Origin of the sequence: Bifidobacterium hapali (assembly GCF_002259755.1) — a bacterium.
GTDB lineage: Bacteria > Actinomycetota > Actinomycetes > Actinomycetales > Bifidobacteriaceae > Bifidobacterium > Bifidobacterium hapali.
This window is the reverse complement of record NZ_MWWY01000008.1, coordinates 1-46,457: the sequence shown is the minus strand read 5'-3', so window position 1 is coordinate 46,457 and position 46,457 is coordinate 1. Positions and strand designations below refer to the sequence as shown.

Annotated in this window: 38 protein-coding genes and 2 pseudogenes; 15 read left to right on the top strand and 25 right to left on the bottom strand. The window is 53.8% G+C overall.

Going from position 1 to position 46,457, the window contains the following annotated elements; all coding sequences use genetic code 11:
* From BHAP_RS02395 to BHAP_RS02385, 3 genes are all read right to left on the bottom strand, one after another.
* Positions 1-342 (bottom strand): transposase (locus BHAP_RS02395; RefSeq protein WP_211279666.1); only part of this gene is annotated, 342 nt, incomplete at its 3' end.
* Between the two features lie 515 nt (positions 343-857).
* A complete protein-coding gene (locus BHAP_RS02390) occupies positions 858-3,107 on the bottom strand; it encodes an alpha-galactosidase (protein WP_094729218.1) in 2,250 nt (749 codons plus the stop codon).
* 240 nt (positions 3,108-3,347) lie between these two features.
* On the bottom strand, positions 3,348-3,902 hold the full coding sequence (locus BHAP_RS02385; RefSeq protein ID WP_094729217.1) for a nucleoside deaminase: 555 nt from the start codon (positions 3,900-3,902) through the stop codon (positions 3,348-3,350).
* A 372-nt stretch (positions 3,903-4,274) separates the two neighbouring features.
* Here BHAP_RS02385 and BHAP_RS02380 point away from each other — a divergent pair, with 372 nt between their 5' ends.
* Positions 4,275-5,615, top strand: a complete 1,341-nt coding sequence (locus BHAP_RS02380; protein WP_094729216.1) for an amidohydrolase family protein — start codon at positions 4,275-4,277, stop codon at positions 5,613-5,615.
* 190 nt (positions 5,616-5,805) lie between these two features.
* Here the strand turns inward: BHAP_RS02380 and BHAP_RS02375 are convergent, their stop codons facing one another.
* The 7 genes and pseudogenes from BHAP_RS02375 to BHAP_RS02345 form a co-directional block, all read right to left on the bottom strand.
* Positions 5,806-7,332 (bottom strand): RNA-binding domain-containing protein, encoded by a 1,527-nt coding sequence (locus BHAP_RS02375; protein WP_158216411.1) that lies wholly within the window; start codon positions 7,330-7,332, stop codon positions 5,806-5,808.
* 228 nt (positions 7,333-7,560) lie between these two features.
* Positions 7,561-8,778, bottom strand: coding sequence for an ATP-binding protein (locus tag BHAP_RS02370; RefSeq protein WP_244569262.1), 1,218 nt, complete (start codon positions 8,776-8,778; stop codon positions 7,561-7,563).
* Between the two features lie 358 nt (positions 8,779-9,136).
* Positions 9,137-10,162, bottom strand: a complete 1,026-nt coding sequence (locus BHAP_RS02365; RefSeq protein WP_094729213.1) for an ABC transporter ATP-binding protein — start codon at positions 10,160-10,162, stop codon at positions 9,137-9,139.
* Entirely contained in the window at positions 10,162-11,274 is a 1,113-nt protein-coding gene (locus BHAP_RS02360; RefSeq protein ID WP_094729212.1) for an ABC transporter ATP-binding protein, read from the bottom strand. Before BHAP_RS02360 ends, BHAP_RS02365 begins: the two co-directional genes overlap by 1 nt.
* Positions 11,275-11,276: 2 nt before the next feature.
* Positions 11,277-12,425 (bottom strand): ABC transporter permease, encoded by a 1,149-nt coding sequence (locus BHAP_RS02355; protein WP_094729211.1) that lies wholly within the window; start codon positions 12,423-12,425, stop codon positions 11,277-11,279.
* 1 nt (position 12,426) lies between these two features.
* Positions 12,427-13,371: an ABC transporter permease gene (locus BHAP_RS02350; RefSeq protein WP_094729223.1), complete on the bottom strand. Its 945-nt coding sequence runs from the start codon at positions 13,369-13,371 to the stop codon at positions 12,427-12,429.
* 118 nt (positions 13,372-13,489) lie between these two features.
* Positions 13,490-14,980, bottom strand: a pseudogene (locus BHAP_RS02345) (peptide ABC transporter substrate-binding protein).
* 118 nt (positions 14,981-15,098) lie between these two features.
* Here BHAP_RS02345 and BHAP_RS11590 point away from each other — a divergent pair.
* The 4 genes from BHAP_RS11590 (at position 15,099) to BHAP_RS02325 (ending at position 18,407) form a co-directional block, all read left to right on the top strand.
* On the top strand, positions 15,099-15,263 hold the full coding sequence (locus BHAP_RS11590; protein WP_158216409.1) for a hypothetical protein: 165 nt from the start codon (positions 15,099-15,101) through the stop codon (positions 15,261-15,263).
* A 920-nt stretch (positions 15,264-16,183) separates the two neighbouring features.
* Complete coding sequence (locus BHAP_RS02335) at positions 16,184-17,524, top strand: M20 family metallopeptidase (protein WP_094729208.1); 1,341 nt, start codon at positions 16,184-16,186, stop codon at positions 17,522-17,524.
* A 128-nt stretch (positions 17,525-17,652) separates the two neighbouring features.
* Complete coding sequence (locus tag BHAP_RS02330; protein WP_094729207.1) at positions 17,653-17,922, top strand: type II toxin-antitoxin system TacA family antitoxin; 270 nt, start codon at positions 17,653-17,655, stop codon at positions 17,920-17,922.
* On the top strand, positions 17,919-18,407 hold the full coding sequence (locus BHAP_RS02325; protein WP_244569261.1) for a GNAT family N-acetyltransferase: 489 nt from the start codon (positions 17,919-17,921) through the stop codon (positions 18,405-18,407). Before BHAP_RS02330 ends, BHAP_RS02325 begins: the two co-directional genes overlap by 4 nt.
* 30 nt (positions 18,408-18,437) lie before the next feature.
* On the opposite strand, the gene BHAP_RS02320 is transcribed toward BHAP_RS02325, so the two are convergent.
* Positions 18,438-18,704, bottom strand: a complete 267-nt coding sequence (locus tag BHAP_RS02320; protein WP_094729205.1) for an aminotransferase class I/II-fold pyridoxal phosphate-dependent enzyme — start codon at positions 18,702-18,704, stop codon at positions 18,438-18,440.
* A gap of 144 nt (positions 18,705-18,848) precedes the next feature.
* On the opposite strand from BHAP_RS02320, the gene BHAP_RS02315 reads away from it, so the two are divergent.
* Positions 18,849-20,207, top strand: a complete 1,359-nt coding sequence (locus tag BHAP_RS02315) for an ATP-binding protein (RefSeq protein ID WP_211279669.1) — start codon at positions 18,849-18,851, stop codon at positions 20,205-20,207.
* A gap of 33 nt (positions 20,208-20,240) precedes the next feature.
* Here the strand turns inward: BHAP_RS02315 and BHAP_RS02310 are convergent, their stop codons facing one another.
* Both BHAP_RS02310 and BHAP_RS02305 read right to left on the bottom strand, forming a co-directional pair.
* Positions 20,241-20,855 (bottom strand): sugar O-acetyltransferase, encoded by a 615-nt coding sequence (locus BHAP_RS02310; RefSeq protein ID WP_094729203.1) that lies wholly within the window; start codon positions 20,853-20,855, stop codon positions 20,241-20,243.
* Positions 20,856-21,177: 322 nt separating this feature from the next.
* The gene (locus BHAP_RS02305) at positions 21,178-22,476 is read right to left on the bottom strand and encodes an ATP-binding protein (protein ID WP_094729202.1); all 1,299 of its coding nucleotides are present in this window, start codon (positions 22,474-22,476) and stop codon (positions 21,178-21,180) included.
* A gap of 330 nt (positions 22,477-22,806) precedes the next feature.
* Here BHAP_RS02305 and BHAP_RS02300 point away from each other — a divergent pair, with 330 nt between their 5' ends.
* Entirely contained in the window at positions 22,807-23,661 is an 855-nt protein-coding gene (locus BHAP_RS02300) for an aldo/keto reductase (RefSeq protein ID WP_094729201.1), read from the top strand.
* Between the two features lie 129 nt (positions 23,662-23,790).
* Positions 23,791-24,750, top strand: a complete 960-nt coding sequence (trxB, locus tag BHAP_RS02295) for a thioredoxin-disulfide reductase (protein ID WP_094729200.1) — start codon at positions 23,791-23,793, stop codon at positions 24,748-24,750.
* A 242-nt stretch (positions 24,751-24,992) separates the two neighbouring features.
* Here trxB and BHAP_RS02290 read toward each other — a convergent pair whose 3' ends face one another.
* The 9 genes from BHAP_RS02290 to rpmH form a co-directional block, all read right to left on the bottom strand.
* Positions 24,993-26,273: an OFA family MFS transporter gene (locus tag BHAP_RS02290; RefSeq protein WP_094729199.1), complete on the bottom strand. Its 1,281-nt coding sequence runs from the start codon at positions 26,271-26,273 to the stop codon at positions 24,993-24,995.
* Between the two features lie 514 nt (positions 26,274-26,787).
* On the bottom strand, positions 26,788-28,125 hold the full coding sequence (locus BHAP_RS02285; protein WP_420807702.1) for a ParB/RepB/Spo0J family partition protein: 1,338 nt from the start codon (positions 28,123-28,125) through the stop codon (positions 26,788-26,790).
* 181 nt (positions 28,126-28,306) lie between these two features.
* Positions 28,307-29,293 carry a ParA family protein gene (locus tag BHAP_RS02280; protein ID WP_244569259.1) on the bottom strand — a complete coding sequence of 329 codons (987 nt, stop codon included), beginning with the start codon at positions 29,291-29,293 and terminating at the stop codon, positions 28,307-28,309.
* 319 nt (positions 29,294-29,612) lie between these two features.
* On the bottom strand, positions 29,613-30,281 hold the full coding sequence (rsmG, locus tag BHAP_RS02275; RefSeq protein WP_094729221.1) for a 16S rRNA (guanine(527)-N(7))-methyltransferase RsmG: 669 nt from the start codon (positions 30,279-30,281) through the stop codon (positions 29,613-29,615).
* Positions 30,282-30,377: 96 nt separating this feature from the next.
* On the bottom strand, positions 30,378-30,911 hold the full coding sequence (locus BHAP_RS02270) for a Jag family protein (protein WP_094729197.1): 534 nt from the start codon (positions 30,909-30,911) through the stop codon (positions 30,378-30,380).
* A gap of 129 nt (positions 30,912-31,040) precedes the next feature.
* On the bottom strand, positions 31,041-32,054 hold the full coding sequence (gene yidC, locus BHAP_RS02265) for a membrane protein insertase YidC (RefSeq protein WP_094729196.1): 1,014 nt from the start codon (positions 32,052-32,054) through the stop codon (positions 31,041-31,043).
* A 16-nt stretch (positions 32,055-32,070) separates the two neighbouring features.
* A complete protein-coding gene (gene yidD, locus BHAP_RS02260; RefSeq protein ID WP_169713149.1) occupies positions 32,071-32,388 on the bottom strand; it encodes a membrane protein insertion efficiency factor YidD in 318 nt (105 codons plus the stop codon).
* 14 nt (positions 32,389-32,402) lie between these two features.
* Entirely contained in the window at positions 32,403-32,774 is a 372-nt protein-coding gene (gene rnpA, locus BHAP_RS02255) for a ribonuclease P protein component (protein ID WP_094729194.1), read from the bottom strand.
* Positions 32,775-32,799: 25 nt separating this feature from the next.
* Positions 32,800-32,934 carry a 50S ribosomal protein L34 gene (rpmH, locus tag BHAP_RS02250; protein ID WP_055427958.1) on the bottom strand — a complete coding sequence of 45 codons (135 nt, stop codon included), beginning with the start codon at positions 32,932-32,934 and terminating at the stop codon, positions 32,800-32,802.
* Between the two features lie 311 nt (positions 32,935-33,245).
* Here rpmH and dnaA point away from each other — a divergent pair, with 311 nt between their 5' ends.
* Positions 33,246-34,847, top strand: coding sequence for a chromosomal replication initiator protein DnaA (gene dnaA, locus BHAP_RS02245; RefSeq protein ID WP_094729193.1), 1,602 nt, complete (start codon positions 33,246-33,248; stop codon positions 34,845-34,847).
* A 25-nt stretch (positions 34,848-34,872) separates the two neighbouring features.
* Here dnaA and BHAP_RS11420 read toward each other — a convergent pair whose 3' ends face one another.
* Positions 34,873-35,109 (bottom strand): hypothetical protein, encoded by a 237-nt coding sequence (locus BHAP_RS11420; protein ID WP_143248711.1) that lies wholly within the window; start codon positions 35,107-35,109, stop codon positions 34,873-34,875.
* Between the two features lie 573 nt (positions 35,110-35,682).
* Here BHAP_RS11420 and dnaN point away from each other — a divergent pair.
* The 6 genes from dnaN (at position 35,683) to BHAP_RS02210 (ending at position 44,891) form a co-directional block, all read left to right on the top strand.
* Positions 35,683-36,804 (top strand): DNA polymerase III subunit beta, encoded by a 1,122-nt coding sequence (gene dnaN / locus BHAP_RS02235; RefSeq protein WP_094729191.1) that lies wholly within the window; start codon positions 35,683-35,685, stop codon positions 36,802-36,804.
* A gap of 336 nt (positions 36,805-37,140) precedes the next feature.
* On the top strand, positions 37,141-38,604 hold the full coding sequence (gene recF, locus BHAP_RS02230) for a DNA replication/repair protein RecF (RefSeq protein WP_420807701.1): 1,464 nt from the start codon (positions 37,141-37,143) through the stop codon (positions 38,602-38,604).
* Positions 38,601-39,092 carry a DciA family protein gene (locus BHAP_RS02225; protein ID WP_094729190.1) on the top strand — a complete coding sequence of 164 codons (492 nt, stop codon included), beginning with the start codon at positions 38,601-38,603 and terminating at the stop codon, positions 39,090-39,092. Before recF ends, BHAP_RS02225 begins: the two co-directional genes overlap by 4 nt.
* A 133-nt stretch (positions 39,093-39,225) precedes the next feature.
* Positions 39,226-41,433 carry a DNA topoisomerase (ATP-hydrolyzing) subunit B gene (gyrB, locus tag BHAP_RS02220; RefSeq protein WP_169713147.1) on the top strand — a complete coding sequence of 736 codons (2,208 nt, stop codon included), beginning with the start codon at positions 39,226-39,228 and terminating at the stop codon, positions 41,431-41,433.
* A 72-nt stretch (positions 41,434-41,505) separates the two neighbouring features.
* On the top strand, positions 41,506-44,268 hold the full coding sequence (gene gyrA / locus BHAP_RS02215; RefSeq protein WP_094729189.1) for a DNA gyrase subunit A: 2,763 nt from the start codon (positions 41,506-41,508) through the stop codon (positions 44,266-44,268).
* Positions 44,269-44,324: 56 nt separating this feature from the next.
* Entirely contained in the window at positions 44,325-44,891 is a 567-nt protein-coding gene (locus tag BHAP_RS02210) for a DUF3566 domain-containing protein (RefSeq protein ID WP_094729188.1), read from the top strand.
* A gap of 215 nt (positions 44,892-45,106) precedes the next feature.
* Here the strand turns inward: BHAP_RS02210 and BHAP_RS11415 are convergent, their stop codons facing one another.
* A complete protein-coding gene (locus tag BHAP_RS11415) occupies positions 45,107-45,664 on the bottom strand; it encodes an MFS transporter (RefSeq protein WP_338024677.1) in 558 nt (185 codons plus the stop codon).
* 188 nt (positions 45,665-45,852) lie between these two features.
* Positions 45,853-46,457 (bottom strand): annotated as a pseudogene (locus BHAP_RS02205) (DDE-type integrase/transposase/recombinase); the annotation flags it as partial.

The following is a 46,457-nucleotide window of genomic DNA, read 5'->3' as shown; positions in this document are numbered from 1 at the left end:
CTGACGCGTGGACACGCCCGCCAGATACATGTCAATCAGCGCCTCCTCGACGCTCTCCTCGCGCCGCCGGTAACGCTCGATCACGGCCGACTCGAACACCGCGCCCTTCAGTTTCGGTACCTTCAGGCTCATTTTCCCGGCCTTGACGGTCAGATCACGCTTGTAATGGCCGGCCCGGTACGCCTTGCGATCCCCGCTGCGCTCGTAACGGGCGGCGCCCGTGATCTCGTCGGCCTCGGCGTCGAGCATTGCGTTCAACGTCTCCTCGACGCTTCTACGGACCATCCGGTCCAGGGTGGTCTCCAACATGGCCTGGTCGACCTGTAGAATCTGCTGTGACATGGCTTCGTGCCCTCTTTCCAATCGCGATTTGTTTTGTTTGGCGACAGAAAATCGTACACAGGACACGAGCCATGCCCTTTCATCTCAAGCCCAAGCCAAAGTGCGCAAAATTTCGGGCCTTATCTGACGATGACGCTGTTGTCTGATTTTGTGTCTCGAATTCTATATTTGGGGCATTTTGTATTTTCGAGACAGAAAATTTGTCTTAAAAAGACAATAATACATAGAAATCAGATTTCGAGACAATACCATTAACTGTAAGATCCTTGAAATTTCAAGGATCTTACAGCATACGTAACTTTAATCAACTCGAATCGTTTGTCTTCAATTCGCAATATGGCCGTTTTTACAAATTCAAGGCAAAATCACCGCAAAAATCACCGCCGCACGACGGTAAACAACACACTTTGCGCCGGCTGAGCCGTGAAACGGGATGCACAGTGTGCATCCCGTAGGTGAAGTGAGCGGACACGCGCCCGCGAAGGCATCCGGCGCAAAGGTCAAAGGTCTGTTGTCTACTGTCGCACGGCGGTAAACAACACAGCCTGCGCCGGATGCAGGCTCGGCGGGCGCAACCCGTACGTCGCGAGCACACGGCCCGTCATGAGCACCCCGTCCGGCGTCCACCATCCGAGCGGAGATTGTCCATTACCGATTCCCAGCCCGTCAAGATCCAAATCCAGCCACAACGGCCGCACGCGGTACGTCCCGTCCGGGTCAAGCCCAGGCAGTCGCACTGGCGCCGCCGGATACGTGTCGGAAGTCGTCAGCTGTGTGAACCGGTAGAACGCGGCAGAACGATCCGGCTTGACCATACCGTCCACACGCACCGCCGGGTCCGAGCAATCCGAATGCACGCACGTATCCACCGCAAACCATTCGCGATGCTTCTTAAACTCGGCAATCCACGCGCCGAGCTTAGCTACATCCGCATCCGACTCCTTGAGCAGATTCCACTCGACACCCATGTGCCCGAAGAATGCCATCGCCATGCGCAGTTCCTGACTGGTCGCGCGGTGCGTAGAATGCGCCGGGCTCGCACCCACATGCTCACCGATCATAAACGGCGGCACGAGCAGCGACGTATACCGCTGGATATCCGCGCGCTCAACCGGGTCCACGCAATCGGACGCCCAAATACGGTCCGCAACTTCGAGAATACCGAGGTCAACGCGACCGCCACCCGACGAGCAGCTTTCGATCTCGAGTCCGGGATGCGCGGCCTTGAGATCGCGGAAAATCTGATACACGGCCAACGTTTGCGCGTGCACAGCCGGCCGACCGGTGCGCGGCGAGACCGCTTCGGTCACGAGCTTGTTGTGATCCCACTTGATGTAATCGATGCCGAGCGAGCCAACCAACGAATCCATCGCGCCGTACACGTACGCATACGCATCCGGATTCGTCAGGTCGACAACCTGCTGCGAACGCCCCTGCATCGGCAGTCGATTCGCGGTCGGACGCAGTATCCAGTCGGGATGCTGGCGCACCAAATCGGACTGCAAATTCGCCATTTCCGGCTCAAACCACAGTCCGAACTCCATACCGAGCCCATGCACATAATCGGCGAGCGCGCGTAGACTCTTCGGCCCGTCCGGCCACACGTCTTGCGCGATCTGCCAGTCGCCAAGTCCGCTTGTGTCGTCGCGGCGCGAGCCGAACCAGCCGTCGTCGACCACGAATCGTTCCACGCCGATCGCTGCGGCTTTGTCGGCGAGCGCGGTCAACGTATCGTAATTTTGGTCGAAATACACGGCCTCCCACGTGTTGAGAATCACCGGTCGTGGCTTGTCGGCAATGCCGAGCGCGCGTCGTTCGTCGCGGTGAACGCGGCGCAAGTATTCGTGGAAGCGCGCGGCGACTTCGTTGAGTCCGTGACCGTACGATCCGTACACCCACGGTGTCGTGTACGATTCGCCGTTTGCGAGCGCAATTTCGCCGCCGAGTAGGATTTCGCCGCCGCCGATGAGTCCGGTCGTGTACGGCAGTCGCTCGACGGATAGTACGCTGTTGCCGCTCCAGCCGACGTGCACCGAGTACACGTCGCCGCGCGCGAAGCCGAAGCCAGGTTCACCGGCAGACAGCAGTAGGCTCGCGTCGAAGTCGGGACGGCCGGTCATGGACAGTTTTTCGAAACGGCCGACGGTGAGCGGCTGGCGCTGTGGATGACGTTCGCGCAAGTGATGACCGGTGGTGGTGAGGATTTCGCTCGCGTCGGCGGGTAGCGGGAAGCCGAGTTCAATGCGGCCGATGTCGAGTGTGCCGCTTGCGAGATTGGTGACTTCGAGATGTTGGCGGACGAGGCCGGATTCGTCGAGTTCGGCGGTCCAGATGATTCCGACGCCTTGCTCGTTGTCGCTGGCTTCGACGGTGATGGTTGGGGTTTCGCTTGGGGTTTCGCTGTTGCCGCGTTCGATGGCAGTTGCAGTGACAGCTTCGACTTGGAATCGGCAGTGCAGCTCGATGCCGTCGCGGCGGATTTCGCAGCGGGGTGCGCCGATCCATGATTCGGATTGGGTCGGGAGAATGGATGGCCACGGTGTGTCGTCGAGTGCGCCGGAGACGCGTTGCGGACGCAGAGCATCGTACTGGTTGATGATGGTGGCTGGGTCGGCGATCGGACGACCCCAGTGTGCGATGCGCGGCAGGTCATCGCCGGGGAAAATCAGTGCGAACGCGACGTCGGCGGATGGCTGTTCAACGTAGATCGCGGTCAGATCAGTACCGTTGGCGGCGGTGCCTTGGAACTGGTGGATGAGCGACATTGCGGACTCCTTTTTGCGGTTGTTGGGTTGTATGAGGTTGGTAGGTTGAATCGTAAAGGTTGGATACTGCTTATCTTCGATGGTACGGCAGTTGGTTTTCTTTGCCAGCGTGCGGAGTGTTTGCCGAGGCTGGAAACAAATTATCGACGCAGATAATTTATTGTGTTCACCGCTTCTCTCTTCGTCAGAACAGCACCGTTTTACAGCCATAATTCACGGCTCCCCTTGCTAGGGGAGCTGTCAGCGAGCGCGTCGCGCGGTGAAAAAGTCAGTGAGGATGCACGCGCAGTCGGATTCGCGCACGCCACCGATCACTTCAGGCGTGTGACCGATGTGCGGGTCGCGCGGAATATCCCAGATTGAGCCGCATGCGCCGAGTTTTGCATCCCACGCACCGAACACAATCCGTCCAATATGCGTCTGCACACACGCGCCCGCGCACATCGGACACGGCTCTAACGTGACCACGAGCGTGCAATCTGCAAGATTCCAGCTGCCGAGGCGAGCTGCAGCTGCGCGCATCGCGAGTACTTCAGCGTGGGCGAGTGGGTCGGCGGCATGGACGGCATCGGCTGCATCGTCTGCATCGTGATCCTGCCCGTTTACTCTTGACACGCGCTCCTCCTCGATTGCGTCATCATCGCGACGGGAGCGCATTTCTCCGCGAGCGTTACGGCCCTCGCCGATCACTTCTCCGGCCGCATCCAGCACCACCGCGCCAACCGGCACCTCCCCCTCGGCAGCAGCATCCGCAGCGAGCGCCAACGCGTGTCCCATCGCCTCATCAATACTCATATGTCCAGTCTACGAGGCGCATTGTGTGACTCAGTGTGACATTTCGGCGGATAACAGCCAACTAACCGCCAGAAAGTCACGCTTACAGACCAATAAGTGTGACATTTTGGCGGATATCCAATACTTCTCCGCCGGAATGTCACGTTTCAAGCGTGTTTTTTGTGATTTTCCGGCGGAGAATCACCCAGTAACCGCCGAAATATCACACACGAGCGCACCCACGCCGTGTAAAGCGGCTCATAAAGGATGTCGCTGCAGCCACGGCCAACATCCGCCACTCATGAAGCAGCCTGTAATGATCGCGCAAACAAACCTTGATATGGATAGTCAATAGATAATAGATCAGCAATGCGTACGAGAGGGGAACGAATAATGATTGCGTATAAGGGCGATATTCTGTACGCGCCAACACCGGATCGGTTCACGGTAATTGAGAACGGCTATGTGCTGGTTGGTGACGATGGCAAGGTCGTGGCGACTGGTGGGTCGCTGGAGGCGCTGTTGGAGGCGACGTCTCGAGGTGATAGTGACGGCGTCGATGTGGCTGATCAATCTTGCACGACCGACGAAACTGACAGCATAACAATCGTCGATCGCACCGGCAGTTTGATTATTCCCGGGTTTAACGATCTGCACGTTCACGCACCGCAGTATCCACAGGCTGGGCTCGGGTTTGATTACGAGCTGCTGCCGTGGTTGGAGAAATACACGTTCCCGACCGAGGCAAAATATGCAGATATTGATATCGCTGATCATTGGTATCGGCGGTTTATTACTCACATGTGGCAAGTCGGCACGTTGCGATTTAGTGCATTCGCAACGTTGCATAACGAGGCTACGCTGCGGCTGATGCAGCTGTGTCAAGAGTCCGGATTGAAGCCCTTAATCGGTAAAGTAAACATGGATCGTAACTCGCCAAACTATCTCGTCGAAGATACTGACGATAGTCTTTCCAGTACTGAACAGCTGATTCAGCAGTCACGCAAACTGACACCGGATATCGGATTCATTATCACGCCACGATTCGTACCATCAACCACGCCGGAACTGATGGTCGGTCTTGGAGAGCTAGCGCAACGATACGATGTACCGGTACAATCTCACCTCGATGAGAATCGCAACGAGATCGATTGGGTGCGCGAACTGCATCCAGACATCCCCACGTATACCGAAGTGTACGAACAGTACGGGCTCATGCCGAACAATCGCACCATCATGGCACACTGCATATGGCTCACCGATCGCGAGCGCGCGATTCTGAAAGACCACGGAGTGTGGCTGGCGCATTGCCCGCAGTCCAACATGAATCTGACCAGCGGCATCATGCCAGTGCGGCGCAATCTCGATTACGGACTGAAAGTGTCGATTGCGAGCGATATTGCGGCCGGACATGAGCCAAACATGAATCGGCATATTGTCACGGCGATCGAAGCGTCGAAGATGAAAACGTTTGAAACCGGTTACGAACATGATCGTCCGTTGAGTTTGTCTGAAGCGTTCCACATGGCTACGAAAGTCGGCGGATCGTTCTTTGGCAAGGTTGGTTCGTTCGAGCCGGGATACGATTTCGATGCGCTTGTGATTGCTGAAGACGAAAGTCTGCTGGAACTCTCCCCTGAAGAGCGACTTGAGCGGTTCATTTACGCGGGTAGTAGCCGCGACATCGCAGAGCGCTACGTCAGCGGACGGCTGATTGATAAACCGTTTGCGTGACGGGTAGCGAATGTGCAGACAATGAAGTTTCTGCTCTTTCTGCTCGCTTTCTGCTCACGATGAGCAGAAAGCGAGCAGAAAGAGACCATAAGTCCGCACTAACGAGACACTACCGCAGACTTACGGTCGTTTTAGGCAACACAATAGGCCGTAAGTCGTGATCACCATCGCGATAGTGCATACTTACGGCCTATTGCTTATCATGCGCATTGATCGCATAGTATTTCGTCGAGCGTCCACCACCGCGCTTATTAAGCAGTCCCTCACGAATCATTTCGCGCAGTAGTTTGCCAGCACTAGATTGCGCCAGTCCAGTCATTTCCTGCACTTCGTTACGCGATATTCCCTCAGTTCTACCAGCAAGTGACAAAATGATGTGTCTTTGTGTCGATATCGGATCATGTAACTGTCTCTGTTGATCATCTACGATTGATGTACTTTGAGTTGTCTCGTCTTGTCCGATGGCTTGCGGACTCACAGCAGGATTATGCGATGGTAGTACAAGCTTGAATGCATTGTCGCTGATTTGAAATTCCGGACGAACTGTAGTCTTCTGATAATCATGGAGAATCTTCGGAACACCTGTGCCATATGCTTCAACCCATCCTAATCTATACAGAATAGCCGCAAGTTTGGGATTACGCTGTAGTGATGTGCCTAGCATCATATCGCCTTTGGTCATGCCCGTCGGTAATCCTCCGAAATTTACAAACTCGATCCGATCATCGAAAATACTGACCAATCCCGGTCCCGCAAGCGAGTAATCACGGTGGACAACAAGATTAAGTAGAGCCTCTCGCAGTACAGGCAACGAGTAATCTCGATTATCTATACGCTGCAATGCGCTGTCAAATGTTGATCGCGTAGAATTGAAACGATTAATATATGCCGCAACATCTTGGAATTGGCGGAACAGCGAACCGGTAAACTCCTCACGACTATTAAATGTAGACTTATCAACCCCCTCAAATACAGCAGCTTTTATTGTAGCTGGACATTGCTCAGAAAGCAGCCACGCTAAATTGGTATACGATCCCGCATCGCTCACCAGTCCCAGCGTACGTTTGGATTGATCAGTAAATGGAAGGTTCGCTTGTCGAAACACTAAAGACACTGTGTCGAATGTGAGGGATTGTTCCACACTTATCATGTCCTCAAATGAGAGTTGTGTAGACTCTCGGATCATGTCGAGTATCGCTACTTCACTGGCCTGAATTGACCCAGCCCCCAATCGAATATACACACCAGCTGGGCGAGGTCCTTTATCACTCAGATAATATGGTCGATGCGTACCCGGATGGACCTCCACGATCACCACGTTACGGCCAGAACGTTGCACTGGATATATTGAGGTGAAACGAACTACATCGGGGTGGATGCCACTGCTGATCGACTGCATAATCCTCAACATGCAGCCATCAACATCTCTCACTCCTACCGCGGTCCCATCATCATCTACGCCAATCAAAATCGAGCCCCCGCCAGAATTTGCGAATGCTACAACAGTTTTCTTCGCACTGTCATTCCATTCTGCTTTAAATTCGAGATGCTGATCTTCGTTTTCTGCCATCTGCTCGCTTTCTGCTCTTTTTCTGCTCGCTTTCTGCTCATCATAGCAGAAAGCGAGCAGAAAAAGAGCAGAAAGCACGTTCCACCAAGATGCAAACTCCATTAGCTTTGAGCTGTAGCTATCACTTTCTCTCTTTAACCAGCTCATTATCAAGCCCTGAGTACTATGGATGTACAAAAAATCATACATGCGATGTACAAAAAATGTGCTTTGCGCAGGCTCAACGGCTTGTCATCATCGGTGATGGCAGCACAGACACAGACCATGAGTACGCACTAACGTGACACTACTGCTCACTTACGGCCTGTTTTACTTCTGCCCATCAGCATGTTACAAATACAGAGCTGGCAGCATTCAGTTTGGCGGTTCAAATCATTACAAGTCTAAGCTATCAGAGTTAAGAAGGAACTGCTTGAGTCCCATAGTGACAATGCCATGCTCATCGCGAGAAGGACGCTTATTGCCACCAACCACGACAATCTTCTTAAACGAATCACCAATACCAAGCAATGGCCGAACTTCTTGCGCACGCTTATCGGCGTCAGGCAAGGCGAACGCAGATTGCACATAGTAACGTTTACTGCCAAGGTTAGCTACAAAATCAACCTCAACGTTCTTGTAACCACCACCAGCCTGTGGAATATCTACAATACCAACATCCACCGCATAGCCACGCAATCGTAACTCGTTATAAATGGCATTTTCCATAATGTGTGTTTCTTCTTGCTGACGGAAATTAAGTCGCGCATTACGCAACCCTATATCCTCAAAATAGTATTTAGACAGCGCCCCAATATGTCTCCGCCCCTTAATGTCGTAACGACTAGCACGTTCAACAAGAAATGCTTCCTCGAGATAACCCAGATATTTGATAATTGTCGGCTGAGACAGCTTCAACCGACCTGCACTAGCAAACGTATTCGCTAACCTGCCAGGATTGGTTAACGATCCAATCGCTGATGCGATTACGTCTACCAACTCACTGAATCCAGCCTCATTCCTGATGCCATTACGTTCGATAATATCGCGCAAGTAAATTTCATCCAACAGACGACTCAGGTAAGCAATCTTTGACTGTTCGTCCGGTTGAGCAAGTACAAGAGGCAATCCACCAAACGTGGAGTAATCGTTCCAATCATCCTCCCAATCACCGTCAACAGCATCATGATATTCAGCAAAGCTTAATGGATGCACGCGGATCTGATCACCACGACCACGAAACTCAGTGATGATATCACTCGACAAAAAACGCGAATTACTGCCAGTTACATACACATCTACATGTGGCAAGTGCAGAAAACCGTTAAGGACATCCTCAAACCCAGCAATATATTGGACCTCGTCCAGCATGACATAATATTGGCCATCATCAATCATTCTGGAACGAACATAACGATCACATACATCAGGATCGCGCAACTCACGGTTAGCTCGATCATCGAGTGCAATACCGATAATGTGGTCTTCAGGGACCCCTGTATCAAGCAGATGCTGCTTGAATAACGTAAACAGTAAATACGATTTGCCACAACGACGAATTCCAGTAACGATCTTAACAAGGCCATTATGTTTACGGTCAATAAGACGCCTCACGTAAGCGTCCCGTGGTATCACGTTCATTGCTATTGGTCCACCACCATATCGTCTATTTTAAAAAATGATAAAAAATTAGCTTTTTCTAAAATAGACGAAAGAAGGGACTTCGGAGTATAGGTGCAACAGGCCGTAAGTACGCACTAACGTGACACTACTGCTCACTTACGGCCGTTTTAGGCAAGCAAAAAGACCGTAAGTCGTGACTATAGTCGCGATAGTGCGTAGTTACGGCCTGCTTGGTGCCAGATAAGCGACTGTTTGCCCCGACCAACTAAGCGACAGTCGCTATCGCCACACGCTGCCGGTTGATGAGCGTGATGTTTTGGCGGGTAACTCGTCACTCTCCGCCAAAATGTCACGCGATGGCGGCCCAGTGACCGGGGGTGACTTCGCGTAGGGGTAGTGCGGCGAGATTAACACCGTTCTGATCAGCAGTGCCGCCTGCACCCACACCACCAGCCGCCGGGTCAAACACCACCCGATGACGCTGACGCTCAGCGCGCGGGTCCGGCTCAGGAACCGCCGAAATCAGGCTTTGCGTATATGGATGCAACGGATTGACATACACCTCATCAGCCGGACCAGTCTCCACAATCCGACCTTTCCACATCACAGCCACGCGGTCGGAAATGTAGCGCACCATCGACAGATCGTGCGCGATAAACAGGTACGTCAGCCCGCGCTGCCGCTGCAAATCCTGTAATAGGTTCACAATCTGCGCCTGAATCGACACGTCGAGCGCAGAAATCGGCTCGTCGCACACAATAAACGACGGATTCACTGCGAGCGCACGCGCAATACCGATGCGCTGCCGCTGGCCGCCGGAAAACTCGTGCGGATAGCGGTCCGCATGTTCCGGTCGCAGGCCGACAAGTTCGAGTAGTTCGTTGACTCGCTCGACTCGCTCACGCTTGTCGACGCGCTCGAAGTTATCGATTCCTTCCGCGATGATGTCACGCACGGTGACATGCGGATCGAGACTGGCGTACGGGTCCTGAAAAATCATCTGCACTTGCTGCCGGAACGCTGTAGTATCCGCGCGGTTGCGAATCGTACTGATATCGCGGCCGTTGAACAGTACGCGACCGGACGTGATCGACAACAGTTTGACGATCATGCGGCCGGTGGTTGATTTGCCGCAGCCTGATTCGCCGACGAGTCCCAGCGTTTCGCCGCGCGCGATGGAAAAGTTGAGATGATCGACGGCAGTGACTGCGCGACTGGTGCCGCGCTTACCGTCGCCATATACGTGGGTCAGATTTTCGACGCACAGTAGTGCGTTATCAGCGGATTGCGATACGGAAGATGTTTCACGGGAAACACGCGATGCGGAGGATGTTTCACGGGAAACATCAGAATCACTCGTCACTTCTGCAGTCATCACGCCGCTCCTTCCACATGATCGCGCAACATATTCCACTGCGCCCACCGTTTCTTAATCTCGTCCGGCGGCTCAACGCGTGGCGCACGCGGGTCAAGCAACCACGTCGCCGCCGCATGAGTAGGTGACACAGTAAAGAACGGCGGCTCGTACTGCTCATCAACCGCTAGCGCATACGCATTGCGCGGCGCAAACGCATCACCAGCTGGCACCGCCGCGAGATTTGGCGGCACGCCGGGAATAGCATGTAGTCGACCGCGCGTCTCCAGCGTCGGCGTAGAACCGAGCAACCCCCACGTATAGGGATGCTGTGGATCGTAGAAAATCTCGTCCGCCGTACCGTACTCAACAATTTTGCCGGCGTACATCACAGCCACACGGTCAGCAACCTTCGCTACCACACCTAAATCGTGCGTCACCAAAATAATTGCCGTACCACTCTCCCGCTGAATTTGCGCGAACAAGTCGAGAATCTGCGCTTGTACCGTCACGTCGAGCGCTGTGGTCGGCTCGTCTGCGATAAGTACGTCCGGATGACAAGCGAGCGCAATCGCGATTACGATGCGCTGACGTTGACCGCCGGAAAACTCGTGCGGATACTGACTGAACCGTCGCTCAGGATCGGGAATACCAACCTGCTCAAGCAGACGAATCGCTTGCTGTTTGGCTTCGCGATTACTGACTGACCGATTGTGCAGTCGTATCGTTTCAGTGATCTGCCGACCGATAATCATTGTCGGATCGAGCGACGTCATCGGATCTTGGAAAATCATGGCGATTCGATTGCCGCGCAAATCGCGTAATGACTTGCGATCCAACGCAAGCACATCGCGATCGTCAAACCGTACGTCACCGTCAATACGCGCATTACGCGGCAACAGTCGCATCAGCGAGCGGCAGGTTACTGACTTACCGGAACCGGACTCGCCTACTAACGCAAGCGTCTCCCCAGCATGTAAATCAAAACTCACGCCGCGCACCGCGCACACATCGACACCGTCCTTGCGGAACGTGACATGTAAATCGCGCACCGATATGCGCGGCGCGAATGCGGCAGACGGCACAGATGCAGCGGTAGCGGCAGAAGCCCCAGTAGCACTCACATCAGCCATCGTTACCCCCTCATCTTCGGGTCGAGCGCGTCGCGCAGGCCATCCGCGCACAGATTGAACGCGAGCATGATCACGCATAGCACTGCTGCAGGAATCCACATTTGATACGGGTAAATACGCACCACTTTGAACCCGTCGTTGAGCAGTGTGCCGATTGACGCGTTCGGGATTTTCATACCCACGCCGATGAAACTTAAGAATGTTTCAAAGAAAATCGCGGTCGGAATCGAAAACATGAGTCGAATGATGATCAAGTTCAGGATGTTCGGCAGTACGTGACGAACTGCGATAGCCGCGCGCGGTGTGCCGAGTACGATCGCAGCCTGCACGTATTCAAGTGAGCGGATTTGTAACGTTTGACCACGCACCACACGCGCCATCGTAATCCAGAACGTGATGGCCATCGCCACGATAATCGACACAAGCCCGGGCTGGAACACGAGCAGCATGAGTACGACAACGATCAGGCTCGGCACACCGCTGATGATTTCGAGAATGCGTTGCATGAGATCATCCACGCGTCGCGAGGCGAGACCGCTGACCAGTCCCCACGTCACGCCGATCACAATGTCAAGAACTGCGGCGACGAGCGAAATAATCAGTGAAATACGCGTGCCGTACAGCAGTCGCGAGAACAGGTCGCGGCCGAACTGATCAGTACCGAGTAGGAAATGCTGGTTTTGCGCGCCGATCGCCGCATACTTGCTGGCTGCACCACCCAGCCAATATGGTGGCAGGTTTGCGTACTCGACTTTCTGCGCGTTCGGGTCGGCTGGCGCGAGGATTGGTGCACTGAACGCGATAATAAACAGCGCGATGAGTACGATGCCGGCTGCGATTGCGGTTTTGTTGTGACGCAATCTGAGCCATGCTTGCGCGGCGTGACTGATATGCGGCACGTCGACCGTATCGTGATTGTCGGCTGTGCGGGTGCGCGGTACGAACAGCGAGTCCGGGATTGCGGATGGATCGATGGGCTGGGTCGCGACTTGAGTGACTGTGGTTGGATTGGCTGAACGAGCCGAATCCGTGGCGTGAATGTCTGTGACTGTAGCGCGACTATCGGCGATGCGGCTGTTCGTAGCAGCCGCTCGCGCAACGTCAGTCACTCCACCAGCGACTCTATCGCCGGCAATATCTACAGCGGTCATCTCACTCCCCCTCCTTGCCGACGATGCGTACACGCGGGTCGGCAATCTGATACAGCACGTCCATCAGGAACACAACTACGACGAGCACCGCTGAATACCAGATCGTGACGGCCATGATCGTGTAGTAATCGTTCGACAGGATTGATTTCGTGAACTGTTCGCCGATGCCTGGTACTGAGAAAATAGTTTCGATCACTAATGATCCGGTCATCAGTCCTGCGATCATTGGACCGATCACTGTGATCAGTGGAATGAGTGAATTGCGCAGTGCATGTCTGATGATGATCATTGGCTCGCTCATGCCTTTCGCGCGTGCAAGTTCGATGTAATCAGAAGTGAGCACATCGATCATTTCTGTTCGAATGAATCGCGCTGCGTCGGCGAGCGGGGCGATCGATAGTGCGATCGTTGGCAGGATTGTCGAGCGAAATCCTTGATCCCACAAGCCAACGGGCAGTAGTTTCAATGAAATCGCGAAGATTGATTGAACGATCACCGCGACAACATAGTTCGGAACTGATCGACCGAGAATAGCAATTGATGAGCAGAAACGATCAATCCATGTGTTTTGATTGGCAGCAGCGAGCGCACCGAGCAACACACCGACGATCGTACCGAGTATGACTGCTTGCAAACCGAGCTGAATGGACGGGCCGATGCGTGTGGCCATCAGTGTGGTAACTGGCTGATCGGAGAATTGCAGCGAAATACCGAAATCTCCGTGGAGCACGCTGTTGAGATATGCAAAATACTGCACGATCAATGGTTGATCGAAACCGTACTTTTTGTTCAGTTGCGCAAGTTGAGCGTTACTGATCAAAGCCTGATTAGCATACGGTGTGCCAGGGAGCGCGTGCATGAGGAAAAACGTGACGGTGATGATGATCAGCATCGTCACGGCCATCATGATCAGTCGGGAACCGATGAACGTAAGCCAACGTCGCATGCGAATCACCTATGTCTTTCGTTTGGATATGAGATTGTGTAAGGCACGATCACTGAGCAGCACCCAAGGCTTTATCGCGACTCTCCTCAGGGGAGCCGCGATAAAGCCTTCACGCGAATCAGTTTGTGAACTTGGCCTTGGCTGGGTCAACGGTGCCACCCAGCGAGCTGGTCACATATCCGCTGAGCTTCGGGTTGATCAGGTAGCTGCTGGACGCTTGCACGAGCGGAATGACCACTTGGTTGTCGATCAGATACTTGTTCGCTTCCTCAAGATGCTGCCAACGAAGCTTGAAATCGTTGCCATCCTTCGTGTTAAGGTCGTTCACAAGATCAGTCAGCTCTTGGCTCTTCCACTGTGAGTGATTGTGCTCATAGCTCGTCTCATGCTGCTGCACGTACGAGGTCGGGTCCCATGTGCCGGACCATCCGCCGAGCGCAAGATCGAACTTGTAGCTCATCATTTCTTCAAATCGCACAGAACTCGGCACTGACGCAACGTCAATCGTCAATCCGGGCAGCGTATCCTGCAGCTGAGCTTGCAAATACTGGCCGATCTTCTTGCTCTGATCATCGTCAGAAGTCACGAGACGGAACTTCACCGAGTCCACTCCCAGCTCGCCAAGCGCCTTCTTGAACAGGGTCTTGGCTTCGTCCTTGTCAGTCGGCACGAGGTTGCCCCAATCGTCCGCAATACTCTTGCCTGTCTCCGGGTTCTTCGCAATACCGTTCGGAATCACGCCCACAGCCGGTGTCGCTTCACCGTTCAAAATCGCGCTGGCAAGCTGCTTGCGATCGATCGCGAGAGAAAGCGCCTTGCGTAGGTTGAGATTCTGCAGATTCTTGTTCGAGCTGATACCGAGTTCGAGGTTCGTCGCGCGCAGCGACGGCACGGTCACGAGCTCTTTCTTACCCTGATACTGCTTGACATAGTCGCCGGTGATGTGCACGCCGTCGATCTGACCAGACTCGAACAGGTTCACCTTCGACGCAACATCCTTGACTACCGACACGTCAATCTCGTTGAACGAAACGTTCTTCGCATCCCAGTAATTCGGGTTCTTTACGTACTTCCAGTTGACGTTTGTACCGTTCCAATCAGCCAACTTAAACGGTCCAGTAGCGAGCAGATTGTCAGCGTTGAGCGCATAATCCTTGCCTTTCTCCTCGACGAACGACTGCTTGACCGGAGAGAGCAACGTGTCGGTAAGTAGCTGCGTGATGTATGGATTTGGTGCGGTGAGCGTGAACTACAGTTGGGTATCGCTCGTTGCCTTGACGCCGAGCTGATCGACTGGAGTTTTGCCGGCGGTGATTTCGGTGGCGTTCTTGATGTAATTGAGATTCTTCGCGGACTGCGAACCGGTGGCTGGGTCGACGACTCGTTTGGCAGCGTAGACGACGTCGGCGGCGGTGAGTGGCGATCCGTCGGAGAATTTAAGACCGTCGCGCAAGGTCACGTCGACCGTGAGACCGTCTTTGCTTACAGTTGGCAGGCTTGCAGCGAGTGCCGGTTCGACGTCGCCCTTGGAGTTTTGACGGTAGAGCGGTTCAGCGAAGAAGCCGACTGCCTCGCCTGAGATAGTGTCGTAAGTTTTGCCGGAGTCCATTGTGGTGACTTCGCCGGATGCTTCCCACTTAAGTGTGGTGCGCGCGGATTCGCTGGAGTTACCTGCAGCGTTTGAGTTGGCGGTGGTGCCGCCACCAGAACCGCATGCGGACAGTGCCATGACGATGGCTGCGATTGATGCGATGATGCTGGCTGCGCGACGGCTGGTTAGGCGGTTTGTAGTCGGCTTGTACGCAACTGATGTTGCTGTAGTTGATGATGATGATCGTGAAGTGATCAGAGATGATCTGATCGAAGATGATAATAGATTGCGAGCCATGTGATTTCCCCTCTCATAAATGGCTGTATTAGTGGGTTATTTGTTGATGTGTGGGTGATACCGCGTCCCCTCGGCACGGCTGATCACGAATGAAATATGTGTGCTGACTGATCGAGATTGATCAGATTCGATGACTTGTGATGAGTATTCGTACAGCTAGTAATGATCACAGGCCGTCCGGGTGATCATATGTGATTATTTCGTTCCCCAACAAAGTAATCACATATGATCATAACGGATGTCGATATCCTTGATCTCCCCCTAGATCACGTTCAGTCAGCGGCACATTCGACATGAACTACACATGACTTGAGTCATGCGCATCATGCACATTCGACCGCACATTACTGCGCTAAGCCGTTGTGCTGATGCTGTGTTGTTGTTCATGTCATTCCCCCTGCTGAGCGTGTACCCCGTGCACACCGCCCGCAATCATGATCACATATGGCTGGCCGCGACACACCTTCACGCTTATACCGGCTACTTATAGGCAGCTATCGAACCGCGTCGGCAGTATAACAATCACGCATTTATGATCAGGTATGATCACATACATACGCGCTCATGTTCGGCGGTCAAAGTCAACGCTTACAAGCCAATGCCCAAGACGCGCGGGGCGAGGAGGCTCATCCCCTCACCCGAGTGGCGGAAATTGCTCACTGAGCGCCGCTCAGTGAGCAATTTCCGCCACGACCGGAATCAGAGCAGTCCCTATAACACCCACTCAGCATCCACCCATAACCAGCTATCAGCAACATCTATGGCGATGTTGCTGAAAACCGGTGCGGCCGCATTCGATACGCCGTATCGTAGAAGTAGTCCGATCGAAAACGATCATGCAATCTTTTGATCATCATCGATCGTTGATCATAACTGCGCAATTCTACGCATTACTATCACGCATCATGAGAAAGGGGAACTCATATGAGCACTGTCACTGAACCGATTAATACTGAACCGATCACTGAATCAGTTCATCCAGCAACCGACGCAACTTCGTCAGCTACGCAACCGCATATCCCGCAACCGGCTTTTCCACAAGCCGATATCGAGGATGCGAAGCGTATCATCAGCGATTTCGTCGATCGATCTTTACCGCACTATCAACAGATCTCGCTCGCCATTCATGACAAGCCAGAAGTCAGTAACTACGAATTCTTCGCATCAACCACACTGTCCGATCAACTCAAAACTGAAGGCTTTAACGTAACGCTCGGCGTTGCCAGTCACCGCACCGGATTCGAGGCCGTGTATGACAGCGGCAAGCCCGGACCGACCGTCGTGTTTCTCGCTGAATACGATGCGCTGCCAGGCATTGGCCACGGATGCGGACACAGTATATTCGGCCCCAACTCATCACTCGCCGGCGCAGCCCTCAAACAAGTCATCGACCGATTCGGTGGGCAAGTACGCGTATACGGCACCCCCGGCGAGGAAGGTGGCGAAAACGGCAGCGCGAAAGGCGCGTTCGTCGATGAAGGATTTTTTAACGACGTGGACATCGCGCTAGCCGCACATCCCGGTAGCGGCGGCAATTATCTGACCACGCGCAATCTGGCGTGCCAGCCGGTCGATATCGAATTCCACGGCAAAGCATCGCACGCGTCAGGTAGTCCAGAACTCGGTATTAACGCACTCGACGGCGTTATCCAAACGTTCAACTCGATTAACGCACTGCGCCAACATCTGCCCAAAAACGTGCGCATCCACGGCATTATCACTGACGGCGGCGGACTGCCCAACGTCGTGCCCGACTATGCAAAAGCCAAGTTCTATCTTCGTTCTGCATCAGTGCCGGGTCTCAAAGAACTGCGGCACAAGGTCGAGAATATTGTGGCTGGTGCAGCACTGGCGACCGGCGCGAAAGGCAGCCTTACGCCATACCAGCATCAAGTGGATAATATGATTCCAACTCCGTTGTTCGACACAGTGTGGGAGCACAATGCGCTGGCACTCGGTCAGAGCGTCGAGCCAACCGAACAGGATAAAGTCTCATTCGGTTCAAGCGACGTTGGTAACGTATCGCAGGTAGTGCCCACGATTCAGCCGATTTTCAGCATCTCCCCCACTAAACTCGGCGGACACAACGAGCAGGTCGCAGCCGCAGCAGCCAGCGAGTTCGGACTTGCATCAATTCAGTGGTCAGCTAAGGCACTGGCTTACACCGCACTCGATGTGCTCACTAATCCGGAGCTGCTCGCTGCGATCAAGCAGCAGCACGCCGCTCGCGTCGCCGCCCAACAACAGGATGCAGCCGCCGCGTGATCTAGTATCCTGCGTCAGAAGTTCGTTGGCATTTGCGGCTCCCCTTGTCAGGACATTGTCAACGAACTTCTGACGCAACAATGCATCTACAGATTTCATGTCCGTACATTAGACGTACAATATCTCGTATGAGTACAGCAACACTTAAAGATAGTCGCTTTGAAATGCGGCTAACACAGGAACAACGCTCGCGTATTGATCAAGCCGCCGAATCAAAAGGTTTAACAGCATCTCAATGGGCACTGTCAAACCTGCTACAGGCAGCAGATCGAGATATTCGCGAGGCCCACATTATTCATCTCAGCGATGCAGCGTGGAATGATTTCACCTCGGCACTCGATGATCCACTCCCTGACAGCACCATAAAACTGCTGGGAAGTGAGCCGATCTGGGCATGACATCCTTCACCAAGCCGAGAAAACTGCTTGCCAATGACAATATCATCAGATTTGATTGTGGACTGCCGATCGTAAACGATTGGCTTGCAAAGCACTACCGCACTTCCAAAAAACAGCACACAGCAGTCGTTTATGCCACATTCGATGGCAACGCGCTGGCGGGATTCTACACACTCAGCACATACAGTATGACTCACGAACAGGCTTCCGGCTGGCTGCGTCGCAATAGCCCAGACCCAATTCCGGTGATATTGCTAGGTATGCTCGGCGTTGATATGCGATATCAAACGTTACACGTGGGCAGTCAGCTGTTGCGAGACGCCATTTTACGAGCCATATCTGCAGCGGAAATTATCGGTGCGCGAGCTTTAGTTGTAGAACCTGCGACCGATAGAGCTGTTAGCTTCTACGAGCATTACGGGTTCCGTCATATCAATGATTCAACGATGATGTTCATTCCGCTGTCGTTTGGCACATCCAATTAGTTGACCGAATGCAGGTGCCTACTGTCTGGGTTAGTCGTTAGCGCAGTGATGCGAGGGTAGCGGCGAGACGACGGAGGACTGCGGCGAGACGATCGCGATATGAGATGCGTCCAACGTTCCTACCACACCCGTACCAAACACATGATCAGCAAATGCCTCGTCGTTGATCACAAGCAGATCATGCCGCGCGGCCACTGTCGCGATTGTTTCACATGAAACACGATCGAGCACCGTCGTCATCGGGTTGAGTGGATTCGCGAGCACGATTGCCCGCGTTCGCTCACCGGCAGCACGCACTCGCTATACCCGCCATTTGTGTATTAAAACGCACTCCTCATACCCGCCAGACGTGTATGATTGAGGGTAATTTATACCCGCCATTTGTGTATCAAACCACACTTTCCTTACCCGCCAGACGTGTATAGAACGGAGCAAAACATGATATATCAACGCAAAGCATATGAACGCTTATTACAGTGGAAACAGCAACAGGGACGTACGTCCATGCTGATTGAGGGCGCTCGCCGAGTAGGAAAAAGTGTGCTAGCTGAAGAATTTGGCCGTCGTGAATACGCGCGATGCTTACTCATTGACTTTTCCGAAGCGCCAACAGAAGTATTCGATTTATTCCTTCATCAACGTCATGATACCAACTCTTTTTTCCGCTACTTGTTTGCCTTCTACGCTTTCCAGCCAGTAGAACGGGATACGCTCATCATCTTTGATGAGGTGCAATTCTGTCCTCAAGCGAGAGCATTCACCAAACAACTAGTCAAAGATGGACGATATGACTACATAGAAACTGGCTCATTGGTATCAATTCAAAGCAATGTGAAGGATATTCTCATTCCGTCAGAAGAAGAGTCATTGGAATTAAATCCATTCGATTTCGACGAGTTTCTTTGGGCAATGAACGAGAAGCCATTAGCTGATCTCATTCAAGATTGTTACAGACACAAGAAACCGCTTCCAGATGCTTTGCACCGTAAAGCAGAACGTCTATTCCGTGAATACATGCTTGTTGGAGGTATGCCGCAAGCAATCCACGCTTATATTACTGATAACAGTTTCATGTCCGCAGATCAAGTAAAGCGATCGATACTTCGGCTCTATCGACGTGACATAGAGAAATACGGAGCAATCGAAGCAAAAAACATAGCGGCCATATTCGACGAGATACCAGCGCAATTATCAAGGCATGAGAAACGTTTCCGTCTCTCGTCACTGAAAAAAGGAGCGCGATATCAAACATATCAAACTGCATTTTTCTGGCTCGCTGATGCGCGGCTCATCAATCCCTGTTATCGTTCCACGGACCCAAGTATCGGCCTAGGCATGAATATGGAACAATCTGCAGTTAAATGCTACATGGCTGACACAGGATTACTGATAACTCATGCCTTCTCAGATGGCACGATTACTGCCGATAGTATATATCGAGATATTTTGTTCGGTAAAATCGGCCTTAATGAAGGCATGATTGTAGAAAATATTGTCGCTCAGCAATTCAAAGCATCCGGACATAAACTCTTCTACTTCACTAAACCAGACGAGGAAACACGCAAGTCACGCATCGAAATCGACTTTCTACTCCCTGAACCGTACGAGAATGCAGCCGGGCATTATCGCATCAGTCCAATTGAAGTCAAATCAGGCAAACGATATTCAACTGCTTCTCTAGATAAAATGAAGACAATATACGGCAAACATATCGGTACCGAGTATGTGCTTGCACCTAAACCGTTCGCAAGTCAAGGAGACAGAGTTCAGGTTCCGTTGTATATGAGCGGAATACTGTGATCACTTGGGATGGCGCGGATATCGGTCAGATAATCAGATATCCGCGGGGATGCGGTGATCGCGCCAGTAGTACTCGCGATCGTGATCGTTGATCTCGCGCACAACGCGGCACGGCGTACCGAATGCGATCGTGTTGGCTGGAATATCGTGATTGACGAGACTGCATGCGCCAATCACCGCGTTGTCGCCGATCGTAACGCCGGGTAAAACGGTCACGTTCGCACCAATCCACACATTGCGGCCAATGTGAATCGGTTCAGAATACTGAGCGACCCGCTCACGCAAATCAGGACGAATCGGATGACCAGTCGTCACTAACGTCACGTTCGGTCCGATCATCGTGCGCTCGCCAATAAAAATCTCACCGTCGTCCACCAAGGTGAGGTTGAAATTCGCATACACGTGTGCACCCCAATGCGTGCTGCACCCCCAGTTTGCGTGCACGGGCAGCTCGACGTATGCACCTTCGCCGAACTCGGCGAAAAACTCGTGCAATAGCTCCTTACGCCGAGGGTCGCCGGGCATCGTCGCGTTCAACTCGTGCAGCATCTTCATCTGCTCTTGCTGAGCGGCTCCCATCTCAGGATCGTCGCAGAAATAGATTCCAGAAGTGTGCATTACATCCAGCACGCGCTGCGGTACGGTCATTGTTGGCTCCTTTGCACTCGTTCAGCACTCGTTCGTCTCGCGCCACGAGTTACGTGTTATGCGCGGTATGCATCCTCATCCGGTCCGTACTCCACCTTAACCGGTTCAGCAGACCACCTAACTTACACGTTAGAAAACTGTCAGCCATGTTCTCAGCTCCTCCGGTTAAAAGAATTGCTCAGCGTAACTAAGAATGAGTAAATCCGTTAAATGAACGATCCGTTTTAAACATTAGTGCTGCGCACCATTACTTTCAAAGTGCGCAGCGTAAACATGCATCATGCATAAAGTTATAGTCATACTATTTTACTCACTCAATGAACTATAGAAACATAGCCATATACAACGGCATTACTTCAATATTCTCCCCCGCAAAACCCATATTACTATCCGCAAGTTTGATACCATGAGAAACATTATGATTTTCGATCATTGACTGCATAGATTTAGCTTTACGATTCGCTGATGATTTAACTTCAATAGCTGTTGCCACATCGTTATATCGAATGAAAAAATCCATTTCCAGTCGAGAATCTTTTTCATAATAATACAGCCGATGCCCATTTTTGGCGAATATATCGCCCACAATATTCTCGTAAATCGCACCTTTATAAATGCCTAAATTATTATCGAGAATATCTTTTTGTGCACCGTTATCCAATATGGCAATTAACAAGCCTGTATCGCGCATATACACTTTAAATTTTTTATCATCTGCGTTACCTTCGAATGGCAATTGAGGAATTTGTAAGCAATAGCAAAAATTGATAATGCCCGCATCATACAACCATTGCAAGCTTCCAGCATATTTGCGAGCCCCTGCTTTCTTTTCCACCACAGCATAACTAAACTTCTTCACATCACGAGCAAGTTGCTTGGGGATAGACAAGAAACAAGCTCGTGCCTTTGCTTTCTCACTGCCTTCCGCATATTTAGCAATATCATCCTCGTAATCTGACAATATAGCGCGTTGTTCCTCTAAAACTTGCGCATAATCATGCGTATCAATGAATGTTTGAACAACACTTGGCATGCCTCCGATCACAATATATTGTCGAAAATATGCCATCATACGTTGGTGGACGACTTCATCAACTTTGGAGCGCGAATCAAAAAATCCTTTGACATATTGAATAAGATGTTCATCTACACCCATTGCCCACAAAAATTCTTCAAAGTCAAGTGAATGCATCACGACTCGCTCAGTGTAACCAACAGGATATGATGAAACATCTTTGTAATTGATTCCAAGAAGTGATCCAGATGCGATTACATCGTAGCGTCCATCTAACGCAAAAAATTTCAACGCAGTTCTAGCATTCGGACAGCTTTGTATTTCATCCAGAAATAACAGGGTTTTACCGGGAACAAACACACTGCCAGGAACCGAGAACATAATCCTTGCAACAATATGATCTACATCATTATTGCCGTCAAAAATATCTCTCAACAGGGATTGCTTTTCAAAGTTTAAACTCACATAATGTTCATAGTTTTTCTGCGCGAAGCGATCCACAATGTATGTTTTGCCAACTTGCCTTGCGCCTTGCAATAGCAAAGGCTTTTTCCGTTGCTTATTTTTCCACGCAATAAGACGTTTCTCAATCTTTCGCTCAAGCACAGCTAATCTCCTCCGTCACTATATATTCCAGAATATCACCTACATGCAACTTTTATGCGCGAATAAGTTGCACTGAATGCAACTTTTATGCGCGAATAAGTTGCACTGAATGCAACTTTTCCGCACGAATGCACTAATGCACAAATGCACGAATGCACTACACATGGTCAGCTGCGCACTGACGCACGATCAATTGCACGCTATCAGTGAAGCGCCCGGCATGAGTGACCGACATCACCGATAGAATGGCCGTGATATCGCGACATCGGCACCAACAGCGACATCGCAGTATCGCAACGCGCACACCACCATCAATAAGGGGTATTGATTATGGCAGACACAAACACCACACAGCCAAAGCCGCAGCAACCGACCATCACGCTCAATAACGACACCGTCATCCCGCAGATCGGCCTCGGCGTTTTCCGTACGCCGGACGGCGACACCACAGTGAACGCCGTGCGTGCGGCTCTCGAAACCGGCTACCGTCACATCGATACGGCGCGCATCTACGGTAACGAAGCATCCGTCGGCGAAGGCATCCGTCAGTCTGGCGTACCGCGCGAGGACGTGTTCGTCACAACCAAACTGTGGAATGACGATATTCGTGCGCATCGTGCGAAGGCCGCGTTCAACGAAAGTCTCGACCGGCTGGGACTTGACTATGTCAATCTGTACTTGATTCACTGGCCAGCAGACGGCTGGCAGCAGGCATGGGACGATCTGCAGGAGATCGCCGCGACTGGCCGCGCCAAGGCGATCGGCGTGAGCAATTTCCATCAGCATCATCTCAACGAGCTACTCAAGAACAGCGATGTCGTGCCGGCTGTAGACCAGATCGAGTCCTCGCCGCAGTTCACGAATCAGGAGTTGGTTGATTTTGTGCACGGTCACGGTATCGCGATTGAAGCGTGGAGCCCGCTCGGCGGCACCGGCGGCAACCTACTCACCGATCCCCTACTCGCGCAGATCGGCGCGAAGTACGGTAAGTCGGCCGCGCAAGTTGTCATTCGCTGGCACTTGCAGCGTGGCATCGTTGTGCTGCCGAAGTCCACGCACGCTGAGCGCATCCGCGAGAACTTCGATGTGTTTGATTTTGCGTTGACTGACGCGGACATGGCCGCGATTAATACGCTGAGCACTGGCCATCGCAACGGCGCGGACCCGGATAACTTCGGGTTCTGATGCTGCGTTGACACTGCGTTAATGCTCGACTGACGCTCGGCTGACGTTCGGTCGACGTTCGGCTGGCCCAAGTTTCGATACCAGCCGAACCCCGCAGTAGAATAGCCGCCCCTTGCTAGAGTGGGACGCATGAGTGATGAGATTCGTGACGTTATTATCATTGGCTCCGGCCCTGCCGGATATACGGCGGCTATCTACCTCGGTCGCGCTGGCTATCGTCCGTTGATGATCGCGGGTGCACTGACGCCCGGCGGTCAGCTGGTCAATACTACAGAAGTTGAGAATTTTCCCGGTTTCCCGGACGGCGTGATGGGCCCGGACCTGATGGATGCCATGCGTAAGCAAGCAGAAAAGTTCGGCACCGAGCTTGTGTACGACGATGTGGTGTCGGTTGATTTCGGCGGCGACAGCAACGCAACCACCGAGCCCGCCGTCAAGTCAGTAACCGTGGACGGCGGCGAAACGTACCACGCTCGCGCCATCGTGATCACAACCGGCTCCAGCTATCGCAAGCTCGGCGTGCCTGGCGAGGAGGAGTTCTCCGGCCGCGGTGTTTCGTACTGCGCGACGTGCGACGGTTTCTTCTTCCGCGGCAAGCCGATCATCGTGGTCGGCGGCGGCGACAGTGCGTTCGAGGAGGCGCTATTCCTATCGCGTTTCGGCTCGTCGGTAACGCTCGTGCATCGTCGTGACGAATTCCGCGCATCGAAGATTATGGTTGATCGTGCGCGTGAGAACGATAAAATCTCGTTCGTGACGAACGCAGTGGTCGAGTCAGTGAACGGTGATGACTCTGGCGCAACGTCAGTGACGCTGCGTGACGTTGTTTCACATGATACATCGCAGATTCCAGCGAACGGTATTTTTGTGGCGATCGGCCATACGCCGTGCACTGGTTTCCTCGGCGGTGCGGTTGCACTTGATGATGACGGATACATTGTGGTCGACGGCGCGTCCACGCGCACATCTGTATCGGGCGTTTTCGCTGCCGGCGACGTGGTTGATCGCACCTACCGTCAGGCCATCAGCGCTGCCGGTATGGGTTGCCGTGCCGCGCTCGATGCTCAGTCATACCTCAACGCAGAGTAAAACCGCTATCGAACAATGACATCTTGCAGTTCTAGGTTTTTAAGCCGTGTATAACGCTCGCTAGTAGCAAGACTGAGAAATCAAAAAGCCCGGAATTCCGGGCTTTTTGATTTCTCATTGCGTCAAATACTGACGTGTTATCCCGCTAAAAAACCTAGAACTGCAAGATACGCCCCACAACAAGCCAATCAACCATTTCTTCCCATTCCGCGCTACGCATATGGAAGAGAAAGCAGCCAGCATCACGCAGCCGTAGCCTTGCGATCGCGCTTGCCACCACAGTACGTAACCAAACACATACTGATCAACCCCACAGTAAACAGGCCGGCGAGTACCGGAATAAGTGCCGCGTAACGATGCGCCTGATCAGGCGCGTGCGCAACCACAAATGCAGCCAGTTGATTACCGGACAACCCAGCGAACGCCCATGCGCTCAGTGTCAAACCGTGCGTTGTGGAAACTGTTTTCGTACCGAAGTGCTGATCGAGTAATACCGGCAGTGTGGAGAAACCGCCGCCGTAGCCTGCGTTGATGAGAAACAGCATCGCCAGCACAGCCCATAACACTGCGTTATCGATACTGTGCGTGACGATCTGCAGCAAGCACACAGCAATCGACATAATGAAAATGATCTGATATACGGTTTCGCGATGCTTGAGATGATCGGAAATCGTGGAAAACCCAACGCGACCAGCCGTATTGAACACAGAATCGACTGCGAGAACCAGTCCAATCACGCCGGCAATAGCGGCAGCAAATGCAGAGGGTTCGAGGCCAGTGTACTGCGGAAGAACTGCAAGCATGTCGTGCAGGATGTCTTTTTCTTGGCTGATCAGTGCAAGACCGCACGTGATATTGATATAGAACGCGATCCAAATACCCCAGAATACGGGCTTTTTGAGGATGGTAATACGACTGACGTGTGAAGTGGCGGGGTCGTACACCCAACCAGCAGGACGTTGGATGAGCAAAAATCCGATGAACATCATCACTGCATAGACCGCGGCAAGAATCAGGAACATGGCTACCAGTCCTACGGTGCCGATCAAGTATTCCATAAGCGGGCTAGCGATTGCTTTTGCAAGACCAAAACCGGCAACAGCGATACCAGTCGCGAGTCCTTTGTTGTCAGCAAACCATAGCATCAGGTTTTTTACCGGTGTCAGATAGCCGACGCCTAGTCCGATGCCCATGATCACACCGTAACAGATGAACACGCCCGGCAGGAATCCTGCGGCAATACTCACGCCTGTGCCAGCAAAACCGACAACAAAACAGATCATGGACACAAGCGCCGATCGTTTGATATTACGTTCAACCATCGGACCGGCGAACGCGGCGGACATACCGAGGAAGAAAATGGCGAGCGAGAATCCCCACTCCACTGACGCGGAACTAGCGTGGAGTCGATCAGCGATAAGCTGCTTGAATACGCTCCAACAGTAGACTGTACCGATTGGAATATGAATAAGCAGCGCTGGAATAATCGCACTGGTCCAACGATTCCCGGTAACCCTTGTCATACAGGCGAATCCTTTCATTCTTCTACTTGGTGTACTGACGTACGAGTCAGTCATTTGTCGGTGCGTGAGAGATCACTTCCAAGACATGAACGTTATTTCCAACATACACAAACATGTTCGATGTTCATTTCGTCGGCGATAGTAAACCCTGTAACCCCTGTCAACGCGACAAATAGCACTATACCGCCATTTCATCGATACCACACGAAGCATTCAAGCAATCACAGCATGAGATTCCTCACATAATGCAACACTGCATTTACCCAAGTGACACCCCTCAAGTAAGTGTCAAATTACAGAAATATCTAATACATGCTTATGAAAATCACTTACATAAGATTCTCGATAATTACTCGCAGTAAGAGTTACTTTTTACATAGAACCAGCGTTTACACCCTCATTATGGATTTATGATTAACGCAATGTATAGTGTACTCAACATAATGACGTGTGATTTGTCGAATTTCCAGTATACTAAAAATCCAACAAATCACATGAAAGTACAAGTCCTAACTCACTGCCAGCCGGCGTTGGGACCGGCGGCATCGTCGCCGGCATCCTTGGGCATGAGCAGGTCGAGGATGCGGTTCATATCTTCGGGCGACGAGAACACGATTTCGATGCGGCCGTGCTTTTCGGAACCCTTGATGGACACCTTCGTGTCGAAACGATTCTCCAAATGCTGCTGAATCGGCGAGTTGGCCCACGGGTTGCTCTTGTTGACGCGAGCTTTGCGCGGCTGATCGCTTTCTGCAAGCATCATGGCGACGATTTCCTCGGTGGACCGCACTGACAGTCCCTCTGCGATGATTCTGGTCGCCAGCTTATCCATCTCGTCTTCGCTGTTCAACGCAAGCAGCGCACGCGCGTGACCAGCCGACAGAATACCCGCGGCCACTTTCTTCTGTACGCTGGCCGGCAGGTTGAGCAAACGCAACGTATTGGCAATCTGCGGACGCGATTTCGACACAGACTGTGACAGCTGCGCCTGCGTCAAGCCGAACTCGTCGATCATCTGCTGATATGCGGCCGCTTCTTCGAGTGGGTTGAGTGCAACGCGATGCAGATTTTCGAGTAGCGCATCACGCAACATATCGTCATCGGCCGTGGTCTTGACGATCGCTGGGATGACCGTGAGTCCAGCCAGCTGCGACGCTCGCCACCGCCGCTCCCCCATGATGAGCTCATATGGCGTGTCCGTTGCAGCAGCGCCCGCAGCGGCCGATGTTTCATGTGAAACATGCTGTGACGCCGGACGCTTGCGAACAACGATCGGCTGAAGAATACCGACTTCCTTAATCGAAGCGGCCAATTCGTTGAGCTCGTCTTCGTCGAAAATAGTTCGCGGCTGATGCGCGTTCGGTCCGATATCCGTGATCTTCAGTTCCGCGAGATAGCCACCCTGCACCGGCTTGAGTTCGATCTCGTCGTCGCTGTTCTTCGACGAGTCAGATTTCTTGGATTGAGACTTGCTACTCGATTTCGTATCGGTGACTGTTCCACGTGAAACGTCCGTAGATGACGATGATCTCGCTGCGGAGGCTGACGACGACGCAGCGTTTGACGTAGCTGACCCGCCAGTAGTGGCCGACGACACCGCTGCCGACGATGCGGACTCATGAGCGACCGCGCCGAGCCCCTTCACAGATGCCGACAACTGATCCAATCCCTCGCCGCCGAAGAACAAATCACTCGGATGAGCAATCTCCCCTAGTCCGGGCATCGAAGCACGCTTCGTCTTCGACTTCGAGGACTTGCCGTCGCCATGCGCATCGTGCGTATTCTTAGACTCGTCCGCCGTAGCAGACTTAGCGGACGCACTGAGCGGATCTCCCGCACTGTTGCGACCCATCGACGCCGCTGCAGAAGCGATCGCCGCAACAGTCGCCGCATCCTTCGCGGGCACAGTCACAGCCGGTACAGTCGCAAACGTCTTAGCCGGAGCATCCGCCGACTTATGTTCCTCCTGCGGCTCGCCGGGAAGATCGGGGAACAATGCGCCGAGCCCCTTACCTAAACGTGACTTCGCCATCTCAGTGTTCTCCTCGCTTGATTGCAATCGCTTCCAATGCTTGTGCCGAACGTTTCGCTATCTCCAGCGCCGCCTCGCGATACGAAGTCGCACCCATACCCTGCGGATCATACGCGATCACGCTCTTGCTGAAACTCGGCGCTTCCGCGATTTTCACAGTACGTGGAATCGTGGTATCCAGCACGATCGACGGATAGTGCTGCTTCACTTCGTCGTAAACTTCGCGACTGAGCAGCGTACGCCGATCAAACATCGTGACCAGCATCGTTGAGACAAGCAGCGTCGAATTGAAATGCTCCTGCACCAGCCCGATCGTGTGAATGAGCTGACCGAGACCTTCGAGCGCGTAATATTCAGCCTGAATCGGAATGAGCATCTCGTTAACCGCGCACATCGCATTGATGACGAGCAGACCGAGGCTCGGCGGGCAGTCAATAAACACGTAATCATAGTGCTGCTCAGACTGCTCAAGGAACGTTGACAGTGCCGTATCAAGCAGATTATTGCGGTTCGGCGAGTCGGCAACCTCAAGTTCGGCGCCACTCAAGTCGATGGACGCTGGCACGACGTCAAGCGTTGCGAAATCTGGGCACGTTTGCTTGACCTGTTCGATAGAAAGACGACCCTCAAGCACATCGTAAACTGACGGCAGACCAGAACCGTGCACGATACCGAGTGCCGTAGATGCGTTGCCCTGCGGGTCCATATCGATGACGAGCACGCGCGCTCCAGCTAGAGCCAACGCCGCGGAGATATTAACGGTAGTCGTAGTTTTGCCGACGCCGCCTTTTTGGTTTGCGACGGCGATGAGACGAGTACGTTCTGGCTTAGGGAACACTGCTTGTTCGATAGCCTTGTATCGGGATGACTCCTGTGCGATTTGCGACCCCAAGGGGGAATTCGAGTCCTTGAAGATACGACTGATGGTTTGTGTCACCGTTTCCGGCTCTGACACATCATCAATACGCTGATCATCCGTTGTGGACACAAGTTCCTCCTTTACCAGACAGTATGTTCCAGTTTCATCGTTCGCATGGACATGAAAACCGATGCACAAGTAATCCACACAGTTATCCACATGGCAGTGGATAACTGTGCACACTGTTGTGGATAACTTATGTTGATAGTGCAGTACAAGCACGCTCTAACCGCTGGAATATCAACGATTAGCAGTTATCCACATTTTATTATCGATATTGTGGATAACTTGGTCAACAACACGCCGGTCATGTGGATAACTCGCGCGCAGCAACCGCATTCAACGTTTCCCGTGAAACACTGACTCCGCCGACAAGGGGAGGCGAGTGCTACCGATGATCGACGAGAACTACGTGAGTGGGCTCTAGATCTGGGCCTACAGCAGCTTCGACCACGCGCGGATTCACTCCCCCGCGCTTCGTGATTTCTTTTGCGGCCTTGTCGATTTCAGCTTGAGCGGAACGTCCCTTCAATGCAATCAATCGACCATGCGACTTCAATAACGGCAGCGTCCATCCAGCGAGCTTTGTCATCGGTGCAACCGCACGACATGTCACCACGGCAAACGGATGCATCCCCGACGACTTGCGCATCTGAGTAATCACTTCTTCAGAACGCGCGCGCACAACGGTCACATTCTGCAAGTCCATCTCATCAACGCACTCGTTGAGCCACTCCACGCGACGTTCCATCGGCTCAATCAGCGTGAATCGATGATCTGGCAAACAAGCAGCCGCAACGAGTCCAGGAAAACCGCCGCCCGATCCTATATCAGCAACCGTCTTGAACCGCTCATGCTCAGTCGCCTGCTGCACAAACGGTACGATCGCCGCCGAGTTCAAAATGTGCCGCTCCCACACAATCGGCACATCGCGCGGACCGATCAAACCGCGCGGCTCACCCTCGCGCATAAGTTTCCCGTGAAACACTTCCAACTGCGGCAACGCATCACCAAGCACAGCAGCAAGCACTGGCGAACCGTCAAGCTGATCGACGATCGGCTCGGCTGCATCAGCTGATGTTTCATGTGAAACAACGTCACTCACGACTGTCAATCCTTCCACCAACCGCAATCAGCTACACTAAACGCGCAATCACGCTTCAATGTCGTCATCGTCGTCACCAGTATCCTCAGCGTTCGCCTTGAGATACACGGTCACGTAACGGTTCGGTTCCTCGCCGTGCGAACGCGACTTCATGCCTTCCTCGCGCACCACATCATGCACAACCTTACGCTCAAACGAGTTCATCGGCTTAAGATCAACCGGCTCACCAGTTTCCTTCACCTCGTCGATCGCATCCAACGCAATATCGCGCAGCCGCTGACGCTTACGCTTAAGGAATCCATCCACATCCACAATAAGATGTGAACGCTCACCAGTCTTCTGCTGCACAGCAAGTCGCGTCAACTGCTGCAACGCGTCAACCACTTCCCCATCGCGCCCGATCAGGTGCTTGATATCAGTATCGTCATCGGCGACGATCTGTACCATCGGGCGGCCGTTGCGCACGCCCATCTCGATATCGCCATCGTAATCAGCGATGTCAAGCAGGCCCTCAAGATAATCCGCGGCGATGTCGGCTTCCTCGTTGAGCTGATCGATCGTCTTCTCGTCGTCCTGCGCCATGTCACAACTCCTTATCAGCGAGGCCAAAGGGTCAAAAATCTACGAACTAGTGTAAACCACAAGGTCTCATGGAAGCGAATTACCACTCGTTTCCATGAGACCATTACATTACACATACATTACACACGGTTATTTCTTCTTATTGCGATTCTTACGACGCGGCTGCGCGCGCTGGAAGCCTTCCTTCTCCCTGCGCTCAGCTTCCTTCTTCGCGTCGATGAGCTTCTGCTCTTCGATACTCGGCAGACCAGCCTTGGCTCGACGCTCGTTCTCGCGCTTATAATCGCGTACTTCCTTATCCTTCGCAGCCGGTGAACCCGGAGTCGGGAACGCATACGCCTGCCACATGGTACGCAGCAAGTTGCACACGTTATTGGTAAGCCAGTAGACGAGCACTGCGAACGGCATGGTCACGCCGGAGAAGATGTACATGATCGGGAAAATCCACAGCATACCCTTTTGCATGGTGGCCGCCTGACCGACCATTGCTTCCGGATTCATGTTGCGTTTCATGCTGAAGTACGTGGTAAACCACAGACATCCGCACATCAGGACAACGAATACGCCGATGATGATCTTGCCGCTGGACGTCGCAGAACCGAATACATCAGTAACGTTGACGCCGAAAACAGTGGTCTGAGAGAACTGCTGTGCGGTGGCGACATCGAACGCGCCGAGCGGAGCGCGCTTTTCACGCGCGATGTATGGGATGGCGGACAGCACGTAGAACATGCACATAAACACTGGCGACTGGATGAGCATAGGCAGGCACGAACCGGCGGGATTCGCGTCGTTGTCCTGATACAGCTTCATCATTTCGCGCTGCATGGCCTCTTTACTGGCCTGATCGTTCTTGCCTTTGTACTTGTTCTGAATGCGCTGCATCTGCGGCTGGATTGCCTGCATCTTACGCATCGACTTCATCGTCTTGTAGTACAGCGGGAACACGCAAGCATGTACGACGAGTACGAGGAAGATAATCGACAGTACCCACGAAAAACCGATCGGTGACATGCCGAGCAGGGTCAGGAACTGGTGGAAGACGGCCATGATTTGCGTCATGAGCCACTCGACCGGGGTTAGTAGCTTGTACAGCCAACCCCAAAATCCTTGGTCGAGGAAGAAATTATCGTAGTTGATCATCGCTTAGGCCATCTCCTTAACGTTGCGCATGACCATCATCGGACGTGCCGACGGCATCATCATGCCAGGCCAGTGGTGTCAGTCGAGGCTCTTCATGGGCCTTCGACCACGAAAATCGGTAAAACACGGAATAACGCTGCGGCACATCGTCTATACCGCCACGACTCCACGGTCGGCAACGCAGCAAACGCAATACAGCGAGTAATCCGCCACGAAATGCCCCATACCGTTCGAGTGCTTCGATAGCATAGCGCGAACATGAGGGGTAATATTTGCAACAAGCTGGACGATGTGCGGAAATAGTACGCTGATACCAGCGAATCGCACGAATCATCCCGCCAGTTACACTCATTGACGGTCACGCTTCATTGTTTTACGTGAAACAGCACCAAATAATGATGCCACTTGCTGATCCAGCGACTGGAAATCGGCATGCGCGGCACTTGGCTTTGCACGCATCACTACATCCACCTGCTCAGGGAGCAGGGATTCATGAGTACGTGCCAATACACGAAACCGCCGTTTGACGGTATTGCGTGTCACCGCATGACCGACCGCTTTGGATACAGCAAGGCCAAGCCGCCGGCTCGATGCCGTCGTTTCGCCTAAAACTGAGGAATCGTCGCGCACTAAATAGTGCACGACGATATCCTTGTCGCTGACAGTACGACGGCGTTTAAGTACGGTGACAAAGTCACGATGGCTCTTCAGCCGCTCCACGTCGATGTCGCCGCCGAACAGAACGTCAGGCGGACAGGGTCTTACGGCCCTTAGCGCGGCGACGGTTGATCAGCGCACGACCAGAACGGGTACGCATGCGCAGACGGAAGCCGTGCTTCATGTGACGGCGACGGTTATTCGGCTGGAATGTCCTCTTCATAATTAGCTCCCGGTGTTTTCAGCCGCGCGAAAGCACGGCTCCTCATGAGTCAAGCTATACCAAAATACTCTTACCCCTGCCCACAAGTCAAAACGCCGAGTGGGTTTTCACATTTTGAACATTATAGAAAACTTGCGTGCACCCATATAAACGTTGAAAAATCAACCACTTACCGGCCAAAGTTATCCACAAATTACACGAATGTTATTCACAATCGAGCAATTGCAACACGCAAGCCTGTGGATAACTTCGAGGATTGGGAGTAAAAATGATCTGTTGTCGTATTATTCGCTCGAGTAGAGGAGGCCACTATGGCGCACACGCCGCAGGACCCCGCTGCGCAGGCTTCCAGAATCTGGGCCGATGCGCTAGCTCTGCTCAAGCATAATTCTTCGTTGACCGCCCGCGATAAGGGTTGGCTCGAAGGCGTGATTCCTGAAGCAGTATTCGGCACGACGATCGTGCTGTGCGTCGAAAATCTCGCCACGCAGCAAGCGTTGCAAAAAGATCTCAACGAACCACTCCTTCACGCTTTGCATATTGCATCCGGCGTTGCCATGTTCCCCGCGTTCAAAGTCGAACCGCGACACGCCGAAACGTTGACTCCTTCAGTCCACGAACCGCAGGGGGTCTCGCATACTGCTGCACTTGTCGATCCAGATTACGATGTGCGCACTGCGCCGACCGTCGCTGATCTCGGTCAGGAAAGTTATCGGCCAGATGATCAGCCGATACCAGCTCGGCCTGTGCGATCGGCGCGTCCTTTGGCGTCGCCGATGATTCCGACGCCCGCGCCTCGTCCGCTCGCTCCGGCGATTCCGGAAGGCACGTTTGCGGCAAGTCGCACGCAAGTCGCGAGCGATCCTGTCACGCATCTGAACAAAAACGCGACGTTCGATACGTTCGTTCCCGGCGATTCTAACCGTTTCGCTCGCACGGTCGCGTTGGCGGTGGCTGAAGGATCTGGGCGTGATTTTAATCCGTTATGTATTTACGGCGGATCGGGCCTAGGTAAAACACATTTACTAAACGCGATCGGTAACTATGCGCTGGTGAAGGACCCGACACTCAAAGTGCGGTACGTAACTAGCGAGGAATTTACTAACGAATTTATCGAAGCGCTGCAAAATCCGAACCAAAGTCAGGGACAGATCGCTGAGTTTAACCGACGTTACCGCGAGGTCGACGTGCTACTCATCGACGATATCCAGTTCCTCGGGGGTAAGGATGCGACGCTTGAGCAGTTCTTCCACACGTTTAACACGTTGTATCAGGCCAATAAGCGCATTGTGATCGCATCCGATGTGCCGCCAAAGAATCTGAAAGGATTCGAGGCGCGTTTAATTTCGCGATTTGAATCTGGTCTGCCGGTTGATGTGAAGCCGCCAGATTTGGAAACACGTATTGCAATTTTGCGCATGATGGCCTCGATGCAGCATACGGATATTCCCAACGACGTGCTCGACCTCATCGCGGAACGATTTACCGAGAACATCCGTGAGTTGGAAGGTGCGCTTACTCGCGTATCGGCGGCCGCGTCGCTTAACAAGCAAACGGTGACGCGCGCATTGGCTGAGCAGACGCTGCAAGATTTCTTTACTGCGGACGTGGAAATTAAACCGACTGACATTATTGGTCAGGTTGCGAACTATTTCCACTTGACGTTTGACGATATTGTCGGCAAGGGACGCACGAAAAATGTGTCAATTGCACGGCAGATTGCGATGTACTTGTGTCGCGAAAATACTGGCATGAGTTTGGTTGATATTGGTGAAGTATTCCATGGCCGCGATCACACGACTGTAATGCATGCGGTTAAGCAGATCAACCAGAAAATGCAGCAAAAGCAGGAGATTTACAACTACGTGATGGAGTTGACCCTGCGCCTCAAGCAGCATTCCAACGGCAAGTAGGCGGATTTTTGCGCGCCTAGCGTGCTTAGCGTGCGTTCAGCAGAATCGCGTTGAGCGAACAATTTCGGCTGTTTTTCGGATTCATCTGAAAAACAACCGTTTTTCGTCTGTCAGCGCGATTGTGGTGAACGAAGCTGTTGGTGCTGTGTTGCAGGATGAGCTTGGCTGCTCGGCTTCCCTTGCCAGGACGAGCTACGCGCGTCTTATTGGCTCGCCTGTCGGCTCGCACGTTGCCTACAAACAGCTCCACTGTTTGCTTCACGGCAACGTCCTTCAAAAGAAGCCGCACTACTATCCACCACAATTGCGCTGAGACAACGATTTTGGCACTTTTCCGCGCGCCTCGAAAAAACAGTCGATTTTGGTCTGTGAGCGCGATTCTGCTGGACGGCACATGTGAAAAACAGTGCGTGAAACACCTCGACACGCCCGAAATCTACGTTCCACACAAGAAAAGTTATCCACATAGTTTTACACAAATGTGGGTAAATCCTGCGGATAACCGGTGGACAAATACCCTTTTCGCTGTGGATAACTCGTGGATTATTCCACCGAAAATGTGGACAACGCAATAACTTCGTCGCGCCTGTGGATAACTCGGTCATTTATCCACAGAATATGCAGATGTTATCCACATCGTTTACCTTCCGGTAACCACTACTGCGCACTGCTATCAGCCCACTTATCCACATTATCCACAGCTCTTATTACTACGACTACCTAACTTACTTACGTTCGCTCGCGATCATCACCACAACGCTCGACCACCAGCACAACACGATCGTTCAGACCTTGGTTAGAATGGCCATCAAGACAGCAAGTGAAAGTAGGACCCATGAAAGTCGAAATCGATTCCGCCGCTTTGGCAGACGCAGTCGCTTGGACGACTCGCGTTATTGAAGCCCGTCCGGCCAATCCCATTCTCGTCGGCATTCGTCTCGAAGCCATTGACGGAACGCTGCAACTGTCCGCATACAACTACAAGATTTCCGCACGCCATCACATCGAAGCTGGTATCGACGAACCTGGCAGTGTGTTGGTTTTAGGCAAGCTACTCGCCGATATCACGAAATCGTTGCCTGCCGAACGCACGTATCTGTCAACCGATGAGTCGACGCTGACGATCACGTCAGGCAAATCGAAGTTCACGTTGCAGCTTATGCCGGAAACTGAGTACCCGGATATGCCTGTCGTTCCAGCGAAACTCGGTCAAGTTGACGCGCCGACATTCGCACAAGCAGTCGCGCAAGCGTGCGTTGCAGTCTCTCGTGAAGAAAATCGTCCAGTACTAACCGGCGTGCGTATTCAATTCAACGGCGACAAAGTTGTGATGACGGCAACTGATCGTTTCCGTCTCGCTCGTGCAACATTCACGTGGACTCCAGCCGATCCGAACACGGAAGCGACGACGCTGGTGCGCGGTTCACTGCTGCGCGACATCGCACGTTCGCTCGATGAACACCAGAATGTGGTGATCGATTTCGATCAGGATACCCCCTCACTTTTGGGCTTTGAGAACGCTGGTCGTGTGTCGACGTCGCAGCTCATCGACGGCGAGTTCCCGGCGACCGATCGTCTGTTCGCTGACGAATATCCGATTCAAGCAGTGATTGATCGTCAACAGTTGATCGGTGCGATTAAGCGAGTTGCGTTGGTTGCCGAGCGTAATGCTTCGATTCGTATGACGTTCTCCGGTCAAGAACTGACATTGTCGGCTGGCGAGATTGACGAAGCTCAAGCGCAAGAGACGATTGATATTGATCTTGACGGCGAGGATATTACGGTTGCGTTCAATCCGTCGTATGTGATCGAAGGTTTGTCGGCGATTACTGAGCCGTTTGTGCGCATGAAGATGACCACTGCGGTCAAGCCGGTTGAATTCAACGGCCAGCAGGAGTCTGATTCAGATGAGTCGATGGACTACCGTTATCTGCTGGTCCCGGTGCGATTTAACTGACAAGTGAAAAGCGATTTTGGAAAGCGTTTACCGAACCTGAGAAAGTAAGGGTGGTAAACGCTTTCCATATGGGCTGGGTGACTGAATGCGGCAAGCGGTTACGTGGGCGGATGCGCTCGTCTTGTTGACGAAGCGAGCTTAAGCAGGTTGTGACATTCTTTGGATGTTTAGCCCGTGTGACTACCCCTCAGACTTTCGCCGCCAGCTACGCTGACAAGGGGAGCTGAGATACGAACTGACTACGATTGGGCTTGACATGAGAGGAAAGGTAAGGGATAGCGAATGATGTATGTGTCACGTCTGGCGCTGGACCACTTTCGCTCGTGGGAGCATCTCGTGGTCGATCTAGCGCCGGGCGTCACCATCCTGCAGGGGCGCAACGGACTTGGTAAAACCAACATCGTCGAAGCTGTTGAAGTCCTCTCCACTGGCACAAGCCACCGCGTAACCGGCTCATTACCGCTCATTGAACGCGGTCAAACTTCCGCAACTATCCGCGCCAACGTAACAAACATCACCAATCCCCTCGCACAAGAATCAACCGCCAAGTCAACCACCGAATCAGTTCATACGCGCAATACTCAAGTCAGTACCGCCTCGCCATCAGCGATCTCTTCAGCTGCACAGTCGCAGTCAGTCGTCGAAAACGGCAGTATTTCGCCAGTAATCAACCCACTGGGGGAAAGTAGTGAACTCACTCAACCTGCCGAGCCAACCATTGCCGAGCCAACCACCACAGCCGCAACCATCACAACCACAACATACGAACTGACCATCGCAGCGCGCGGCGCCAACCGAGCCCGCATCAACGGCGGCAAATCCACCTACCTGCGCGACGTCATCGGTCGCATCCCAAGCGTCTCGTTCACGCCCGACGATCAGCGACTCATCGCCGGCGACCCGGCCGGCCGTCGCACGCTACTCAACCAAGCCGGCGCGCTGCTCGTGCCCGGATATAGCGACCGCCTGCAGATGATCGCGAAAATCGCGCGACAGCGAGCCGCGCTGCTCAAGCAACTCGGCGACCCTCGCAATAGCGCAACGTCCGAATCGCCATACGGATATGCCCCCTCCCCCGCCGATGCCGCGCTGCAAGGACTCGAAATATGGACTGGACAGTTCATCGAAGCGGGCGTCACACTCACGCGCGACCGTCAGAGGCTCGTCGACCTGCTTGCCGAACCGTTCGCTGCAATCTACCGCGAACTTGCTGGCCGCGACGAGCGCGTGCGACTCACCTACGAGCCGTCGTTTGACGAAGTACTGTTGTACCCCGACGACCCGCAGCCGCATATTAGCGAGCATTTTCAGCGCATTTACCCGGGCGAAGTGGCGCGCGGACAGAATCTCATCGGACCGCATCGCGACGACCTGTCGATCGAACTCAACGGCATGCCGGCGCGCGAGTTCGCGTCGAACGGTGAGATGTGGACGATGGCGTTGGCACTCAAAATGGCTTTGCACACGGTGATCGTGCGCGAGCGTGGCGTGCGGCCGATCGTAATTCTCGATGATGTGTTCGCGCAGCTGGACGAGTCACGTCGTCGGCAAATTCTCGACTTTGCCGCGCGGCAAGACCAAGTACTGATTACGGTTGCGGCGGCCAGCGATATCCCTGATGTGACTGACTTGGCTGGTGCGACCGGCGGTGCGGCTGGCGGTGCGGATGTTGCGGCCGACGGTCAAACTGGAGCAACTGCCGCGCAACTGCACATCATCGACGTCGCCGATCTCGTACGCCAGCAAAACGAGTACCTGCATCCCGATCTCGCCGCGTTTGGTATCGAGGTCAACTCATGAAACCGCCGATCGAACGCACGCTTAAACTCGACGAACGCCGTCTTCCAGCCGAAATTTTCGAGCGCCTCGCCACGCGCGGCGGCTATATTATGCGCGACCGCAAGACGCGTGAAGCCAATCGAGAGAAGGCTTGGGAGAGTTTCGGTAAGCCTGGACGCGACCCGAATACGCTGGGCAGTGTACTTGACGGGCTCGCGGACGGCCGTCGATGGGTGCCGCAGCTGAAGTTGGCGCAATTGCGCGATCATTGGGATCAGGTTGTGGGTCCGGCGATCGCAATGCATTCGACCGTGGCGTCGGTGCGCGACGGTGTGCTTACGATTCGCACGGAATCGGCAGTGTGGGCCACGCAGCTGACCTATATGATTCCGCAATTGACTGCTGTGATTCGAGAACGCTTGGCTGGATTAGATATTCAAGAGATTCGCGTCACCGGTCCACAGTCCGGGTATCGCCGCAGCGCCTACCGCGGCCGACGTAGTATGTGATTTTCTCTATCGAAAGGGGCATTATTCTCGCCGCTGAAGGCAGTGTCGCCGTACATGAGTAAACTTACATGCATAATATGTAAACGGCTGGAAGACCCCATTATTTGCGTTCTAGGGCATAGTCCCCTTGCGAATGGCCTTTCACGCGGGAGAAAACGCAGAAAGGAATCCTGTGGCAGACGAATCAGATTCGCTTAAAGGTTCCACCGATAATCAGAACGGTCAAGTCACCGACAGTCAAGTCGATAGTCAAGCCGACAAACACACTGACAAACGTACCGAACTCGACGAGGTCGCCGAACAGATCAACAACGATGAGCTTATAGACGCGCAACTCGACGAAAGCATGGCCCCCGACCACTACGACGCGAGCGATTTGAAGGTCCTTGAGGGCCTTGAAGCCGTGCGTATCCGCCCGGGCATGTACATCGGCTCAACCGGTCCGCGCGGTCTGCATCACCTCGTCTACGAGATCGTCGACAACTCGGTTGACGAGGCGCTCGCCGGCTACGCAACGCACATCGAAGTCACGATTCTGCCGGATAACGGCATTCGCGTCGTAGACGACGGCCGTGGCATCCCGGTCGACGAAGTGCCGGGCGAAGGTGTTTCCGGCGTCGAAACAGTCATGACGAAGCTGCACGCCGGCGGTAAGTTCGGCGGCGGCGGTTACGCGGTGTCCGGCGGTCTGCATGGCGTCGGTATTTCCGTCGTCAACGCGCTCTCCACGCGCGTCGATATCGAGGTTCGTCGTCAAGGATTCCACTGGACGCAAACGTACATCGACCAGCATCCGACCGCGCGACTTGCCAAGGGTGAGCCGATGGCCGACGGCGAGTCGACTGGTACGTCAGTGACGTTCTGGCCGGACGCGAAGATTTTTGAGACGACTGTCTACGATTTTGAGACGTTGCGCGCTCGCTTCCAGCAGATGGCGTTCCTGAACAAGGGACTGAAAATCAGCTTGACTGACTTGCGCGAGCCTGATTTAGCTGGCGACGAGGTCGCAGGTCAGGACGATGACAGCGAGCCGAAGCATCAGAGCGTCACATATCAGTACGCAAACGGTATCAAAGATTACGTTGACTATCTCGTCAAGTCCCGCAAGTCAACGCCGGTCGAGGACGAGGTGATCGATTTCGAGGCCGAGGATCTGAAGATCGGCATTTCGGCTGAGATTGCAATGCAGTGGACGACCGCGTATTCCGAAGCCGTGCACACGTTCGCAAACACGATCTCCACGACCGAAGGCGGCACGCACGAAGAAGGCTTCCGCGCGGCGCTCACCTCGCTTGTGAACCGTTACGCGCGCGAGAAGAACATTCTTAAAGACAAGGACGATAACCTCTCCGGCGACGATGTGCGCGAAGGTTTGACCGCGGTCGTGTCTGTCAAGCTCACTACCCCGCAGTTTGAAGGTCAGACGAAGACGAAGCTCGGCAATTCCGAAGCGAAAACCTTCGTACAGCGTGTGATGACCGACAAGCTCGGCGACTGGTTCGACGCGCATCCAAGCGAAGCGAAGAACATTATTCAAAAGGCTATCGAAGCGTCGCGCGCGCGTATTGCTGCAAAGAAAGCGCGCGAAAACACGCGTCGCAAGTCGATTTTCGAGTCGGCTGGTATGCCAGACAAGCTCAAGGATTGTCAGTCGAACAATCCTGAAGAGTGTGAACTGTTCATCGTCGAGGGTGACTCGGCAGGTGGTTCCGCAATTCAGGGTCGTAACCCGGAAACGCAAGCGATTCTGCCGCTGCGAGGCAAGATCCTCAACACTGAGCGTGCGTCGCTTGACCGCATGATGAAGTCAGATACGATCGAGTCACTGATTACGGCTGTCGGCGGCGGTTACGGCGAAGACTTCGACGTGAGCAAGGTGCGCTACCACAAGGTCATTATTATGGCTGATGCTGATGTGGACGGTGCGCATATTGCCACGCTGAACTTGACGCTGTTCTTCCGTTATATGCGTCCGATGATCACCGCCGGCTACGTGTATGTTGCGATGCCGCCGCTGTACCGACTCAAGTGGACGCGCGGCGATCACGACTACGTGTACACCGATCTTGAGCGTGATCAGAAGCTCGCTGAGGGACGTGCGGCTGGTCGCCAGTTGCCTAAGGGCGAAGGTATTCAGCGATACAAGGGTCTGGGCGAGATGACGTATCAGGAGCTTTGGGAAACGACTATGGACCCTGAACGGCGTATTTTGAAGCAGATTCACATCGAAGATGCGGCCGCTGCGGATGAGACATTCTCGATGCTCATGGGCGACGACGTTGAACCGCGCCGCCTGTTCATCCAGCGCAACGCCAAGGATGTTCGCTTCATCGACGCGTGAGTTCCCTTGGCGCGGCTCCCCTGATAAGGGGAGCCGAGGATAGCTTTTCAATAACACAAAAGGAATACATAAGTGGCAGACGAAAACGGCACCGGCAGCAACGACCTGCCGGAGCAGAACGACGAGCGCGCTGAGCACTCGATGGAGCCCACGAGCCCGCAGGCCAACGCACAATTGGTTCTCGACGAGCATCGCGTGGCCCATACCGATATCCAAAAGGAAATGCGTCAGTCGTACCTCGACTACGCAATCTCCGTCATCGTCGAACGCGCCCTGCCGGACGTGCGCGACGGTATGAAACCAGTCCATCGTCGTATCGTGTACGCAATGTACGACGGCGGCTACCGTCCCGACCGTGGCTACTCAAAGTGCGCCCGACCAGTCGCCGACGTCATGGGTAACTATCACCCCCACGGCGACGCGGCAATTTACGATACGCTCGTGCGCATGGCCCAGCCGTGGTCGATGCGCTACACGCTCGTCGACGGTCAAGGTAACTTCGGTTCGGCCGGTGACGATCCGCCAGCAGCAATGCGTTACACCGAATGCCGCATGATGCCGCTCGCAATGGAAATGGTGCGCGATATCGACAAAGACACCGTCGATTTCGTACCGAACTACGATGGTCGTACGCAAGAGCCAACCGTACTGCCCGCGCGCTTCCCGAACCTGCTCGCGAACGGATCATCCGGTATCGCCGTCGGTATGGCGACGAATATTCCGCCGCACAACATGCGCGAGCTGGCGAAAGCAGTCCACTGGACGCTCGACCATCCGCAAGCATCCCGTGAGGAACTACTGGACGCGCTCATCGGCATCATCAAGGGACCGGATTTCCCTACGGGCGCCACGATTCTCGGTCACAAGGGCATCGAACAGGCGTACCGTACCGGTCGCGGTCTGATCACGATGCGCGCAGTCGTCAACACTGAGGAAATCAAGGGCCGCATGTGCCTCGTGGTCACCGAGCTGCCGTATCAGGTCAACCCGGACCGACTGGCCGCGTCCATCCGCGAAGGTGTGCGCGACGGCAAGATTCAAGGCATCGCCGACATGCGCGACGAAACGTCCGGCCGTACCGGTCAGCGACTCGTACTCGTCCTCAAGCGCGACGCTGTGCCGAAGGTCGTGCTCAACAACCTGTACAAGCATTCGCAGCTGCAGCAGACGTTCGGCGCGAACATGCTCGCGCTGGTCGACGGCGTGCCGCGTACGCTCTCGCTCGACGCGTTCATCCGCCACTGGGTGAACCACCAGCTCGAAGTCATCGAACGCCGTACCCGCTACCTGAAGCGCGAAGCCGAGGAACGCGACCACATCCTGCAGGGCCTCTTGAAGGCTATGGATGCGATCGACGAGGTCATTCGCCTCATCCGCTCCAGCCAGGGTCGTGAAGACGCTCGGCCGAAGCTCATGGAGTTCCTCGATATCGATCAGGTGCAGGCTGACGCGATTCTGTCCATGCAGCTCGTGCGACTCGCGAACATGGAGCGGCAGAAGATCGTTGACGAGCATGAGGAGCTCATGCGCAAAATCGCCGATTACAACGATATTCTTGCCAAGCCGGAACGTCAGCGTACGATCGTCGGCGACGAGCTTGACGAAATCGTCACTAAGTACGGTGACGAGCGTCGCACGAAGATCCTGCCGTACTCCGGCGAGATGAACGTTGAAGACTTGATCGCTGAGGAGAACGTGGTCGTTACGGTCACGCACTCCGGTTTTATCAAGCGTACGAAGGCCGACGAGTACCGCGCACAGCACCGCGGCGGCAAGGGCATCAAGGGCGCCAAGCTGCGCGAGGACGACGTGGTGGACCACTTCTTCCTCACGTCGACGCACAACTGGCTGTTGTTCTTCACGAACAAGGGCCGCGTCTACCGCATCAAGGCGTACGAGCTGCCCGAAGGCTCGCGCGACTCCAAGGGCCAGCATGTGGCGAACCTGCTGCAGTTCGGCCCTGACGAGTCGATTCAGACCGTGCTGTCGATCCCGGATTATGAAGTCGCCAAGTATTTGGTACTTGCGACGCGCTCCGGCAAGATCAAGAAGACCGCGCTGTCCGAGTATGATTCACCGCGACAGGGTGGCCTGATTGCGGTGCGACTCATGACCGACGAGAACGGCGAGACTGCCGACGAGTTGGTTGGCGCCGCACTGTGCAACGCCGAGGACGACATTATTCTCGTCTCGCGGCTCGGCATGAGCTTGAAGTTTGCGGCCGACGATGATCAGCTGCGTCCGATGGGTCGTCAGACCGCCGGCGTGCAAGGCATGAAGTTCCGCGACGACGACAGTCTGCTCGCGATGGACGTAGTGCCGGCCGACACCGACAAGGACCTGCTTGTCGTGACGAACGAGGGCTTTGCCAAGCGCACGGCGATCTCGGAGTACCGTCTGCAGGGTCGTAACGGCTTTGGTGTCAAGGCGTTGCAGCTGGCCGAGGGACGCGGCTCTTTGGTTGGCGCGGTGATCGTGGCTGAAGATGACCAGATTATGGCCATTATGAAGTCCGGTAAGGTGATTCGCTCCGACGTGGCTGAGGTCAAGCGCACGGGCCGCAATACGCAGGGCGTGACGCTTGCGAAACCGGATAAGGGCGACGAGATCATCTCCATCGCGCGCAACGAGGAGAAGGATGACGACGAGGACGCGACTGCGGGTGACATGGTCGATGCGGCGGCTTCTACGGAACCGACTGCTGAGTCGAGTGCGGTTGCGGCCGATAATGCCGCCGATAGCGCCGCTGATAATGCTGCCGATAGTCCCGCTGACAACGCCGCCGATAACGCGAATGTGAATACCCCGGAAGAGTCCGAAGATAACGAGGAGTAACCGTCTGCTGAGACTGCTAATCTCGCATAAGGCAATAGCTCAGACAAGGAGCAACGATGAGCGAGAATCCTGAAGAAGGCAACGAATTCGACGTGGCTCAGCCCGTCGTCTCTGCCTCCGAGACTAGCGGCGAGCAGCCGGCACGTGAACATATTGGTCGCGTGGCCCGATCGATTGTTGGCGAGAGCGGCGTGGCTGCGCCGTCCTCCCCCGCTTCGGTGCCGCCGACAGCTCGTCCGAAGAAGCGTCGCGGCACTCCGCGCGCCCGCCGTATGAACCTGTCTCTGACGCATATCAGCGCGTGGTCGATGGCTAAAGTGGCGTTCCTGCTGGGCATCGCAGGAGGCATTATTCAGATCGTCGCTGTGCTTATCGTATGGCTGTTACTCGATGCGGTTGGTGTGTTCCAAAGCATTACGTCGATTGTGTCATCCACTGGTTTGAACACTGGTAGCTTTGATCTCAAGAGCGTGTTGAGCCTGTCGACTGTGCTCAGCTTCACCACGATTTTTTCGATCGTTGAGGTCGTGATTTTCACGCTGCTCGCGTCGATCGCCACACTACTGTACAACGTGGTGACCGCGCTCGTTGGCGGCCTGCACCTCACCCTCGGCGACGACTGATCAATTTACATACATGGTGCGGTAAAGCCCCCATGATGCGGTAAATGCGTAGAGGCTTATTTCCTGAAAACGTTGGAATTAAGCCATTTTGCTTTACCGCACCATGTGAGGTTTACCGCATCATGGGGATGGGTACGTTTGCAAGACCATATTATGAATGAGATTGTGCTGTGTTCGTATGCAGTTTATACGCGCACTGCGCGAAGATTCCGTTCTCACTCCCACGGGGTAAGGTTACTGAACTGGTCCCTACTAGGAATATCGCGGATTCCTCGACTGGTAAAGGTGACCAGTACAGTCACTAATACTGCGGCTACGGCAGTATTCATAGCATTGCGATAGCCCATCACAGCAAGCAGAATGCCTGCAACAGCTGATGATACTGAACCTAATACGATATTGCACAACGCGAATATTGATGTAACACGTCCTCGCAAAGCATTGGGGATAATCAAATCGCTATATGATCCCAGTATTGAATTGGCTGGTACGATCATAAGATTAGTGACCGTCATGCAGATGATAAGCACATACACCTGATGTGTGTACGGTTGAAATACGCAGCCAAGTAGGATTACCAATACAGAAATTTGCACAATTCTACCGCCGGTATAGTGTTGCGAAAGCGGTGCGGTAAGAAAGGCCCCACTCAGAAGACCGATACCTGATCCAGTGGAAATTAAACCAATGAGTACTCCTGGCGTTTGCAATGTCTGCTGGTCCAAAATCATGATGCCAACAAGTAGTGTGATCACACAGTTAATTAGCAACACACTGCCGAAAATTGATAATGCTTGCGGATGTCGTGCATACCATGTGAATCCCGCTAAAGACGATTCGTATTTTGGATTATTTTGCGCACCCGTAGGGTGTGCATCATGTGCCGTATTGTCCGAGGTGCCTCATTTGAAAGTGAGCGCGTAATCCGGAGTGGTGCCTCACTTAGGGTGAGCGCGAAATCCTAGTCCTTATCGGCTGGTGGGGTTTCGTTGTCTTCCGGTTCGACGCCCGCGATCCGGGCGAGCGTCTTGTTCAAGTATGCCATGTCCGGGCCCGAGCGTCTGGCCAGCCGCGCGGTGCGCGGGGCGGCCATGTCCTCGAGCCGGTCTTGGATGTCGTGGATGCGGCGGACGAGTTCGGCGGGGTTCACGGTCGCGAGCGTGCGTTCGATCTCCTCGCGCTTGTCGTCGGGGATGAAGCCGGGGCCGCCCGCGGCCCTATCTTGGTCGTCGAACTCCTTGAGCCGCTCCCATGGTGTGCGCGGCCTGTCGTAGACGCGGCGGGGGCGTCCGTCCCGTGTGCTTTCGCGCGCGATGGGTTTCTTGGACGGGGTGAACAGGTTGGCCTTGACACGCACCAGTTCCCACAGCTCGTTGAGCAGGTCGAGCTCGTCGGCGGTGTACCGGTAGTAGAACGCGTGGCGGCGCACGACGTGGTTGTTCCTGGACTCGACGGTGGCCTGGTCGTTCTTCCTGTACGGGCGGCTTCTGGTCTGCTCGATGTCGCGCTCGTGCAGCCACGCGATCAGGTCCCGGTTGATGAACTCGCTGCCGTTGTCCGAGTCGT

Bases quoted from the DNA above. Each gene is read 5' to 3' on its own strand.
- BHAP_RS02390 (WP_094729218.1), bottom strand. From the start codon at position 3,107: ATGTCGCTCATCCACCAGTTCCAAGGCACCGCCGCCAACGGTACTGAT.
- BHAP_RS02385 (WP_094729217.1), bottom strand. From the start codon at position 3,902: ATGAGTATTGATGAGGCGATGGGACACGCGTTGGCGCTCGCTGCGGAT.
- BHAP_RS02380 (WP_094729216.1), top strand. From the start codon at position 4,275: ATGATTGCGTATAAGGGCGATATTCTGTACGCGCCAACACCGGATCGG.
- BHAP_RS02375 (WP_158216411.1), bottom strand. From the start codon at position 7,332: ATGAGCTGGTTAAAGAGAGAAAGTGATAGCTACAGCTCAAAGCTAATG.
- BHAP_RS02365 (WP_094729213.1), bottom strand. From the start codon at position 10,162: ATGACTGCAGAAGTGACGAGTGATTCTGATGTTTCCCGTGAAACATCC.
- BHAP_RS02360 (WP_094729212.1), bottom strand. From the start codon at position 11,274: ATGGCTGATGTGAGTGCTACTGGGGCTTCTGCCGCTACCGCTGCATCT.
- BHAP_RS02355 (WP_094729211.1), bottom strand. From the start codon at position 12,425: ATGACCGCTGTAGATATTGCCGGCGATAGAGTCGCTGGTGGAGTGACT.
- BHAP_RS02350 (WP_094729223.1), bottom strand. From the start codon at position 13,371: ATGCGACGTTGGCTTACGTTCATCGGTTCCCGACTGATCATGATGGCC.
- BHAP_RS11590 (WP_158216409.1), top strand. From the start codon at position 15,099: ATGACGATGGCTGCGATTGATGCGATGATGCTGGCTGCGCGACGGCTG.
- BHAP_RS02335 (WP_094729208.1), top strand. From the start codon at position 16,184: ATGAGCACTGTCACTGAACCGATTAATACTGAACCGATCACTGAATCA.
- BHAP_RS02330 (WP_094729207.1), top strand. From the start codon at position 17,653: ATGAGTACAGCAACACTTAAAGATAGTCGCTTTGAAATGCGGCTAACA.
- BHAP_RS02325 (WP_244569261.1), top strand. From the start codon at position 17,919: ATGACATCCTTCACCAAGCCGAGAAAACTGCTTGCCAATGACAATATC.
- BHAP_RS02310 (WP_094729203.1), bottom strand. From the start codon at position 20,855: ATGACCGTACCGCAGCGCGTGCTGGATGTAATGCACACTTCTGGAATC.
- BHAP_RS02300 (WP_094729201.1), top strand. From the start codon at position 22,807: ATGGCAGACACAAACACCACACAGCCAAAGCCGCAGCAACCGACCATC.
- trxB (WP_094729200.1), top strand. From the start codon at position 23,791: ATGAGTGATGAGATTCGTGACGTTATTATCATTGGCTCCGGCCCTGCC.
- BHAP_RS02290 (WP_094729199.1), bottom strand. From the start codon at position 26,273: ATGACAAGGGTTACCGGGAATCGTTGGACCAGTGCGATTATTCCAGCG.
- BHAP_RS02285 (WP_420807702.1), bottom strand. From the start codon at position 28,125: ATGGGTCGCAACAGTGCGGGAGATCCGCTCAGTGCGTCCGCTAAGTCT.
- BHAP_RS02270 (WP_094729197.1), bottom strand. From the start codon at position 30,911: ATGGCGCAGGACGACGAGAAGACGATCGATCAGCTCAACGAGGAAGCC.
- yidC (WP_094729196.1), bottom strand. From the start codon at position 32,054: ATGATCAACTACGATAATTTCTTCCTCGACCAAGGATTTTGGGGTTGG.
- yidD (WP_169713149.1), bottom strand. From the start codon at position 32,388: ATGATTCGTGCGATTCGCTGGTATCAGCGTACTATTTCCGCACATCGT.
- rpmH (WP_055427958.1), bottom strand. From the start codon at position 32,934: ATGAAGAGGACATTCCAGCCGAATAACCGTCGCCGTCACATGAAGCAC.
- dnaA (WP_094729193.1), top strand. From the start codon at position 33,246: ATGGCGCACACGCCGCAGGACCCCGCTGCGCAGGCTTCCAGAATCTGG.
- dnaN (WP_094729191.1), top strand. From the start codon at position 35,683: ATGAAAGTCGAAATCGATTCCGCCGCTTTGGCAGACGCAGTCGCTTGG.
- BHAP_RS02225 (WP_094729190.1), top strand. From the start codon at position 38,601: ATGAAACCGCCGATCGAACGCACGCTTAAACTCGACGAACGCCGTCTT.
- gyrB (WP_169713147.1), top strand. From the start codon at position 39,226: ATGGCCTTTCACGCGGGAGAAAACGCAGAAAGGAATCCTGTGGCAGAC.
- BHAP_RS02210 (WP_094729188.1), top strand. From the start codon at position 44,325: ATGAGCGAGAATCCTGAAGAAGGCAACGAATTCGACGTGGCTCAGCCC.